A 57,671-nucleotide genomic window follows, 5' to 3' on the forward strand; every position below is an offset into this window, starting at 1 on the left:
TGTCTATCCCTGAAATCAGGTAATTTGCGCTGTTTGGGGGTAAAAACCATGAAAAAAGCCTGCATGGGGTGTGCAGGCTGGGCGTTGTGTGCTGACTTTACCTACAGGCCAGCAAAAAAACTTCAGGTTTTGGGGCAATACCCTTACTTACCAGAGCAACCGTGCCACGCTTTCTGCGTCGGTAGCCGGGGCATCTTCCGCATTTTTGATGGTGACAAACACTGCGCCGCTGCGTGGGTCAAGGGCCAGACTGTTGGGGTGTGCGGGCAATTCAAAGGTCTTGAGCAAGGCATAACTGCGGCTGTCATACACCGTGACCGATGCCGATTCCCGATTGGTCACATACAAGCGGTGACGGGCCTCATCAGCAAGCAATGCAACCGGGCGCAGGCCTGTGGCAATGCTTTGGTCCACCGCGCCGCTGGCCGGGTCGATCACGACCACACGATTGCCATCGCCACGGATCGTGTAATCGAGTTTTGCCATGGTCTCACGCACCATATTGGGCCGGTCAGAGCCATGGTCAGTGGCCAATACTTTGCCGGTGGCAGGCTCAAAACGCAGGTTCAGCAATTGGTCTGCGGCCACTTCGTGCGTGTTTTCGAGGGTCAGGCTGCGTGTGTCCACCGTCATCAGTTGGCCTTGCATATTGCCCACGTAGACTTTGCCTTTTTGCGCATCCAAGGTAATGCCCGCAGCGCCAAAACCAAAACCGGGAATGACTTTTTCCAGCTGCAGGGTTTGCGTATTCATGACATACAGCACCCCACCGCTAAACCACAGGCCAGGCGCGTACAAGCGGTGGTTAGAGGGGTCCAACACCAGTTCACGCAGGTTGTGCGGGTAACGCTCAACGTCTTTTCCACCGGGGCCTTTGGCTTGAATTTTCTCAGCCAGTTGCGCTACCCCCACCACCGCGTTGGTACGGGTGTCCAGCACGGTGACCGAGGTCTGAAAGGCATTGCCCACATACAGGCGGTTGCTGTCATCGTCCAGTGCCAGCCCCAGGCCAGGGCGCTCCAGCACGATTTCTGCCTGCACGGCCAGCGTTAGGGGATCAAGGCGCAGAATGCGCGGCTTGGGTGCATTGGCCTCGCGCCCACCGGCCGAAGCGACAAAGACGGCATCTTGCTTGGCGGAATAAACAATCTCATACAAGGCTGGGGCCAGAGCTTGGCGTACAACCTGTTCAGTCACGGCAGTGGTGTTCATGCTAGAAGGTGTTGAAGAAGAAGGCGGCGCAGACTGGCAAGCGGCCAATGCGGCCACACAAACCAAACTGAGCGAAAAACGCGTCAACGAAAGCGGCATGATAGTTTCCTCCGAATCAATATCAACATTAAAAAAGTGAACCCTTGTGGCCCATCAAGCTTTGGCAGCACTGGTCTGCCAGCGCACCTGCAGGGCCAAAGCCACCAGCACGACGCCCGCAGCCAAGCTGGCGTGCCCGCACCATGCCGCCATGCCAAAACCCCAACCGAGAAAATGAATGGCCCCCCACCCACTGGCCAGCACGCCCAACCAGCCTAATGCGCGCCAAGCCCAGCTACGGCTGCGTGGCCATTCACACCCAAAAAGGTCGGCCTGGTGCCGAGGCATGGCTACGGCCAAACAAGCAAACGCCAGCAGCAGTGCGGCCAACACCCCGGCATGCGCCCATAAAACCTGCCCGCTCATGCCATACCCCTTTCTTTGCTTTGCATGGCAGCAGCGCCGCTGCTAGCGCCATGTTTAGCGCTGCCTTTGACCTTGTGCTTGGCCTTGTACTTGGGCTGGTGGCGCAAAGTGCGGTATGCCAACCAGGCGTGGGCAGCGGCAAACACCCATAGGGTCAACTCATAGCCTGCAAATACCCAATCACCCCGCCATGCACTGCGCAGCATGTCGCGCTCAGTAAATACGGCATTGGCCACAGGCAGTAATACCAGCAAGACCGCTGCCAGCGCCAGCAGCTCAACCCATGCACGCTTGGCTGGGCGAACCAGCGCCCATGCCAGTGTGCCCAGCCACACCAGGAAAAATCCATTGATTTCAGTTGCCGCCCGATCTGCAGTTGCCAATGGCAAGAGTCGGTTTAGCCAGAAATACGCGGCCACAGCAACCGATAAGCCTGCAATGGAGGCGATATTGAGCCGCTCGACCACGCGGAACCCCAAATGAGGCTGCAACGGATCAGGCAAGCGGCTGCGGCGCTTGACCGTCCAAAGCACCAAGCCCGTTCCGACCATCGCGGTGCCAGCCCAGCTCACGACGAAATACAGCCAACGCGTGACGATGTCAGCAAACCGCCCCAAGTGCAATCCGTACAGAACGCCGCGTGTTTCAGCCGCCGCCCCACCGCCGTCAAAGCGGTCAACAACCTGCCCTGTTGTGCCATCAAACACCAAAGCACGCTGGGTGGTGCTGAGCTTGCCTTGCTCCCCCATGGTGATGAGGACCTTGGAATTGGCATCGCCTGGGTGGTACACGGTCACCGCGCCTATATGGGGTACCTGCCATTGCTGCTGCGCCTGCAAAACCATCTCCTGCACAGACGCCAGCGGTGCGGCCTGACCGCTGGGGCGTACCGCCATACTGGCCCCGCCCCGCATTTGCGCGGCAAACTGCTGCCGCTCAACAGGCGTGGGGAAGGCCCAGTCCACCGACCATGGCAAATACAGCAACATCAGCGTGACCAATCCACTCCAGGTAATCATGAAATGAAATGGCAGACCCAAAACGGACAGGGCATTGTGCGCATCGAGCCAGCTGCGCTGGCCCTTGCCCCAACGGAAGGTGAAAAAGTCAGCGAATATTTTTTTGTGTGTAATCACGCCACTGATGATGGCCACCAGCATGAACATGGCGCACAAGCCCACAATCCAACGCGCCCACAAGGCGGGCATGTAGTGCAGGTTGAAGTGAAACAAGTAGAAGAAATCACCCCCCCGGGTCTGCCGTGCCTGCACGGGTTGCCCAGTTGCGGGATCGTATTCGCCACCGACAAAACCGCGCGGAGCCTGATGCCCACGCTGGGGGCCACGCGCAGCTTCCTGCGCAGCCAACTGCGCGCTGTGGTAGCGCACGCCGACCACAGGGTTGCGTGCGTTGGGTGGGGTAATACTCACCTGCTGCGTTGCGGGCTCTTTGGCCAAGGTTTGATCGAGCATGCGCTGCACGATCGCCGCGGCCTGTTGCGGTGCATGGGCCTCTACGGCAGGCCACTCAGGCCGCATGTAGATGCTCATTTCATCTCTGAAAAAAGCCAGCGTGCCAGTCAAAAACACGGCATAGAGAATCCAGCCCGCGAGGAGGCCCGTCCAGATATGCAAGTCAGACATGGTCTGGCGCAAGCCCGGTGCTTTCGCCGGTTTGGCCTTGTTGGCAGGCTTGCCTGCAGCCTTTGTTGATACGGCTGCAGCCGCTATGGCTGACGCGTCAGCGCCCGGTTCTTCAATAGCAGACATGGTAGTCCATCACACACAACACAATTGAGATTCACGCAGCCTGTGGGTGTACCCACCACACCCAAGGCGCCAACAGCACTGCCAGCGCCAGCAGGCCCAACCAGGCTCTGGCTGCGCTGCGTGCGGCAAACACCCAGATGGCCGCCGTGGCATACACCAGAAAACTCGCCAGCAAACCTGCCAGCGCCGCCTCACTGCGTGGCAATGGCAGCGCCAGTGCGGCCAGCGACGTCAAGGCCGCCAGCGCATAACCGCCGAGCAATGCCGCCACGATGCGCGATACCAATGGCGCATACCGCGCCATTGCTGTCAACGCAGGCAAAGCCTTAGCCATCACCATTGATAGCGCACGGCCAACTGGGCATTACGCGGTGCACCGTATTTGGCACGGAATGGCACATAGTTGTCGTAGTACTGCTTGTCAAACAGATTGTTGATGTTGAGCGTGGCTTGCCAGTAGCTGTTGATGCGGTAGCCCAAATGCACACCCACGGTGGTGTAACTGCCATGCGCTGGGGTTTCCAACACCCCCACACCGGGCAAGCTCAGCCCCCCGCTGCCAGCGCCCACGGTCCACATGTCGCGCTTGCCATGCCAGTGCACCGTGCTGGCAGCACTCAGACCGCTGAGCGCACCGCCAAAACGGTAGCTGGTGCCAAGCTTGAACATTTGCCGTGGAATATGGGTGTTGATGGTGTTGCCTTCGCCATCTTCCGTTTTGGTGTTGCTGTAGGCAGCAAAGACTTGCCAGTCACGCGAGAGAAAACCTGTAGCTTCAATTTCCACGCCGCGTGAGCGGTTGCCCTTGCCTTTGGAGAGGTAGGCTTGCCCACCATCTGGCAGCGAATTGAGTGGCACGCTGTCATCAATCACGGCCAAGTTGTCTTGTTTGGCTTCAAAGAGCGCGACATTCAGATTCAGGCGCTTGTCCAGCAACTCAGACTTCAGGCCCACTTCCACGTTCTTGCCGGTGATCGGGTCAAGGAAGTTGTTGTTCTTATCGCGGTAACTTTGCGGTTTGAAAATTTCCGTATAGCTGGCATATGCCGTGAGCTGCGGATTGAAAGCATATGTCAAGCCCACAAAGGGGATCAACTCGTTCTTGTAATCCAAGCGCGCATTGGTTGAAGCCAATGCCCCTGTCGTGGCGTAGTTGTCGCGGTAGGTTTTGTAACTTGACAAGCGCCCCCCAACTACCACGTGCAAGGGGTCAACCACATGAAAACGTGCACTGCCAAAATAGCCATGCTGCTGCGTGACCGTGCGGGTTTTGGCGCCAGTCCAGACCACGGTAGGTTCTGGGGCCGAACCATCCCACTCGTACAAATTAGGCACTGCGTAATCTTGCGGGGAAGCAAAGTCCAAGGTGTTCGCGGTATCTGCACTGCGCGTGCCACTCATCCCCACCGAGAGTTGGTGCGTGCGGCCAAACAGTGTGAATGGGCCATTGGCATTGATCTCCGCGTTGTCCTGGTAGCGGTAGCCGTTGGCCGCCATGTTAGGCCGCACAGTCCAGCCCGAACCATCAGGATTGATCAGCGTGACCAAGCGCGGAACGGTAGAACCATTGCCCGAAACCAACGCGTTGCCAGTATTTTTGTTGTGGCTGTAGGCTATCTTGGCTTTCCAGCCATTGTCAAAGGCATGGTCCAGATAAATAAAACTGTTGTTGTAGCGCTTGTCCCAATACGTCCAGTCTGGCGCCACGGTGGTCGAACGCGGTACGTTCACGCGCGCGCCTGTGCTGTCATAAATAGGAATGCCAGTATTGGATTCGCCGTTTTGGTTGGTGGCCTGGTAGTCATGGCCAAAGGTCAACAGCGTGGTGGGCAACACATCCACTTCAAACGTGCCGGACAGCAGGGTATCGTCTTCGCTGCGATAGTTAACGAAGGAGTCGGTATCACGGCGTGCACCAATGACCCGCGCACGAACCCGGCCATCCGCGGTCAAGGCGCCACTGACATCGCCCGTCACCCGGCGATGTCCCCACGTGCCAATAGCGGCTGAGGCACTGGCCGCAAAGGTTTTTCCGGGGCGCTTACGCACCATATTCACCACCGCCGACGGATCGCCCGCACCAGTGACCAAGCCCGTCGCGCCACGCACAACCTCCACCCGGTCGTAGAGGGACGAGTCCAAGATACTCGCATTGAATGGGCCGCGTCCCGTTGCGCGGTAGCTGCCCTGCAAACCATCCACCTGCATATTGGTGATATCAAACCCGCGAGAGGTAAATTGGTAGCCGCCACCCGGTGCCGCAGTGGCCGCAGTGACTCCGGTGGTGTGCAGCAACACGTCATCCACGGTCTGCAGACCCAGCTCATCAATTTGCTGGTGGGTAATCACGCTGACCGATTGCGGCGTTTCTTGCAACCGCAAATCCATGCGACTGGCCGTATTGCTTTGGCCCACTGGAGCGTACATGCCGGTGTATTCGCTGGATGCATCGCTTTCTGAGATAGCGCTACTAACCACCACTTCTGTCAAAGCCTCAGCTTGACCATGGGCTGCTGATACCTGCTGCGCAGGCTGTGCGCGCAGTGCGTAAGCCCCGCCTCCTTGGCTCACTGCCTCCACCCCGGTACCGCGCAATGCCTGCTGCAAAGCCACCGCAGGCGCAAAAGTGCCCTGTACGCCTTGGCTGCGCAGCCCTTCCAGCAGCGCCGCATCGTACTGGATGATCAAGCCTGAACTGGCCCCCAATTGGGCCAGCACCTCTTGCAGCGCCGCTGCAGGAATGTTGTAGGCCTGGGTTGTTGCCGCAGCCGGCGTTTGCGCCTGTGCCGCATGCATGGCTACACCAGCGCCGATCCCCCCGATAAGCGCTAACTGTGCAACGGCGGCGGCAATAGGACGCAACCGACGGGGCAAAGCGCAGCCCAACTGCAAAGCAGATTCCGGCGCGGCAACAACTGACTTTAAAGAGCGAAACGTTGTCATGTTCAATCAAGCAAATAGGTCAAAACACAGCCAATGCGGCAACGTGCTGGCGCGCCTTTTCATCAACTTCTATAAGCCTTGCCACTTGAAAATTAAAAAAGCCTCAGCAAAGAGGCTTTTTTTTCATTTTTTTGATTGAAATGGGGTTTGAGCTGCCTCACCGCGCAGCCACTGTCACCCAGTAATTTGTGCGCCTGAGCACCTGCACAGGCAGATTACGCTGCAAGGATTGCAGCACTTTGTCGGTATCGGCGACTGCAAAAATGCCTGAAACCCGCAAGTGCGCAGCGCTGGCATCGCACGCCAAACGGCCAACACGGTAGCGAGCCAGTTTGCGCAGGAAAAGTGGCAGCGGCATATCGTGGGCGATGAGGCTGCCACGGGCCCATGCTGCATCTGTTTCACGGTAAAGCTCCTGGGCATAGGCTTGGCGCGCATCCAAACGCAATTGATACCCCGCACGCACGACCTGCATGTCCCCCACAGGGCCGTTGGGCGCTTGCACCGCACCATCAAGGACACCCAAATGGGTGTGATCACCATCGACCCGTACCGTAAAACGCGTGCCCAATGCTTGTAACTGCCCTTGCGGCACCTGAACAAGAAAAGGCCGCGGATCGTGCGCCTGTTCAGAACGCAACTGCTGGGCCGTCGTCACCAGAATCTCTCCTGCCTTGAGCTGCAACACGCGTTGCTGCGCACTGAAGCGAACGTTCAGCACAGTCTGGGTGTTAAGCACCACTTGCGAGCCATCAACCAATACTACCGTTTGCTGCTGCCCTGTGGCAGTGCGGTAATCCGCGCTCCACTGGTCCCACCAGCCGTTGCGACGCAGCATTTGCCAAGAGCTTGCACTGGTAAAAGCCGCCAAGGCCAGCAGCTTGATCGCCTGTCTGCGTTTGGGAGAATGTGCTGATGCGCGCGCAGTGGCGACTCCTACCGCATCCTTTTGCAACTGTGCGTGCAACACTTGGCGCAACAGCACACTTGCTGCTTGTGGCGGAGCATCGCCACGCAAACGCGCACTGAAGCGTTGTAGTTGGGCCCAAGCGGCAGCATGCTCAGGGGCTGCATCGTGCCAGCGCATGAAGGCTTGCCCGTCCTCGCTCTCCGGTGTTTGCCCCTCCAGCGTAACCATCCAGAAGGTGGCTTGCTCGGTCACTTCGCGCGACCAGCCAAGCGCATCCCCCGCAGGGCTCGCGTCAGACGCAGGGCGCATCGGCTTCATCAATCGCCCGTCTCAAAACAACATGCATGCAGCCCTTGCGCAATATAGCGTTGCACGGTAGCGCGCGAGAGTTGGAGCTTGAGCGCAATATCCGCTTGACGCATGCCATCGAGCTGCGCCAGCAAAAATGCCTGCCGCACCAATGGTGGCAAACGCCCCAGGCGCTTGTCGATTTCCACCAACTCTTCCAACAGCAAGGCTTGTTCTTCAGGGCTAAGGGCATATTCTGCAGGCCATTGCGCCAGCATTTCTAGGTACGTGGCCTCCAACGCGCCACGACGCAGGAAATGGTGCACGATGCCTTTGGCAATCGTTGTCAGCAATGCCCGCGGCTCTTGCACATCCTCCACATCACGACGCGTGAATAAGCGCTCAAACGTATCGTGCGCCAAATCCTCAGCGTCGCAGCGGTTGAACAGTCGGCGCGCCAGCCAAGCCTGCAGCCATGCGTGGTGCTCCCTGTACATGGTTTCCACACGCGGGTGCTGAAGGTCAGAGAATGCAGGCAGGGCGGGCATATGCGAAGGCTACAGAGAAAACGGAACGGTAAATTAAGAATAATTATCAGGCGCATTATAGATGTGCAATGCACCATATTCAGTGCCGAACTGGCGGCATTCAAGTCCTCAGCACCTAGCAATCCACGCCTTGCAGTGCAGCGCCGTACAATACGGGGTTTTCTTTCTTGACCACTTCTGACGCCATGTCTCTCACCGCGCTGATCTCTGTTTCCGACAAAACCGGCATTGTCGAGTTTGCCCAAGCCCTTCACCAACAGGGCGTTCGCCTGCTCTCCACAGGTGGCACCGCCAAGCTACTGGCTGAAAAGGGCCTGCCTGTAACAGAAGTGGCCGAAGTAACGCAGTTCCCAGAAATGCTGGATGGCCGTGTGAAAACACTGCACCCAAAAATCCACGGTGGTTTGCTCGCGCGCCGCGATGTGCCTGCACACATGGCAGCACTGAAAGAACATGCCATTGACACCATCGACCTGTTGGTGGTGAACCTGTACCCCTTTGAGGCCACTGTCGCCAAACCCGGTGTGACATTGGCCGACGCCATTGAGAACATCGACATTGGTGGCCCTGCCATGGTGCGCAGCGCTGCCAAAAACTGGAAAGATGTGGCCGTGCTCACCGACGCCAACCAGTACGAAGAAGTGTTGGCACAATTGCGCGCCGGTCAACTGACAGATGCGTTGCGCTTCCAATTGTCGGTCGCAGCGTTCAACCGCATCGCCCAGTACGATGCGGCGATCAGCAATTTCCTCTCGTCTGTGACGCTCGACGAGACACAAGTGGGCAATGAGAGCTATGCGCCTGCACGAGGCGAATTCCCAGGCCAACTCAACAGCAGCTTCATCAAGCTGCAAGACTTGCGCTATGGCGAAAACCCACACCAGAACGCTGCGTTCTACCGCGATCTGTACCCTGCCCCAGGCTCTCTGGTCACAGCCAAGCAGCTGCAAGGCAAAGAGCTGTCTTACAACAACATTGCTGACTCCGATGCCGCTTGGGAATGCGTCAAAAGCTTCTCTGCGCCAGCCTGCGTCATCGTCAAGCACGCCAACCCCTGTGGCGTTGCGGTGGGCGCCCATGCGCTCGAAGCCTATTCCAAAGCTTTCCAGACCGATCCGACCAGCGCGTTTGGCGGCATCATTGCCTTTAACCGCCCTGTTGACGCAGCCGCTGCTGAGGCCGTATCCAAACAGTTTGTCGAAGTGTTGATGGCCCCTGACTTCAGCCCTGAAGCCCTGGCTATTTTCAAAGCCAAAGCCAACGTGCGTGTTTTGAAAATCGCCTTGCCACAAGGCGGCGCAACACCGTGGGACAACGGCCGCAACGCACAAGAGGTCAAGCGCATTGGCTCAGGCATTTTGGTGCAAAGCTCGGACAACCATGTCTTGGCTGCAGCTGATTTGAAAGTGGTCACCACCAAGCAACCAACGGCAGAGCAAATTGAAGACCTGCTGTTCGCGTGGAAAGTAGCCAAGTTCGTGAAAAGCAATGCCATCGTCTTCTGCAAAAACTCCATGACCATGGGTGTGGGCGCAGGCCAGATGAGCCGGCTGGATTCCGCACGCATTGCCAGCATCAAGGCCGAGCACGCAAAACTCAGCCTGCAAGGCACCGCGGTGGCCAGCGATGCCTTCTTCCCCTTCCGCGATGGTCTGGACGTGGTGATTGACCATGGCGCCACAAGCGTCATTCAGCCGGGCGGTTCCATGCGCGACCAAGAAGTCATCGACGCGGCCAACGAACGCGGCGTGGTGATGGTGTTCTCGGGTGTGCGCCACTTCCTGCATTAAGCACACCACGGCTGATCGCACAACGCAACGGGTGAGCAGCGTTTGGTGGTAGTAAAAACAGCTAACAAACTGCTGCTCCCAAGCACTATCTCTCAACCAAGGGCTGCCTCATCGCAGCCCTTGTCATTTGCACCCTTTTATCTTGCGCCCTATTCTGCGGGGCATCGCATCACACGAATGCCCGTACCAGCACCATAATGCACAGCCATAATGCGTGCGAGTGGCTATCGTCCACCCTCTGTTTGAGCCCCCTTGCGCACGACTGCGCCTTTGAAAATCCCTGTGCAAAGTTCCTCTACACCCTCCGCAGCCAACGCAGGTCAAGACGGCCTGCCCACAGCCCAGCGTCGCAAAGCCGTTTTCGTGATCTTGCTGGGACTGGTGCTGGTGGTGCTGGATGGGACCATTGTCACGCTGGCCCTGCCACGAATTGCCCATGCGTTTGATGTCCCCGCGGCCTCAGCGGTATGGGTCGTCACGGGCTACCAATTGGCCGTGCTTGGCTTGCTGCTGCCTATGGCCTCGTTAGGCGAACGTTTGGGATTCCGTCGGGTTTATTTATGGGGCATGGTGCTGTTTGCCATTTCATCGGCGCTGTGCACCTTGTCGCAAAGCTTGTGGCAACTGGTCGCGTGCCGCGTCGCGCAAGGGCTCGCGGGCGCGGCGGTCATGGGTGTCAATGCCGCATTGGTGCGCCAAACCTACCCAAGCCACTTGCTTGGCAGAGGCATTGCTCTCAACGCCATGACAGTGGCCATCTCTTCGGTGGCGGGCCCGTCATTTGCTGCGCTAGTTTTGTCCGCATTGAGCTGGCCTTGGCTATTCGCCATCAATGTGCCATTGGCGATTCTGACCGTTTGGCTTGGTCGCAAACACCTTCCGGCCAATGTACGTTCGCCCAACCAGCCGTTTTCTGCACTGGATTGGTGCCTCAACATGGCCGCATTCGCTCTGGTTTTTTGGGGCTTTGATGGCTTGGTCACACATGGTTTTTCCGATGGCCAACTCACACCATCGGGTTACAGCAGCGCCCAAGGTCTAGCCATTGGCATTGCCGCTTGGCTCTGGTATCTCTATCGGCAACGCCGCTTGGCCACACCACTATTCCCATTGGATTTGCTGCGTATCCCAGCATTTAGCCTGTCCATGTGCGCCTCAATTTGCGCATTCAGCGCGCAGATGCTGACCTTCATTGCCTTGCCATTTTTAAGCATGAGTATCTTGCAGCAAAGCCCTTTGCAAACAGGAATCCTCGTGAGCGTATGGCCGGTAGCCATTGCCTTGACTGCGCCATTTGCGGGGCGCCTGATTGGGCATATTCAAGGCGCGACGCTGGGTTTGCTCGGAATGGCTTTGCTGAGTCTAGGCCTCGCACTCACGGCAGCGCTGCCGCTACATACAGAAATGGGGTGGCACGTCCTGACACTCGCGCTATGCGGCATTGGCTTTGGCCTGTTCCAAGCTCCTAATAACCACATCATCATGACCGTAGGACCCAAAAATCGCAGCGGGGCTGCCGGTGGCATGCTGGGCACTGCGCGGCTGACCGGTCAGTCTTTAGGTGCCGCATTGGCAGCGGGCATCTTTGCGCTGTTCCCGCCCCCCCAAGCGGTGAATGGCCCGCAATGGGCATTTGCGCTGGGCGCCGTATGCGCAGCATTGGCAGGGATTTCCAGTATTTTGCGCAGATCTCCATCGCCATGAATAAACGCTACTGGCAAAATCCTCGCCATGAATGCCAGCACCAACACACCCTCCTCGCGCCCTGAACCTGAACAACGAAGCCAATACGTGGCGTTTGAACGCATCACCACCCGATGGGGTGACAACGATGTGTACGGGCATGTCAACAATGTGGTGTATTACAGCTGGTTTGATACCGGCGTAAATCAGCATTTGATTCGTAACCAAGTACTCGATATCCACCACGGCAGCGTGATCGGGCTGGTGATAGAGACCCATTGCAATTACTTTGCGCCGCTAGCCTTTCCGCAGGCCATTGATGTGGGCATCCGCGTAGCGCACTTGGGCAGCTCTAGCGTGCGTTACGAAGTGGGTATTTTTGCTGCAGAGGGTGATTTGTGTGCGGCACGCGGGCATTTCATACACGTTTATGTTGATAAAGAGAGCAGAAAACCTGTCCCTTTGCCTGAAAATTTGCGTACTTTTTTACAGTCCTTGCGCGCATAAGTTACAGTCCAAAGTTGCCCGTCGCAGCTACTAGCCTGCCTGTATTGTGTCGATCTGATTCCTTCTCTATCTCATTGCCCACGCATGTCTGATTCCCGCACCGAGCGCCTCTCCCCCCTTCGTCTTCCCTGTAAGTCCATGCTGCTTACAGCGCTTGGTTTGTTTGCCTCTGGCGCGCAAGCAGCCAGCCTTGATGGATCATCTCTGAGTTTGTGGTGGGGCATTCCATTTGCTGGCGTTTTACTGTCGATTGCGCTGTTTCCTTTGCTGGCAAGCCATGTTTGGCACCACCATTTCGGCAAAATCACTGCGGTTTGGGCGCTCGCTTTTCTCATTCCATTCGCCTTTGTGTATGGTGCCCACACGGCAACGGCCAGTGTGGTGCATGCCTTGTTGGCCGAATACATCCCCTTCGTATTGCTGCTCACGGCTCTGTACACGATCTCTGGTGGCATCTACCTGCGCGGCAACCTGCGCGGAACGCCAGCGCTTAACACGGCCATTTTGGCCCTGGGCACGCTGCTGGCAAGCGTCATGGGGACCACTGGCGCATCGATGTTATTGATTCGCCCACTGCTGCGCGCCAACGATGATCGCAAGCACCGCGCCCATGTGGTGATTTTCTTTATTTTCCTGGTCTCCAACATTGGCGGCTCTCTCACCCCCTTGGGCGACCCGCCCCTGTTCTTGGGCTTTCTCAAAGGCATTAGCTTCTTCTGGACTGCGCAGCATATCTGGCCAGAAACCCTGTTCTTGGTCGTCATTTTGCTGGGCTTGTTTTACGCCCTTGACAGCTGGTTCTACCGCAATGAACCGCGAACCCAGTTCGACCCTACCCCCACCGATACAGAATCCCTGCGCATTGAAGGCGGGCTCAACTTCATTTTGCTCGCAGCCGTAGTAGGCCTGGTACTGATGAGCGGCATCTGGAAGCCCGCTTTCAGCATTGACATCATGGGTACGGTGGTTGGGCTGCAAAGCATCGTGCGCGATGTAGGTTTTATCGTACTCGCCTTGCTATCATTGAAATTAACAGCCAAACGCATCCACGAAGCCAACCAATTCAACTGGGCGCCTATGGAAGAAGTTGCCAAGCTGTTTGCGGGCATTTTCCTCACCATCATCCCGGTCATTGCCATGCTGCAAGCTGGTACCAATGGCGCTTTTGCAGGTATCGTCAACTTAGTTACAGCAAGCGACGGCGAACCCATTCCGGCCATGTACTTCTGGGCCACCGGGCTACTGAGTGGCTTCCTGGACAACGCCCCCACCTACCTCGTATTTTTCAATACTGCCGGAGGTGATGCAGCCGAACTCATGACCTCGCTGGCAGCCACACTTACGGCAGTGTCAGCAGGTTCCGTGTTCATGGGGGCGCTCAGCTATATCGGCAATGCGCCCAACCTCATGGTCAAAGCCATTGCCGAAGACCGTGGCGTGGCCATGCCCAGCTTCTTTGGCTACATCGTCTGGTCCTTCGGTATTTTGATTCCGCTGTACTTGCTGGTTACCTGGATCTGGTATCTCTAATTTTTTTTCAGTAAGGAACAACCATGTCCGAACGCCCGCACATTCTCGTTGCCAGCCCCACCTTCCCAGAGGTACTGGACAAACTGCGGCAACACTTTGATGTTGAACCCAACCTCTCAGACGACGCGTGGACTGGCGAGGCCTTTACGTCACGTCTGCCAGGCAAAGTCGGTGCATTTTTAACCGGCGCGCAAACCGTCAATGCGGAGGTATTGGCCCATGCACCGGATTTGAAAATGGTGGCCAACATGGCTGTGGGCTACAACAACCTCGAGATTCCTGCACTGGAACAAGCAGGTGTTGTAGCAAGCAACACCCCTGATGTACTCACCGAAACCACCGCTGACTTTGGCTTCGCCCTGCTGATGGCCACGGCACGCCGCGTCACTGAAGCAGAACACTACTTACGCGCAGGCCACTGGGGCAAATGGAGCTATGACTTGCTGCTAGGCAGTGAAGTGCATGGCAGCACGCTCGGCATCATTGGCATGGGTCGCATTGGCCAGGGCATTGCACGCCGGGGGGTGCATGGCTTTGGAATGAGCCTGATCTACCACAACCGCTCCCAGCTCGACGCGGCCACCGAGTCTGAGCTCAAAGCCCACTACGCCCCCACCAAAGAAGAAGTGCTACGCCAAGCCGACCATGTGGTGCTGGTCTTGCCCTACACACCAGCGGCTTACCACCTGATTGGTGCTGCGGAAATCGCTTTGATGAAACCCACCGCAACCCTCATCAACATCGCGCGCGGCGGAATTGTCGATGACAAAGCCTTGGCCCAAGCGCTTCAGGCAGGCACCATTGCTGCGGCAGGGCTCGATGTGTTTGAAGGCGAGCCCGCCTTCGCCAAGGAGCTGCTGGAGTGCAACAATGTCGTGCTCACGCCGCACATTGCCAGTGCCACCCGTACAACACGCCTGAAAATGGCCCACTTGGCAGCCGACAACCTGATCGCGTTCTTCACAACAGGCCAAGCGCTTACACCCGTAACGACTGCCCGCTAATCCGTGATTCATTAGTGCAGCCGGTCGCAAAATACACGACTCGGCTGCACTCGACGGCATTAGCATTGCCGCGTGTAGGAGCGCGACATGCATTAAGAGGCGCTGTCCATTACTCGTTTGGCATGACAATGCCATCATTTCCCCTATGAGTCAGCACGATGGCAGCCCTCTCCACTCTTCCTCTTTGGCTCACCATAACGGCCATTCTTGGTGCAGGCCTTGTCTTGGGTTGTATGCTGGGCTACTGGTGGGCCAAACAACAATGGCGCAGCCTTGAGACACTGCGACAACACGATTGGCAAAACCAGCTTGAACGCGAACAAGCGCTGTGGCAATCACAAGTCGAGCACCTTCGCCAGGAACAACGCAGCCAGCAGCAGCAAGCCCTCACCTGGCGCGAAGCACTGGACACTGCCCGTGATGAAAGAGCGCAGTGGCAAGAGCGCGCCCAACTCGCCGCAACGCTGGAGCAGCAACTCAAGCAGCAACGCGCCGCTACCGCACAAGCACAAGACGCATTGGCCCGGCTGCAAAGCGACCATGCCGCATTAAGCGCCATCCACGAAGAACAAGGCATTCAAGCCAAAGAACGACTGGCTTTTCTGGAGCAGGCCCAACACAGCCTGACACACCAATTCCAAGCGATGGCGCAAACCATTATGGAAGAGAAAAGCCAACGTTTCATGGAACAAAATCAGCAAGGCATTGGCCAATTGCTCGAACCACTACGCCACCGCCTGCAAGACTTTCAAGGCCGCGTGGAACAGTTTTATGACGCAGAAGGCAAGCAACGTGCAGCCCTGTCTCAGCAAGTGCATGACCTGATGGGGCTGAACAAACGCCTGTCTGATGAGGCCCACAACCTGACCAAAGCCCTCAAAGGCTCCAGCAAAACCCAAGGCAATTGGGGCGAAGCCTTACTGGAGCGCATTCTGGAGCAAGCAGGCCTGCGCCAAGGGCAAGACTACGACAAGCAAGTCAGCCATACCTGGGACGATGGCCGCCGCGCCCAACCTGATGTGGTCATCCATTTGCCGGGTCAGCGCCATCTTGTGGTGGATGCCAAAGTTTCCCTCACGGCCTACGAACGCTGGAGCACGCTTGAGCAGGAGGCACCACCGGCTAACGCAGCAAACGATGCCCCCTATGCCAACCAGCGCCGCGCAGCACTGCGCCAGCACATCGAATCAGTACGCACCCACATCAAGCAATTGTCTGAGCGCTCGTACCAGCACATCCATGGTCTACAAGCTTTGGACTTTGTAATTTTGTTTGTGCCCATTGAACCGGCGTTGATGCTGGCCATCCATGAAGACGAGCGTTTAAACCAAGACGCATGGCAGCGCAACGTCTTGCTGGCATCCCCGTCGACATTGCTGTTTGTGTTGCGTACCGTGGCACACCTCTGGCGGCAAGAGGCACAAACCCGCAATGCACAAGAAATCGCCCGCAAAGGCGCGCAACTCTACGACCGGTTAGTCGCATTCGTCGCGGAGCTGGAAAAGCTTGGCACCCAACTGAATGCAGCCCAACAGTCCTATACCCAAGCCATGCACCGCCTCGCCATACAAAAAGGCAATGTCATTCGCGAAGCAGAACAACTGCGTGATTTAGGTGTACAGCCCAGTAAATCATTGCCTGACACACTCATCCATACGTCTTCGACTCGGTAATCGGCATACGCAGCCATCAGTGATGGCACAAAGTCCTTCGCCTTCAGCAATTGCAAAGGCGTAAAAACGTATGTTCCCCCATCTAACAGCAACAACACGCAAGCTTACTGCTGCTTCGTGCTTGATTTCTGCAATATCAACCAGGCAAGCACAGCACCATTCCTCAACACAAAAAACAACAATTGTTACCAAATAAAAGTAATGCTATCATTTGGTTGCATTTTTGTTTCTTGATCAGAAAATAAGCCGTTAAGCATATTTCCGCGAGGAGGTCGTTGATAGTTCTGCGCATTGTTCTTGTTCCCAACCAATCTCTGCATCATGCAAGCAAAGAGCGCAAGACGCCATCAACCCGCATCACTTAGTGTCAGAGACACTGCAGTAAAGGCATCGATTTTCATGAAAACACATCGCTCACCCACTCACAAACGAACCATGATAGGCAAAGCTTTGATTGCTGCTTTTGCCGTCGCTTCCAGTGGCAGCGTTTTAGCGCAAACGAACTATTGGGTCGGCCCCGGTGACTTTACTGACGAAGACGCTTGGAGTGCAGCAAGCACTAATGTGCCCGGCGCCAATGTTGTCAACGATATAAGTGCCACTTGGGGGCTTGATAGCTCTAACAACAGTGTATACCTCGGTAGTGCGTTCTACATTGGGCATGCCGCAGAGGGTTCACTGAACATTAACTCCAGTGATTTCGGCTCCATCAGTATTGATATTGATGAAACAACATCAGGAATTGATCCTGCACCTTCAACTTTAGACCAATATGTCGATCCTTTCTTCCGAGTTGGGGATGCGGAAGGGCACGGTCATCTGAGAATTAACGTTCAATCAACGCCAACAGGAAGCGGAGGAAGCGGCACCGTCAGACTGTATGTGGAAGAGGTAGGTTTAGGGGTCGGGCTCGGCAATAAAAGCGAGGGGATCGTTGATGTACTGGGTTCTGGGAAAACACTTGACCAAATGACAAATGGTTCCCCTAATATGGTGGGCTTTTTCCACACCCAGCAGAACAGTGTTATTGGGCATGATGGCGGCGAGGGGAAAGTTAATCTCGATGGCGCAGGCCTTGGGTTCACGCCCAACGTCTATAACGGCCCACTCCCTCTTTTCATGGTCGGCGATGGTGGGTCCTCAAAAGGCAGCATTAATGTACTGAATAATGGGAAGCTGTCGGTCGGAGACTCGTACTCTGGAGACACGACTGACATTGCAGATCAATTACCGCTTAGCTTTATTGGCAATCGTTCTGGAGAAGGCACAGTTACTGTAGAGTCATCCGCATCCGGGGAGTTCGGCAACCAAGCCAGCTTTAACCTTGGTCTGGTCGTTGGTAGCGCTAGTGGTAACGGTACACTGAATGTTCTCGCGAACGGAAAAGCAACTATTTCGAATGGGCCAACAAGCACATCGAATGGAACTTGCTCTGCTACGGACCCAAATCTTCCGCTTGCTTCCGTACCCCTGCAAATCAGTGCTGACAACACCGCAAGTGGGCTTGTGCGGGTTTCTGGGACAAATGCTCAATTGATCGTAGCAGGTCTCACCAACAATGCCGACGATACAGTGCCAACTGTGATTCAAGAAAATACTATTGGTCAAATTAGCATTGGAACTGGCGGCTCTCTGATAACGGAAAACAATGCAGTAATTAAAGTGGGAGTAAACCACTTAACGAGGGTTAGCACAGGGGCACCCAACTGGGAGACATACGGGAACCGAGTATCAGTCGGAGGTTTAGGCCCGATTATTGCCTCTGGTGCAGGGCAAATTGTGTACGGATCAGAAACAACAACCCCCACAGCAGCTGGCTCTATTGAGGCATCATTGATCAATCTGAATTCAGCCGATGCCCAGGTTGCATTCAATCACACGGGATCACTGACTTTTAACATCCCTCTTTCAGGCACAGGCAAGCTGACGCAGCAAGCAGGGACCACCACCATTTCAGGCGACATTGTTGAGTTCCCTTCAGCTGCATTAACCACGAATAAATTTGAATTTGATACCACACCGGACTGCAAGCCAGACATTGCAGATGGCTATTTGCCAGACCACGCAGCATTCACGGGTGGGATTGATGTGCAAGGCGGCACGTTAACTCTTCCATCCAACGATGTTCTACCATACCTATCGACTACCAACATTAGTGGTGGTACGTTATTGCAAGGTGGTACAGACCAAAACTTAGGTGCTGTGACTCAAACAGGCGGTGTAATTCAATTGACTGGCGGTACGACTTCACAAGCTACAGATACAGCCACCGCTACCTCTTGGGCTGGTAGCAACGGCACCGTTGCCCTTGACACTGTGTTGGGACTTGATGGAAACGATAGCGATAAGCTGCACATCACAGGTCCAATCAGCGGTACAACACTCTTGCACATCAGCAATCTGGGGGGCACCGGAGCACAAACAACAGCTGATGGCATTCTGGTTGTTCAAGCAGATGTAGCTCATCCAGATGACAGCTTCGCCCTCGCCACACCTGTCATTGCAAATGGATTTGAATATACGCTGAAACAAACGGGAAATAACTGGTATCTAGTCTCGAGCCCTACTGCAGTTCAACCCTCTGTCGTGGCAAAACCAGTCCCGTCCATGTCCGGACTGGGCTTGCTTGGATTGGGATCACTGTTGGCTGCATTCTCCGCTTTCTCTTTGAGAAGACGTCAACGGTAATAGCTTATATCTACTAGTGCACGATCACCAAACCTTTCATGTTTGCTGAGAACCAATAAGCATATTGGTACGCAAGCATGGAGGGTGAGGGTATCAGCACAATATTTCTCGCAACATGCGAAGTACGTGTGAATACACTGATGTAACAACACATGACTTATGGTGTGACGCACAGTCTGTCCAAACTACAAACTAGACCTTGCAATAGCTTGCACCATTTTCACCAAATCACCGCGACCGTACTCTTTTCCATAAACGCCTCACGTTAGCCTATGACAACTGCAGTCGCGCAGCCTGCTGCACCGATTTTTTACAACTCGTTGACAGCACTAGATTCCACCCTTCATTTGGGCTGGGGCGTTCGCAATCAGACATGCCTGTTGACTGCTGCAAAGGCCAATGCTATTCCTTTAGGGGTGAGTGAGTTCTGGTACGCCAGCGCGCATTACCCCATCGTGTTTGGTCCAGCCGGAGCCAGTGTTTTCCCTGTTGCGATTACTGCTATCGTTGAAGGTCACAATCTATTCATTGACGAACAAGGGGAATGGGCAGCTGACACCTATATTCCGGCTTGGTTACGCCGATATCCGTTCTGGATGCAGCCTGACCCTGATGGAGAGAATGCCAGCCTGTGGTTCGACCCCAGTGCCCAGCAAGTGGTGCCTTTGCATGAATTTGCAGATGCCAAGCCACTTTTTGATTTTTTAGGTAACCCTAACTTGGCCTTGGAGCGAATCATTCAGTTTTGCAAACAATGCCAAGCGGATACCAACCACACTTATGCATTCATGCAGGCGCTGGAGGCACACGAGCTTTTACTTGATCGGCAAGTATCAGTTGAGCTTTCACCTGGTAATACTTACTCGCTCAGAGGATTTCGAGTGATTGATATGGCCAAATACCATCAGTTACCTGATGCGGTATTGGCACAGTGGGTACGCCATGGCTGGACATCGCTTATCGCGTTGCACCAAGTCTCTTTGCAACACAATTGGCAGAAGCTTCTCACTCTCCACCGCCGTTTGAATGACTAAAGTCACCATCGCTTTTTTAAAGTTTCAACATAGAACGTAGTATGAGTACTGGCGGTTTCCGAATTCCATTACGCAAAGCCCAAAACAATACGGCCTCAAACAAGAGCGCAGGAAGTCCGATTTATATTGAAACACCGCATCTCATCACGCGTAGTCTGGTTGCCGCTGATGTAACGCCTGAATTCGCTCAATGGTTTAACGATGCGCAAATGCTTCAAGGTTTGAACTTATCGGCCCTGCATTTTTCTGTTGATGGCTTGCGCGCCTTTGTGGCCAGCTTTGACAACGTGCAGCACTATTTAATTGGTATTTTCAGCAAGCTCGAAGACAAGCTATTGGGTTTTTACAATTTCAGTATCAATCCGCAGCATCGCATCGCAACGCTAACACTTGGCGCAGACCCGCAGATCAAAACCGGACGGGAAGTGTTCTGGGAGTCCTGGTTCCCTTTATGTGATGAGGTATTCGACCACAGAGGCGTGGACAAAATCACATCAAGGGTGCTGAGCAGTAACCGTAAATTGTTGTTCACTTTGATTGAAACCGAGCACTTTGTGTATGAAGCAACATTGAAACAAGAAATTCTCGGCCAAGATGGCAAACGTCTCGATGTGATGGTCTTGTCGTGCTTCAAAGATCTTGCTCTGCGCCCTAACCCCAAGGGCTCTTCAGAGAAAAATGCGTGAACGGAAAGTAGGCGGCTTCGCACATTTACTGGAAGCGTTGTGCTATGCAGCTGAAGTTCCCAGTCAACGCTTGAGCTGGTTTGACAGCACGGGACAACTGGCAGATACCTTGACCTACGCTCAACTGCTACAAAGAACAGAACACTTTGCACAGGCACTCACGCAACGCACGGCACATGCAGAGATAAACTCCAACGCTATTGCACAAAGAATAGGCATCATTGCTCACACGGGGCCAGATTTTTTGGCTTTATTTTGCGCATGCCAATGGATTGGAGCCATTCCCTGCCCACTGCCTGTCTTGGGTGTATTACAAGACGCCGAGCGATATACCCAGAGTTTGCAAAACATGTGCGTAGCAGCCGGGATCTCCACAGTACTTGTACCGCCATCATTGAAAAAAGTACTGCAAACCCCTGCCCTCGCTGGCATTGCCTGCATCTCGTTTGATGAACTTGCCTGCTCTACTTCTGGCACGCGCATGCCAACCCCAACGGTGGCCCCCATACTGCCTGATGCGATTGCCTATGTTCAGTTCAGCTCAGGTTCAACCGGTCAGCCTAAAGGGGTTGCCATTTCACATGCAGCGCTTATGCACAATGTCGATGCGATTCTTCAGCATGGCATGAAATTAACAGAGGACGACTGCGCATTTTCATGGTTGCCGTACTTCCATGATATGGGACTGGTCGGCTTCGTTTTGGCGCCATTGTGCGGACAAGTCAGTGTTGATTACTTAGCACCGGCAGCGTTTGCCAGAAGGCCTTATTTGTGGCTGAACCTGATGGCCGAACGTGGAAGCACCATCACATACGCGCCGAACTTTGCATGGCGCCTAGCAGCCCAGTGTGCTGAAAAAGTATCCCCAGAACGTCAGCTACATGCCATTCGCATTGCTGGTATTGGCGGTGACTATGTCGATTACGGCGCACTGGTAGCCTTCAAAGAGGTTTTTGAAAAACATGGCTTTGATGCCAATGCCTTCAAACCAAGTTACGGCCTTGCTGAAGCGACATTGGCAGTGACAATGTGCCACGCCCCTTTTATCCAGCAATGCGCATACTTTTCACTCGATGAAGTATCACACCAGGTAAAAGAAGTGCTGCCCGATACGCCAGACGCAAAACCTTTGGTCAACTGCGGCTTACCCCTTACAGATTGGACGATTCACATCCTCGATGATGCAGGGCAGCCCTTACCACCGGGTGTTGAAGGCGCCATCAATTTGCAGGGCAGCGCACAGCTTAGCGGTTATTTTAAAAACGGGCACCTTGAGCATACAGTGGCTGCACAGCCTATATCGACTGGTGACAGAGGCTTTCTCAGCACCGATGGGGCGCTCTACATCACCGGTCGCAGCAAAGACATGATCGTGATCAATGGACGCAATATCTGGCCATTGGATGTTGAACTGGCGGTGCATGAGCAAACACTCATTGCCCTTGAGCATATGCAATTGATACAGGTGCACGCATCAAACAACCATACGCCACAACTGCATTTACTAGTGCATGAGAAAGCACTTCGCCAGCACGGCGGTAGCGGCATACTCAACGCCATAGAAACCACTGCGACAGCAACAGCTGGCGCAAAAGTCATCGCCTCACTGGTGCCCAATGGCATGATTGCCTACACTTCATCAGGAAAGAAAGCCCGCGCTTTAACCGCTAGCCGCTTCACTGCACAATCAGAAATACCGCTCTCCATACCAGAGCAAGCCGATGGTTTGCCAACCAACTTTTCTCAAACTAAAACTACGCCATGAGCCACCCACAACTGCCGACCATCCAACGAATCATTTCTGAAAGCTTACTGATTCCTGCCGACCGTATTGCGCTGGAAAATCCTATTGCCGGCCTGCACAACATCGACAGTCTTTCCTTTGAAATGATCATTGTGGCAATGGAGGCAGAATCGGGAAAGTCCATCGAGCCCGAAAATCTGATGCCGCTCAAAACAGTGGGGGATTTGGCCGATTTATTAAACAAGTTAAAACAAACGTCCTGAACAAGCACCTATGAGCCAGACCGACACTGCATCAAATTTTTGTCATGAAATTTATGAGTTGGCGCGCCGCTGGCCCAAACAGAATCAAGTTCGTGCGCAGCCTGATGGTCGCCGCCTGTTGATTATTCAGAATCTGGATGATGCAGACAGGATCATGCGTCGCAATGCTGACAATTACTTTAAAAACTCAAAATGGTTGTCCCAAGTCGCAGGCAACTCCCGCCTCACTGCCGATAGCGAGGCTTGGAAATTTCGCCAAAAAATTTCTCAACCATTTTTTGGGAAGTACGACCATACAAGGGCATTTGCGATCAGCAACATTCAGGCTAGGGCAATTGCAGAAGCGCTTGTGAGTAGCCAAGACTCGACGACACTCAATGAGCACGTCATCCATCAAGGAATGGCCTCAATTTTTACGCAAATGTTTTTGGAGATGGAGCTTGTGCAACTGCCCATATCCCACGACAGTCCTTCCCAATTAGTGGAACTGGCTTCTGCCTATGCTTTCGTTGCGCCAGGACAGGAAAAAAACCTCGAAAACAAAGAGCACATTCGAAAAATCCTGCAACTGCGCAAAAGCATCTTTGACGCACTCGCTCCGCTGCGCGACGATACATCACTCAAGAGTCCATTATTGAAGGCCATACTCAATGCTGAATCGGAAAAAAATTCCGACTTCTCGCTGGAAAAGGAACTCCCTACGCTAATAGATGCCGGCACGGATACAGCCGCTTACTCGGTAGGCTGGGGCCTGCATCTTTTGGCAGCATACCCCAAACTGCAAGAGCGCCTATATCAAAGTCTCAGCCACATCTATGCCAGCAATGCAGATAATCCTCAAGCATTGCAGTCAGCCATTGCACAGCACAGTGAACTACGGGGATTCATTGCAGAACTTCTGCGTCTCTACCCCCCGCTCCCATTCGTAACTAGGTTAGCGCACGCGAACGATCAACTCTCTGACATTGATGTGATTGCCGGTGATGTGGTTGTCGTATCACTAGTCGGCGTCAACAATAAAGCGTTAGAGCGAGACGATCCTTGGGTACCAAATATTGATGCAGCCATTAAAGAAGGGTATGGCATGGGTACTGGCTCGATTTCAAGCTTTGTATGGGGCAAACGTGTATGCGGCGGTCGCAGTTTTGCGTTAGTGGAATTGGCCACTGTATTGAGTGTACTGATTGCACAACTCAAAATTGAGTTCAGTGAAGACAAGCCGGTGGCGTATGAATGGGTTGGGCAAATGCGGCGTAAAGGGGGGCACCCTCTACGCGTTAGCCGCCGCACCTAAAGCAATACGTACATGAGAACCATGCCTGTTATTTCTTACGCTTGTGCCACGTACCATTAAGCACCGCACACGCTAAAAGTCCCACCACCAATCCCCAAAACGCACCGCCAATTCCCCATAAATTGACGTTGGCTGCAGCCGCTAAGAAGGTAATCAATGCGGCTTCTCGGGTCTTGGCATCGGCCATTGCACTGGCCAAACTGGAGCCAATAGTGCCCAGCAAAGCCAAGCCCGCAAGGGTGGTGATAAAGCTAGCAGGAAACGCCATGAATACTGCAGCCAACGTCACCCCAAACACCCCGACCAAAATGTAGAAAACCCCTGCAGCAATGCCCGCAACCCAACGCTTGCCGGGCTCCTCGTGTGCCTCCTTTCCTGTACAGATAGCAGCTGTGATCGCCGCCAGATTAAAAGCATGCGAACCAAAGGGCGCCATCAACAAAGAGCCCAATCCCGTCAGCGCGACAATCGGGTTGGCACTGGTGCTAAACCCGTCATTGCGCAGCACCAACATGCCCGGCATGTATTGTCCTGTCAGCGTAATCAAGAACAATGGCAGAGCCACATTCAGCATGGATTGCAACGTAAAAACTGGGCTGGTGAATACAGGTACTGCCAATTGCAGTCGTACATCCGACAAATCAATGCGATGCTGCACTAGCAGTATGAACAAACCCAAAAGCAAAATTCCCACCACGGCATAACGTGCGCATACCCGCTTAAAGACGATATAGGCAAGAATCAAACCACCAGCCAGCACTGGGTCTATGCTTAAAGCGCCAAAAGCCTTAAGACCAAACTGCAACAAAATACCAGCCAATAAGCCAGCACAAATGCTTGCAGGAATCAGGCGAATCACCCGTTCAAACCAGCCTGCCCACCCCAGCAAGAGAAAAGCAGCGGCAGACACCATATAAGCGCCCACCGCTTCAGCATAAGAAGTGCTAGCCAATGCCGTGACAAGAAATGCCGCAGCCGGTGTAGACCATGCCGTAATGATTGGCGCGCGGTATTTCCAACTCAACAAGACGCCAGTCACGCCAACGCCGATAGAAATAGACCAAACCCATGACGCTGTTAATGCAGGACTCAGTCCTGCCACTTGGGCGGCCTGAAACACGAGAATAAAGGTTCCACCGTAATTCACGATGACTGAAATCAATCCAGCGACAACAGGGTGGATGTAATCACGCCAACGCAAAAATGGGGCAACGATAAGAGATGACATGGTGCTGTAGTGCTTTCTCAAAAAATAGCGTCTATCAAAGCGTTTTTATAGTTCTGAAATGGACTGATAATCCATGCCATTTATGAAGTGATATACAGACCAATTGTTTAAACATGCACAACTTGAATCAGTCAAAGCGTGGATCAAAGACCCTAGCCATGCGCGTTTGCCATTGCATGCACGCCTACAGCGCGCACTTCGCCAATTAATACTTGAAGGAGCGCTCGAAGCGGGTAAACCACTGCCAGCCACGCGCGCACTTGCCTTGTCGCTTGAAGTGTCACGCGATACAGTCGAATCGGCCTACGGGCAGTTGCATGCGGAAGGTTTCATTGAGCGGAAAGTCGGCAGCGGCAGCTTTGTCTCAAACCGTGCAAGCCATCGTCCCAGCACAGGTATCAAAAGACGTTTCCCTCAACGCAATGCCCATGCAATGGGCGTTGCACTGCCTGCTCCGCAATTGAGTCAGCGCGGTATTGCCGTTTTACAAAACGGGGGCCTTCGGGACTTTGTGACTCCGCGCCCGTTTGCACCTGGCGTGCCGGAAACCCGCAACTTCCCTCTGCGCACGTGGGAGCGTCTACAGCGGCAGGTCCTGAAAGAACATGGCACCAACGCCTTGTTGCACAGCCCTCCACAAGGCATGGCAGTGCTGCGCGAAGCCATTGCAAACTATATCAATCTGGAGCGCGGTGCCCGAACTTCGCCTGAATGCGTACTTGTGCTCACCAGCTCACAACAGGCTTTTACGCTGTGCGCGAACGTGTTGTTTGATGCAGGCGAAGCCCTCTTTATAGAAGACCCTGCCTACCATGGCGCCCGCAAAGCCTTTCTAGCAGCAGGCCTGCAATGCTTGCCAGTCCCTGTTGATGGAAATGGCATCCAAATAAGCGAACTCAAACGTCTCTCATTACAAGCACAAAAGCCTCCTAAAGGGATTTGTCTCACCCCATCACACCAATTCCCCTCTGGCGCCACTTTGTCACTGGACCGCCGGCTGGCGGCGATTGAATGGGCCCAGCATAACCAAGGCTGGATCATTGAAGACGACTACGACAGCGAATTCCATTACGAAGGCAGGCCAACCGCTTGCGTACAAGGGCTTGATACGCACCAGAGAACCTTGTATATCGGCACCTTCACCAAATCGCTGTTCCCCGGTCTGCGCATTGGTTACATGGTCTTACCCCCACCATTGGTTGAACCGATGACCATTGCACGAACCTTGCTCGATGGCCACAGCGCCCCAATGGCCCAACTGACACTGGCACGTTTTATAGAAGCTGGGCACTATGGCGCGCACATCCGCACAATGCGGGCCGTCTATAAAGAAAGGCGCGATGTCCTTGCTGAGTTAATCGAGCAACACCTCAGTGACTGGGTTGTTGCCAAAACACCGGACGGCGGCATGCAAATGCTCTGTATTTGCAGGCAAAACCTTCCTGAACAACGCATCATTGCCAGCGCTCGATCTGCTGGCATTGACTTGCTCGGCTTATCCGAGCTCTATGCCAGTGCCCCCTGTCCCACAGGTTTTTTAATGGGATTTGCAGCCCATGCACCGCATGAATTACAAGCAGCCGTGATGCAGCTGGCCAAAATATTGCGTGCCTTAGCGGCATGAATCCACCGTTCGTGCAGCGCTGCTGCATGTCGATAATCGTATGACCATTACCGCAAAAAAATGCTGTACGAAAATGAATCCGTACAGCATGAGTGTTCGCTAGAGGAGCCAGCGCTCAAGCGTTACTTGGCGCCCGCGCCATCCGTGCGCATGGCCTTGAAAAACTCCGACTCTGCCGGGTTAAGCACCATCACATCGCCAGGTTGGCCCAAACTGTTGCGATAGGCTTGCAGGCTGCGATAGAACTGGGCAAATTCAGGATCCTTACCAAAGGCATCGGCAAATGTACGTGTTGCAGCACTATCGCCCACTGCACGTGTTTCCTGGGCTTCTTTGTAGGCATCTGCACGTGTTTTTGTTGCTTGACGTTCGGCATTGGCGCGAATACGTTCACCTTCTGCCAAGCCTTCTGAACGCAGGCGTTCCGCCTCACGGGCACGCTCAGCCTTCATTCGGTTGAAGACCGACTCGGTAATATCCTTGGAGTAATCCACGCGGGTAATACGCACATCGGCAATTTCTATCCCCCATGAGCCCACTACCGTACTCACACTTTGCCCATCAGCAGATTCTTGTGTGCGAGTAGCGCCTCCCACACTCTGGGAAACTTGCTTGAGCACCGCATCCATCAGTTCTTGACGCTGTTCAGACAACAACTGGCGCACAGTTCTGCGGTTGACTTCCTCTTGGAAAGCGCTGCGCACAACCCGGCTCAGCTGGGCCGCACCATCTTGCTCAGAACGTCCGACATTGCGGATATAGGCCTCTGGATCAGCAATACGCCAACGCACATACCAATCAATAACAACCCATTGCTTTTCTGCAGTCAAGGAAGGCTCTGTAGAGTTGCTTTCCAACGTCAGCAAACGGTTGTCCAAATAATCTACCGTTTGAAATGGAGACGGAAGCCACTTGAGATGCAAGCCCGGTTCTTTAACCACACGACGGATTTCACTCAACTGGTAAACCACGCCATATTGGCGTTCATTCACCACAAAAAACAAGGAGCTTGCCACTGCCAAAGCAACCAGCAGCGACACAAGCCAAAAGCCAATTCGATTCATGAAAAATACCTCTTTGCTCTCATTCCATCAACGCACTTCACGGCTAGGGCGGCGTTGCCCTGCAGGTGCAGATGGAGCCGAAGTACCGGCGGCTGATGGTGTTTGCACCGAAGGTGCTGTATTGGATACGGAAGCTGGGGCAGCAACTGACGACGCATTAGTGCTGCTTCGTGCCTGAGCGTTGCTTTGCTCCATCAATTTATCCAGCGGCAAATACATCAAACTGCTGGCGTTATTCGGATCGACCAGCACCTTGTTGCTGTTGCGGTAAACCTCTTCCATGGTTTCCAGGTACATGCGTTCGCGCGTCACACTTGGAGCGCGGCGGTACTCACCCAGCACGGCATCAAACCGTGCAGCATCACCTTGTGCTTGCGCAGTCACACGTTCACGATAACCTTCGGCCTCTTCCTTCATGCGTGAGGCCTCACCCACTGCACGAGGAATCACTTGGTTGGCGTAAGCTTCTGCTTCGTTCTTCACACGTTCACGTTCCTGATCCGCGCGCAACACATCATCAAATGCAGCACGAACCATCTCAGGTGGACGCACACCACTTGGCTGCATGTTGATGGCCACCACTTCCACGCCCACTTGGTAACGATCCAAAATGGCCTGCATCAAAGTACGCAGCGCAGGTGCAATGTCTTCACGTCGCCCTGCCAACGCCTCATCCATCGACATTTTGCCAACAACTTCGCGCACGGCAGACTCAGCTGAAGCTGCGATTGCACCAGGTTGGTTGGCGGTATTGAACAGCCAGTCTTCAGCGTTGTTAATACGGTATTGCACCGTGAAGAGAATCTCAACGATGTTTTCATCTTGGGTCAACATCGCATACTCGTTCAGCCCTGTCTCTTGCAACGTACGGCCACTGCCAATATCCATGGTCTTGATACGCATATCCACCATTTCATGGCCCCCGATTGGGGCTGGCAGGCGGTAATTCAAACCGGCAGAAACTGTGCGCTGGTATTTACCAAATGTGGTAATTACGGCTCGGTGACCTTCCTGCACAACAAAAAAGCCTGAAACCAACCACAAACCCACTAAGACGATAGCGACAATTCCGACCAAACCACCGGAAAGTGCTGGCGGCTTGATTCCTCCAGGAAAGCCACCGCCGCCATTGCGATTGCCGCCACCGGAAGGACGGTTACCACCACCGCCACCAAAGAGGTTGCCCAATTTGCGATTCAAATCACCCAGCAATTCCCCCAAGTCAGGCGGTTGTTGCTGGTCTTGTGGTCGTTGTGGAGAAGGTGGCCCACCCTGTGGACGTTGCTCTGGCGCAGAAGGTGGGGGTAATGGGGTTTGCTCAGGTTTGTGGCCAGCCCCCTCATCTGAGGAGCCTGCACGGTCACCTGAACCGCGCCCCCAACCGGGATCATTTAAATTAAAAAGCGCACGCAATCTTTCAAGAAAACGTGTCAAGCCTTGGCCGCGTGATGTTGCAGTCATTCACTCAGTCTCTTTGGTTCTAGAAATGGAGGGTGCCGTCGCTTTTGCAAGCTAAGCACCAACGCCAATAAAGCGCGAAAGGGATGATTGTGCCTAAATCAGAGTTCAGTAGGGTATTTCAAGGGTTATTTGTCAGGTTATACCTGCGCACCCTCACCCTGATCAAACCCATCATCAGTGAGCACATCACCGTGTTCATCTGCCCACGCTGGGGCACTATCAGATCGGTGCGCAAGCCACCAGCGCGAAAGCACTTCGCGCAACTCATCCAAACCCTGCCCTGTATGCGCACTGATGAACACCCTAGGGATTTGACGTCCTTGAATTTCCATGGTGTCGTGCATAGCAACAGGTTGTTGTGCGTCCGCCAGACGGTCAAGCTTATTGAACACCAGCATTTGCGGCACTTGGTCAGCACCAATCTCTTCCAGTACCCGCACGACCTCTTGAATTTGTTCTGGAAAATGCGGATTAGACGCATCGACCACATGCAGCAACAAGTCAGCATCAACGGCCTCTTGCAACGTCGCCTGAAATGCCTCAACCAAGCCATGCGGTAAATCACGGATAAACCCCACCGTGTCAGAGAGGGACACATTGGCTTGCGCCTGCTGCAAATACAACTGGCGCGTGGTCGTGTCTAGAGTCGCAAACAGCTGATCGGCAGCGTAAGCGCGCGCCTTCACCATCGCATTGAATAAAGAAGACTTACCCGCATTGGTATAGCCTACTAATGAGATGTTGAAGACTGCATTGCGCTGGCGTTGACGACGTTGGGTACTGCGCTGCTTTTTAAGTTTGCTCAAGCGCTCACGAACGCGCTTAATGGCATCGCCAATCATGCGACGATCCAACTCAATCTGGGTCTCACCCGGACCGCCGCGCGCGCCAATACCGCCACGCTGACGCTCCAAGTGCGACCAGCGCCGCACCAAACGGGTACTGAGGTATTGCAACCGCGCCAATTCGACCTGCAACTTACCCTCGTGGCTGCGAGCACGCTGGGCAAAAATCTCCAAAATCAAAAAAGTGCGGTCATACACTGGCATGCCCATTTCGCGCTCCAGATTACGCTGCTGCGCAGGGCTCAAGGCTTGGTCGAAAATAATTTCACCCGCACCATGGCCCAATGCCAAAGCTTTGATCTCTTGCACCTTTCCTGTGCCGATGAAATAGGCAGGATCAGGAAATTTTCTTTTCACAACTACGCGATCACATACTTGAAGCCCGGCTGTCTGGGCCAGTAATCCAAGTTCTTCAAGTTCGCTATCAAAGTGCGCTTCTCCAAAATCGACCCCCACCAACAAAGCTGGTGGCACCTCTACGGGGGTGACTGCAAATTCGTTTTTACTCAACTGAAATAATGAATCGGAATGGCTCCAGAAAAAACCATCCTATAACGCAACAAGCCAGCCTCAAGCCCCCTGCAAAGGAGCCCAAAAGCTGGCCAATTCAAAGCAGCTTGCACTGCCCGGTTGCAATAGGAATTGCCTTTGAGTCGACAACAGCAACGCTGTCGTTTTACTCGCTTGCCTGCTCTGCAGGTGCGGCAAAGTTCACTGGTCTAGCTGGAACGATGGTAGAGATGGCATGTTTGTAGACCATTTGGGTCACAGTATTGCGCAGCAAAACCACATATTGATCAAAAGACTCGATCTGGCCTTGCAGCTTGATGCCGTTTACCAAATAGATCGAGACGGGAACGTGCTCACGACGCAGGGCATTCAAAAACGGATCCTGCAAAAGTTGGCCTTTGTTGCTCACGATATAACTCCGTGTTGGCTATTGTTGTTAAAAAGAAAAGAACTCGTACCATAACACAGCATGAAGGCATTAGTGAAAACCATAGGCCATGCAGGGTGGAAAAAAGCAAAAACATACATTCTGCACATAGCCTGGCGCTTAGCCATACTCCATAGTGCAACTTAAGCTGCCCAGCGACTGCTTACTTTTTGTCTGCGTATGGGTTTTCTGAGGTACGCAACTCTATGCGCAAAGGTGTTCCTTCGAGCTTGAATGCCTTGCGAAACCACGTCTCCAAAAACCGTTGATAAGACTGGCTCAGGTGATCCAGCGAATTGCCATGAATCACGATAATGGGGGGATTCATACCGCCTTGGTGCGCATAACGCGGTTTAGGACGATACATACCACTCTTGCGCGGTGCTTGGTACTGCAGGGCCTCTTGCAACAGCCGTGTGAGCTTAGCTGTTTGCATTTTGCAAGTGGCCGCCGCATAAGCAGCATCTATGGCAGTCCACAAAGGCCCCAAGCCCTGACGTTTGAGCGCAGAAATATGCTTGAGCGCAGCGAACTTCATAAAGCTCAAACGCAGCTCAATTGAACGTTCCAGTTGCTCACGCTGGTAGCGATCCAAAGCATCCCACTTATTCACAGCAACGACTACTGCCCGGCCTGATTCCAAAATAAAGCCTGCAATATGGGCATCCTGATCAGTAACACCATCTACCGCATCAATGACTAGAACAACCACTTGCGCGCCCTCAATGGCTTGCAAAGTTTTAACCACGGAGAATTTTTCAATGGATTGAAACACTTTGCCTTTGCGGCGCAAACCGGCCGTATCAATCAGTTCGTAGCGCTGTTCACCACGCTGAAACGGCACGCGGATGGCATCACGGGTCGTACCTGGCATGTCAAAAGCGACCAAGCGCTCTTCACCCAACCAAGCATTGATCAAAGTAGATTTGCCTGCGTTTGGCCTGCCAGCTACAGCAATACGGATTGTGCTGTCTTCTTGCTCTTCTTCAGAAGCGGCCTCCTCATCGTCAGACACCTCTGGAGGCAGCATCTCTTGCGCCAGTTCAAGCACATCGCGCACCCCTTGGCCATGTGCAGCAGAAATGGCATAAACCTCGCCTAAACCTAACTCATAAAATTCAGACAGCTGCGCGCTGTCCTTCATGCCTTCTGCCTTATTGGCAACCAACAAGGTCGGCTTGCCAATTTTGCGCAAATAGCGTGCAATCTCTTGGTCTTGCCCTGCCAAACCAGCTCGCACATCAAGCATGAAGATGACGAGGTCCGCCTCGGCAATCGCCTGCAAAGTCTGGCCCGCCATTTTCTGAAAAATCGCGCCTTCGGAACTGTCTTCCAAGCCCCCTGTATCAATCACGATGAATTGACGCTTGCCCAGTTTGGCTGTGCCGTAGTGGCGGTCACGCGTCAGGCCTGCAAAATCGGCCACGATCGCATCACGGGTACGCGTCAAGCGGTTAAATAACGTGGATTTGCCAACATTGGGCCGACCCACCAAAGCAATGACTGGGAGCATGTCTAGCCCTTCACATTTCTAGCACATCAAAAATACGTAATGGCCGCTGTCAACAGGCAGCAGCCATCTTCAAACATTCACGCCTGCGTCACGGCAAGCATGGGTTCAATCCATTAATCAGGACGGTAAGCAAACACCGCGCCGTTATTGGTAATGGCAATCAATGTATTGGCTGCATACACTGGCGCCAAACGAATACCTGAACTGTTGGTCTGGAATCGATTCAGAGGTGAGCCATCACTGCGCTCAAGCAAGTGCAGCAGCCCTGTCGAATCGCCGACAACCACAGCGCGCCCAACCTGCACGGGCGCCGACAATTGGCGATACTGTAAGCGATCGCTCAACCATTGCTGCTTGCCATCCACACGGTCCCAAGCCTGCATACGCCCAGTGGCATCAACGCTGTAAACGGCACCCTCATCTCCACCAACGCCAACAGCGCCGTTGAGTTTTTGCGTCCACGTGGTTTCACCACGCGATGCATTCACACACCCAATGGCCGTTTGGAAGGCCTGCACACAAACGTTGTTACCCACTCGGCTGTAATGCCCTACGACATCGACCAAGCGTTCAATGTCGTTGATGCCACGCGGCATAGCAATAGGGGCCTCCCAGCGGATGGAACCGGTGTCCGGACTCATACCAACCAAACGACCAGAATAACCCGCAACCAAAGTATTGCCCACTGCCGTCAATAGCAACGACTCCTGAAGCGAAAGGTTCTCGCCATCCGTGCCGGGACGATCCCAAATCAATGCGCCATTGTCGGCATCCAAAGCCAACACAGCACGATCAGCGGTTACCACAAACACCCGCTCACCAGCCACGAATGGGGCTGTAAACGAACGGCCAGGCAGGGCATATCGCCATTGCTCCTGACCATCACGCAGTGCCACAACTTCATTCTGTGCGGTGATGACCGCAAAGGTTTGTCCATCGCCACCAACACCGGCAACCAAACGGTCCTTCAGGCTGGCACGCCACAACTCAGCACCCGTGTTGGCTTGTAGACTAACCACGGTACCCGATGCGGTAGCCAAGGTCACCGCATCACCCTGAACCAACGGTGAGAGCTGAATAGATCCAACAGTGCCAATATTGGCCGTCCAAACTTGTGATGCGGCAAAACGCGCCACATTAGGTTCAAGTTCTTTAGGTTTAGGCGTCTTGCTGCTAGAGAACACGGAGCAGGCTACCAACTGCGCGGCAACTACGGCCAACAAGGCGCAGCGCAACACCCGTTTACGCGAAAGGCTATTCGCTTTGAGCGACAAGGATTGAGTCATCTGTGATCCTGAGAAAAAAGCAGCTATTTCCGGATTCGATTATTAAGCGCCCGCACGGTTCAATGCCGCAGGAGTTTGGCCCAGCGCATTGAGTTTGCTTTGCACAACCAGACGATAACGCGCAGTTGGTTCAAACGCTTCAAAGGCCGCGTTGTAAGCTGCAATGGCCTCTTGGGTTTTGCCTTGCTTTTGCAAAATATCGCCTTTGCGGTCATCGCGCAAAGCACGGAACTCGTATGGAAAGGAGAAGCCGTTCAACGTAGCCAATGCCGTATCCCACTGCTGCTGCTGCATTTGCACAGACGTCAAATGCAATGTGGCCAACGCACGAAAGCCCTCATCCTTAGAATTGCTTGCCACCCATTTAAACGCATCTGCTGCTGCTGCCCAGTTTTCTTTTTCCACCCAATAGCGCCCTGCAACAAGGGATGCCTGGCTGGCCTGCACAGTTTTACCGTAAGAAGATTGCAAAAGCTCCAGACGCTGAGTCACAGCATCAGCCTGTTGCTGCTCAGTCCCTACGCGAACCTGATCAAACAATTCTGCTGCTTTGCTTGCTTGGCTTGACTGCCAATACTGGTAACCATTAAAGCCAGCAATGGCCGCAACTACAGCGAACACAGCTACAGAAATCAACGTTCCCCAGCTACTCCAAAAATGCTTGAGTGTGGCCAGTTGTTCTTGTTCTTGCAAATCAAAATGTGTTGCCATAAAAACCATCAATATTTGTAAAAACCTCTCGACCATCCGAGAGGCCTGTCATGAATACCCTGCAATCCCAGCACTATAGCAAGCACAATGATTGTCCTGCCGCTTATCGGCGCTTATTGACAGACCAATGCCACTTACTGAGCAATCGGTGATTGTATGCGCGCGGCCAACGCATCGATATTGCTGAGTGCATAGAGCACCTGCTCACCAGCATGGCGCAGTGGCTTGAGTGCCACCTCGCCACGGGCCAATTCATCCGTACCGAACACCAACGCCCATGCCGCACCACTGGCATCCGCGCGCTTGAATTGGGATTTAAAACTGCCCATTCCCTGCGCTGAATCCGCACTGGTGTGCAACTGCGCGGCCACACCCATACGGCGCAATGCTGTCAGTAAGGCCATAGCCTGTGGAAGCGCTGCGGCATCAGGCACAATCGCGTAAACAGAAGGGCTTTTCGCCGCCGGCACCAGCTGCTGCTCCTTAACCAACTCCAGCACCCGCTCGACACCAAATGCCCACCCCACTGCGGGAGCAGCCTTACCACCGATCTGCTCGATCAGGTAGTCATAACGGCCACCACCACAAATCGTACCTTGTGAGCCAAGCGCTTCGGATACAAATTCAAAAACCGTCAGGTTGTAATAGTCCAGCCCTCGCACCAGTCGTGGATTGATCTGCCACTTCACACCTTGCGCCTGCAAAATAGCCTGCACTTGTTCAAAGTGTTTGAGTGATGCATCGCCCAAGTACTCCATCAATTTAGGCGCTTGTGTTGCCAATTCCTGCATGGCAGGATTTTTGGTATCCAAAATCCTTAATGGATTACTGTGCAAACGACGCTTTGCGTCCTCATCCAACTGGTCCTCATTCGCCTGAAAATAAGCAATCAAGGCTTCGCGATGGCGCTGACGCTCTTCAGGTTGCCCAAGACTATTGAGCTGTAACGTCACATCCTTGAGACCGATTTGCTGCCACAGCTCATGGGCCAGCAAAATCATCTCTGCATCGACTTCTGGCCCGGCAAACCCCAAAGCCTCCGCCCCTACCTGGTGGAATTGACGGTAACGTCCACGCTGCGGACGTTCACGACGAAACATGGGAGCCATGTAGTAAAGGCGTTTTCCTCCGTCATACAGATAGGAGTGCTCAGAAACTGCACGCACCACACCAGCAGTCCCCTCGGGCCGTAGGCTCAAATGGTCGGCATCACCCTGTTTATCAGCCCTGTCTTCAAAGGAATACATTTCCTTCTCGACGATATCGGTGACTTCTCCCAAGCCACGCACAAACAAACCGGTATGTTCCAGCACCGGGGTACGCACATTGCGATACGACCATTGGTGCATCACAGCGCGCACCTTTTCCTCCAGCCACTCCCACAGGGCAGACTCCGGCGGCAGAATGTCATTCATTCCGCGGATGGCCTGTACAGGCTTGAAAGATGGTTTATTTTTGGAAGTAGCTGCACCCGTTTGGGGCAAAGAATCAAGATCGCTCACAGAATTATTTTCACAGATAGAAGAAATACATACAGTGCGTCGCAAACAAGCGAGTCGGGCACCATTCTTTTATTCATTCGAGGCAGACGCCGATGCGCCATACCGACGCTCAACATAGTCACTAACAATACGGTGGAATTGCTGAGCAATATCATCGCCCTTGAGCAGCATAGTTCGCTCACCATCAATGAACACAGGTGCCGAAGGAGCTTCACCATTGCCCGGCAGGCTAATACCAATGTCAGCGTGCTTGCTCTCACCGGGACCATTGACGATGCACCCCATCACTGCCACCTTCATGTTTTCCACCCCTGGATAGCGCGTGCGCCACAAGGGCATTTGGCCACGCAGAAAATCATCAATTTGCTTGGCCAATTCCTGAAACGTGGTACTGGTGGTTCGACCACAACCTGGACATGCCGTAACACTGGGCACAAATACGCGCAACCCCAGCGCCTGCAAAATTTCTGAAGCGACCAACACCTCCTGTGTTCTGGCTTCACCCGGTTGGGGCGTGAGTGAGACACGAATAGTGTCCCCAATTCCCTCTTGCAGCAAAATCGCTAGGGCTGCAGCCGATGCCACCGTACCCTTGGCTCCCATGCCAGCCTCAGTCAAACCCAAGTGAAGAGGGTAATTGCAGCGCTTAGACAATTCGCGGTAGACCGCAATCAAATCTTGTACAGCGCTAACCTTGCAGGAAAGGATCACTTGTCCAGGCTGCATACCCATTTGCACCGCTTTTTGAGCAGAACCAATTGCCGAGGTAATCAATGCCTCGTACATGACTTGACGGGCATCCCAGGGTGCTGCACGTTGCAGATTTTCATCCATTAACTTGGCCAGCAACTCCTGATCCAAGCTTCCCCAGTTGACACCAATGCGCACCGGCTTGTTCCACTTCAGCGCAGCATCAATCATCTGGCCAAACTGAACATCGTGCCGAGCACCTTTGCCCACGTTACCAGGATTAATGCGGTATTTTGAGAGTGCTTGGGCACAAGCAGGCACCTCAGTCAGCAGTTTGTGGCCATTGAAATGGAAATCGCCTACAAGAGGGACATCCACCCCCATGCGGTCCAACTGATCACGAATGTGTGGAACAGCCTCTGCGGCTTTGTTGGTGTTGACGGTCAGACGCACCATTTCAGAGCCAGCCAACGCCAACTCTTTGACCTGAATGGCCGTTTCAATTACAGACTCCGTGTCCGTATTAGTCATCGACTGGATGCGTACAGGCGCCCCACCACCAATGGTGACAACGCGCGCGCGCCACTCGACACGTGCCTGCAATGACGTATGTGCTTTGGGTTGCGACAAGGCAATAGGACAAGAGCCGATCCCGAGCGGACTTTCAGCAGAATCCATAGCCTCACCCTTATGAATCAAGAGTGACACTGTCACGGAGTCACCTCAAACCGAGCCACATTGCCACGCGCAAATGGGTGCACATCGAAGTCCTGCCCTTTAACGGTGACTTTGACCGCATCCGCACGGCCTATTTCAACGCGAAGCGGAGGGGCATTGGTAATGGCGAGCTCACGCCCTTTTGGCAAAGTGCTTTGGTGCACGATAGCATTCGACTGGTCCCGAATCTGCACCCACACAGGTTCTTGGGCTTCAATACGGATCGTATCCACAGCAGCCACTGGCGTCGCAGCCTCTCCGTTCACAACAGGATTCACAGCTGGTGCCGAAGCGGCCGACTGAGCAACATTTGCCGCGCCAAGCCCAGTGCCATGGGATGCAGCAGTGGTCAAGGCACTTGAAACAACTGCAGTGTTTGCGCCCCCAAGCGGAGCCGCTCCTGCTACCGTTGACGAGGAAGTTTCTTCCGATTGTTCCTCTGACTCTGGCGCTTGTGCTGGTACAGGCTCGCCATCACTACTATCGGCATTAGCAGTCTGCAATGCAGCAAGTCCGGGCACCTGCAAAGTCTGAATGCCTGAGCCACGGTTCGTACTTTCGACGGTGCCTTGGCCGTTCGCTATTTGCGAGCTTTGGCTTGCATCCAGATTCAGTATGCGCTGGACTTGAGGCCAAAAATAGACAGCCACAGCAGCCAACAAGAGCGCGCCGACGGCTAGCAACACCTTAGGTGCGGAGGAAGCTTCTTTGATGCTGGATGAGCCCAGTGTGGGCTGCTCTCCCCCTTTGAAAGGTTGGTTGAGCCCATCAGAATCGCGCCCCAACTTGGGCGAGCTTGCGCTTGGAAATAAAGCCATGACTGGCGCCGAATCAGCCCCAAGCAAACGGCAAATACTCAATGCCAATGCACGCGTAAAAACCATGTCTGGCAGCTTCTCATAGGCATCACGCTCCAGAGCATCCAATTTATCAGGCGTCACTTTGAGAACTGCAGCCAACTCATGCAAACTCACGTGTCGCTCTTGCCTGTAATGCTGAAGCAAAGCTCCTGGTGTCTTGAGCGTTTCTATCGACGGTTTGGACAAGCCGCCTGCAGACTGCTCGCCCCCTTCTGGGCTGGAATGGCTTGTAGGACTCACTGCTTCACTCATAAAACGCCTTGCGTTCATAAAGAACAAACTCTCGCGACTGGGGGAACTTACGGCTTAACACTTCACCCAGCTCACGAATACCGAGCTGGTTACCCATCGCGTTTTCAATCTTGACTCCCAACCATAGCGTTTCCGCATTGGCATAGGGAGAATTATTCAATCTGCGTACATATATTTGTGCGTCGGCGACTTGGCCTGCGTGGTACAACATGCTCGCCAAGTTGTAGGTTGCAATCGGATTGTTCGGATCGTATTCAACCGCTTTAAGCAAAGCCTGCTTTGCTGCATTGGTCTTGTCTGCTGCTTGTAAACACAGGCCCTTGGTCATCCATGTGCGCGCGGAGGTAGCGTAGCCCGGAGTTGCCAAGACTTTGTCAAAGTACACATCGCCGTCAGCATAGCGGCCTTGCTGGCACAAAATCCATCCATAGTTGTGCATCACATCTGGGTCAGAACCACGCTCGCGCATGACACGCGCGTAATCAGCCTCAGCACTGGCAAAATCCCCTCGTTGAGAATAAATCATGCCCCGCAGCACATAAGCTTCCGTCATGCTGGAATTGAGCTTCAATGCATTATTGACCTCTTCCAGAGCCACTGTGACATTACCTGCGCGTAAATACTCTGCAGCCAACTCCAAGCGTGTTTGCGCGGCTTTTTGCGAATCCGCAGACTGCGACACACCAGTAGCAGCTCCTCCTAAACTGGAGGTCGTCGTGACCGACGTTACACAGCCACTCAACACCAGCAGCGACAAGGCCACAATCGCCGTCGATACGCTATATCTTCCTGTTTTGTAGCTGCCTCGATTCAAAAAAACATGACACATACAGTTGTACCCTTGTGATGTGGATTGGTTTTACACCGGCAATGACGAGCCACTCTCTTCAATGCGTTTTTTCTGCATCCGGACCACGGCTTGGGTTCGATCTTTCACCTCACCAGCCAACTGCCCACAAGCTGCATCAATGTCATCACCTCGCGTTTTGCGCACGGTTGTGACTACGCCCGCATCGAGCAGCACCTTTGCAAAAGCTGTAACTGCTTCAGGCGAAGAACACAACAAGCCAGACTGAGGGAAAGGATTGAAGGGAATCAGATTAAGCTTAAACCACCCGACACCCTGCCCTTGACCCGAAAGCAAGTCGACCAAAGCCTTGGCATGCTCTACCGTATCGTTCACATCGGCCAGCATGCAGTATTCAAACGTAATAAAGTCACGCGGAGCAAACTCCAAATAACGGTGGCATGCCGCAATCAACTCCTCCAGCGGGTATTTTTTATTCAACGGCACCAAATGGTCGCGCAAGGGGTCTTGCGGCGCGTGCAAGGATACTGCCAACGCAACAGGCACACTTTGCGATAAGCGATCCATCATCGGCACAATACCGGATGTTGACACCGTCACGCGCCTGCGAGACAAACCAAAGGCATTGTCATCGAGCATCGTTTTCAAAGCGGGAACGAGCTGCCCATAATTCTGCAGCGGCTCACCCATGCCCATCATGACAATATTGGAGACCATTCGCTCAGAACTTTTAAAGCGCCTGCGCAACTCATGCTCGGCATACCAGAGCTGAGCCACGATTTCCCATGTTTTCAGGTTGCGGCTAAATCCCTGGTGCCCAGTCGAACAAAACCGGCAACCAATAGCACATCCCGCTTGGGAGGATACACACAAAGTCGCTCTATCCCGCTCAGGAATGTAGACGGCCTCTACGGCATCGCCCCCTCCCACATCAAAGAGCCATTTGATCGTGCCATCACGCGAGACCTGCTCTGTTAAAACAGGCAAGGCCACCACCTCAGCACAATCCTTGAGCTTGCCGCGCAACGACTTGGCCAGATCCGACATCAAGTCAAAATCAGCAACACCACGCTGGTGAATCCAGCGATACAACTGCGTTGCACGAAAGCGCTTCTCCCCCAATTGGGCGCAAAACTCCACCAAAGCCTCTAAATCGAGACCCAGAAGATTGACTTTCTGCACAGTGGATTCAGTCATGACGTGGGGGATTTTTCTATATAGGGCGCAAACACCCCATAACAATTAACCAAACAAAACAAAGACAGCAAGCCCAAGCTCATTACAGACACGAGCCTAGAGCCATAAAAATAAAGGCGATCGTCGGCATTTTAACGCCCACTCGATCGCCTTTGGCCTCACAGGACTTCGCCGCACACACGGCGACATCCTTTATCAATGCGCCTTATAGCGCACATAATTAACGCGAATAAACGTTCAGGCCCGGAAAGAAAAATGCCACTTCAGCTTGAGCTGTTTCCGCAGCATCAGAGCCATGCACTGCATTGGCGTCGATGCTATCAGCGAAGTCAGCGCGGATTGTGCCAGCGTCCGCTTTCTTTGGATCGGTTGCGCCCATCAGTTCGCGATTTTTCAAAATCGCGCCTTCACCTTCGAGCACTTGAATCATCACAGGACCAGAGATCATGAAATCCACCAAGTCTTTGAAGAAAGGGCGCTCTTTGTGCACAGCATAGAACTGCTCTGCCTCTTGGCGAGACAAGTGTGCCATACGTGCAGCAGCAATTTTCAAGCCTGCGTTTTCAAAACGGGCATAGATTTGACCGATCACATTTTTTGCAACTGCGTCGGGTTTGATGATAGAGAGGGTGCGTTCGATTGCCATAGCCGTGTTTCTTCGTTAAATAAAAAAGCCCGCCATTCTAACTTTTTTCTGCGATGCAAAGAAAAAATCTGAATGACCTCAGCGTCCACGCCCTTTGCTCGAGCGCTTACCACCGCGCTGCGGAGGTCGAATCCCCCCCTCGCCAATATATCCTTGCGGTTTTCCACCCTCTGCGCCATCCGTCTTGCGCCGTGGTGTTTGCGGTTTACGAACAACCGGTGCTGATGCCATAGACGGCCTGCGTCCCGCACCCGACGTATTGCGACGCCCGCGTGCTGCCACTGGGGCTACGGGTGCTGGCAATGGCATTTCGACCTCTTCGGTCAAACGCGCTACATCGCGCTCAGACAACTCAAACCACATGCCCCTGCGCAAACCACGCATCAATAAGACACTGCCATAACGGATGCGAATCAAGCGACTCACAGCATGGCCTACAGCCTCCATCATGCGGCGCACCTCACGATTGCGCCCTTCCGAAATGGTGACTCGATACCACTGATTGACGCCCTCGCCGCCCCCATCCTCAATACTGCCAAAAGCAGCCTCACCATCTTCAAGCGTAACCCCATTGAGCAAACGCGCACGCTCTTCATCCGACAATGCGCCCAAAATACGCACTGCGTACTCGCGCTCAAGTCCATAACGCGGGTGCATTAAGCGGTTAGCCAGATCACCCGAATTGGTCACCAACAACAAGCCCTCGGTGTTCAAATCCAAACGCCCAACGGCTTGCCACTTGCCTTGCGGCAAACTGGGTAAGCGCCTGAAAATAGTGGGTCGATTGAGAGGATCATCCCGCGTAACCATTTCGCCAGCCACCTTATGGTAGGCCAGCACACGTGGCGCGGGCGGGGCAATTCTGACCCGCACAGGCTTGCCATTGATCTTGATCTGATCGCCAAATTGAACACGCTGCCCCACGTGCGCAGGCTGGTCATTAACCAAGACTCGACCTTGCTGAATGAGCGCTTCCATTTCCAAGCGAGACCCCACCCCGGCTTGCGCCAAAACTTTGTGCAATTTGGGCTGTTCTGCATCCGGCTGCAGCACGCGTTTATGCACCGCTTTAGGTGCGGGCAAATCCTCACCATCATCGCCTGTTACTTCATCCAAAACACCGGCAATCACATCTTCAAATGCATATCCCTCTTGTTCTAGAACCTCATCGGGCAACGCATGGCCTTGCCGTTCAATCTCGGCCTCTGCTTCACTATGCGCAGAATCATTTACATGGCCACGCCGATCATCCTCTTGCATTGAATGGCGAGCGGATGGATCTGCTTTTTTGCGAACAGCCTGCTGCGCACGCAAAGCCGCAGGGCCACGACGCTTAGTACCTTCACCCATCTCCGATGCAGCCCCGCGATTACGACGAGAGACTGCAGAGGCACTTGACCCTGCTGGGCGCTCAATGGGAGTTTCTGAAGGGGATTGTTTTTTTTCCATGGGACTCACTCAAACCTTCACTGTTTACGGAAGGTTTTCAAAAAAGGGAATATGGTGCCAGTACTTTGGTTTCAACAATGAACTGGCTGTCGCGTCAATAGCGACGCATTTGTCTTCACTGATCCTTGCTCTGGCCAGGCAATTCCTGGGGCAAAGGCATGTGCGCATCGATTAACTCTTCGCGCGCCTCATCTTGCGCTTGAACCAACAACTGACCGGGACCAACTGCTTCCAACGCTTTAGAAGCAGCAGCCTCTATCTGCCTCTCAGCACTATCGGCATCTTGTTCATGCGGAGCACCTAGTGCATCGACCTCTTCAGTCAATGCCTCAGCCCCCAAACTAGCGACCTGTTCCCGCACTCCATCTGGGGTTGCTTGCGCAGCGGCAGCCACCATATCACTTTCGTCGGACACCGACTCTGGCGAAGACTGCTGCGATATTGAATTTGGTGCCTGAGCTAAGCCCAATTGCTGCAAGGTCACATCGCTAACGGCATCAATTTCTGGCAATTCGCGCAAGGAGTTTAGCCCCAAATCATCCAGAAACTGCGGCGTAGTCGCAAACAATGCAGGTCTGCCCACGCTTTCACGGTGACCAATAACCTCGATCCAACCGCGCTCTTCCAGTTGCTTGATGATTTGGCTATTGACGGCCACACCACGAATATCTTCAATATCCCCCCGGGTGACTGGCTGCCTATACGCAATGACGGCCAAAATCTCCATGGCTGCACGCGAATAGCGTGGTGCTCGCTCAGGCTCCATGCGCCCCAAATAGGGCAAAACCGCAGGACGGCTTTGAAAACGCCATCCCGAAGTAACCTGCACCAACTCCAAGCCGCGGCGCGCCCAATCAAACTGCAACTGCTCCAACCAGGCCTTGATTTGCAGCTCATCGAACGCCTCGTCAAACAAAGCCAACAAAGCATCCATTTGCATGGGGGTTTTGGCGCACAGCAAAGCGGCCTCCAAAACAGAGAGGGGGTCTACTGCCAGGGGCGCTCTAGGCTCTTCATGCACAAATGCATCAACCATTCAAAACTCACATCCAAATTGTCAGGGGCTCAATGCGCTCCAAACAGGCACTCCGTACTTGCGCCCATTTTACAGGGGTGTCATACCCCCACATAACTCGACATGCAAGCAACCTGCATTACAAGCCATCAGGCTGCGGCATATGCAACGCTCCCAGCAGGGCTTGAATATCCAGCGGCAGCGGTGCTTGCCAACTCAACGTTTCTCGCGTAACCGGGTGCTCAAAGCCCAAACACCACGCATGCAACGCCTGGCGCGTAATGGTCACATGTGGAGCACCACCATAAATAGCATCACCCACTAAAGGCCACCCCAAATGCTTTGCATGCACCCGAATTTGATGCGTCCGCCCTGTATGCAAGCGGCAGTGCAGCAAGGCGTAATCACCCTCATCTTGGCAACTTGCCCACAGCGTCATATCAGTTTGCGCAGTTTTACCGGATTGCGACATCAAATCCACGACTGCCATTCGCAATCGATTGGAAGAATCACGCCCAATGGCCGCATCAACCACCACGGTTTCCCCCCATTCGCGCCAAGGTGTTCGCGCATGTGGCGCTCGCTTGGCAATAGCCACATATTGACGCGAAACATCACGCCTTGCAATCATCTCAACCAGCGCAGCCACCATCGACAATGACTTTGCAACTACCATCAATCCACTGGTGTCCTTGTCAAGACGATGCACAATGCCAGCTCTCGGCAAAGTGGAAAAAACAGGATGATAGGCCAACAAGCCGTTGAGCAAGGTACCACTCCAGTTACCCGCAGCAGGATGCACAACCAATCCTGCAGGCTTATTCACCACCAGCAAGTGTGCGTCTTCGTACACGATATTGAGTGGCATCACCTCAGGCAAAAAAGCCTGGCTTTGCGCTGTAGGTTGAAGCTGAACGCGCAGCGTTTGACCAGCCGACACTTTCTGCGCAGGCTTGACAACAACCGCGCCACCCAAAGTCACCCACCCCTCTTTGACCAGATGCTGCAAATGGTTACGAGAAAACTCCGGTGCCAACTCCAAAAGTGCCTTGTCCAAACGCTGCCCATGCAAGGCGACGCCGATATCCATGCTCCGCTCTTCACCCGCCGCATCTACATCGATTGGTGATGCCTCATCTCCAATCGCATCAGGATCAGCAATTGCAGCCAAGGGGGTGGATTCGCTCGTATTCATTCACACAATTTAGTTATTCAAACAACAAAGGATCGGGCGATCAACGCACCGATCCTTTCATACAGGAGAAGGCAACCGTCAGTCACCTCCATTCGACACCCCTATCAACGTTTGGGCAAATACCCAGCAGGATTGACCGGCTTGCCTTGGCGACGCACTTCAAAGTGCAGCTTCACACGATCAGCGTCGGTATTGCCCATTTCAGCAATTTTCTGACCACGCGTGACGCGCTGATCTTCTTTGACCAACAGTGCGCGGTTGTGCGCATAGGCAGTCAAAAACTCATCATTGTGCTTCAGAATGATCAAATTGCCATACCCGCGCAAACCAGCACCGGCATACACCACATGGCCATCGGCTGCAGCCAGCACCGCATCACCAGCATTACCACCAATGTCATATCCCTTGTTGCTTGCCTCATTAAATCCGGCCAGCAAAGGCCCTGATGCAGGCCACACGAACTGGATACCAGAAGTGTTGGCCGCGGGAGCCGTAGCCGCCACAGTTGTCACTGGTGCCGTCGAAGTTGTTGCACCAGCCCCCGTTGAACTGGAACCACCTGATGGTGGAATAGGGCGAACTTGAACACCACTGCCTGCAGGCGCTGATGCTGCATTATTGCTGGCCGCCACGTTAGTGCCAGGCGGAACAACACGCAATGTCTGCCCCACCTCAATCACATCCGCATTCGCCAATTGGTTCCAGGCAGCAATATCCTTCCAGCTCTGACCTGTCTCAAGGCCTATCCGAATCAGTGTATCGCCTGGCTTGACTGTGTAGTGGCCTGCTGGTGCTGCTGCCACTGGAGCGACGGAACCCACTTGCCCAGAACCAGCACGGTCCTCAACAGGAGCTTCATTGAGGCTTACCCCAGAACACCCCGCAACCAAGGCGCATGCTGCCACAATGGCCCCCACTCCTACCCAACGAGTTTGAAAAAGCATTGTCTGAATCCTTCTTAATCAACGCCTGATTTTAACGGAACAAAATGAACAGCCTCCAAGGCCTGCTGCCGCAAGCCCGAAGGTGTTTTGTCAATCACTATCAATACCTGCCTGCCACCATCGGTTGACGTGGGAGCCACAATCCTTCCCCCCATTGCCAATTGGTCCGTCCATGCTTGGGGAATGGCCTCCCCTCCTGCAGCGGAAATGATGGCGGCATAGGGCCCTCCTGAAGGAAAGCCTGCCATGCCATCGCCAAACAACAAATGCAAGTTGCTCACTCTCAATGGTCTAAGGTTGTCACGCGCGCGCTCATGCAAACCGCGCACACGTTCAATCGAATACACCTCGGTTGCCAAATGACTCATCACTGCGGCCTGGTAACCGCACCCGGTACCCACCTCCAAAAGTCGCCCAGGGATACGAGCGCCAGCATGGGCATAGACATGCATGATCAATGACAACATGCGCGCGACTACACCAGGCTTGGAAATCGTCTGACCGTAACCGATTGGCAAACTGTTTTCCTCGTAAGCCTTGGCAACCAAAGCCGAATCAATGAAGGTATGACGCGGCACTAAGCGCATCGCTTCTATCACAGCCGGATGTACGCCATCTAATACCGCCAAACGTTTAACCATACGTTCGCGTGCAGCCTGTTGGCTAGACGCACTGATAGCCCCAACAGGCTGACTCGCAACCATGGAACTGTAACCAGAGACTCCACGCTGAATCGCAGTAGACGGAACCGTTTGCGCAATAGCGGCAGAAAGACCGCCAGCAACACGAACAGGAGCATTTTTGGGTGCGGCCACAGAAGGCAATATCTGAGCAGGAAAACGCGTTTTCTTCTGCATCACCCCTCCCCTTGAGATGCAATAGAGCCCACGCCTGCAACAGCAAGGTTTGCTGCTGACTTACTCATGAAATTTTCCAGCATGCACTGATCAGACCAGCGCGACAAGGCAGTGTAATCAGTCAAATCAACATGCAAAGGGGTTATTGCCACATGCCCTTGAGCCACTGCATCAAAGTCGGTGCCAGGGCTGGCATCGGCCGCAGCACCAGACGCACCAATCCAATACATGGTTTCCCCACGGGGATTTTTCTGGCAAATGACTTTTTCTGCAGCATGACGGCGGCCCAATCGACACCATTTGAGTGGCTTGAGCAAAGTCAGCGGCAAATTGGGAATATTGACATTAAGCAACCATGGCGCCCGTCCAAACCATTGATGTTGTCGCAAATGTGCCACCACAGCGGCGGCGGCTTGCGCAGCAGCATCCAGCTGAGCCCAGTCCTTGTGTACCAAAGAAAACGCCAGCGATGGTATGCCAAACAAATACCCTTCCATAGCCGCCCCGACCGTGCCCGAATACACGGTGTCATCGCCCATGTTGGCGCCATTGTTGATGCCAGAAACCACCAAATCAGGGCGGTAATCAAGCAACCCCGTCAGGGCCACATGCACACAATCAGCCGGAGTTCCATTAACGTAACGAAAACCGCCATGTGCTTGGTGCACATACAGAGGGGCATTCAACGTCAAGGCATTCGACTTGGCGCTATTGTTGTGCTCAGGCGCAACGACCTCCACCTGGGTATCAGGCAATGCGGCAAGGGCCTCGGCAAGGGCAATGATCCCTGGAGCCAAATAACCATCGTCGTTACACAACAGAATCTTCAACATATTATCTACTTCAACTCTTGCTGATGGTTGCCCTCTCAGGGCTCCAGTAATGCATCAATTTCGTCATCCCAGAAAATAGTGTGCACTTGCCATGTTTGTTCTGGACGGTAAAAAGTACAGCCTACACGAACTGCGTGGTGCTGCAACTTCACCATATACAAATGCTGCACTAGGCTTTTGCCCCCCGTACGGGAGCGCACCCACTCTTGCCCCACAATCGCGCCAAACTGGCGTACTAACAGGGCGAATTGACTTTTGGTTTGTCCTGCCAAGCGATTGATTTCTTCGCGAGCCAAAGGCCAGTAGGGGGTCAATGCCGCAAACGCCTGTTCTATTTTCTGCTCAGCCACCAACTTCACGGCAGCATCGCACAGCTTGGTGGTATCGGCCATAGTGGCCAATGGTGCCAAATTCACCTTCCCCGTCTGCACGGCTGGAGGCGACTGCATTTGCATTAATGACTGCGCGCCATGCTGCAACGGCTGCTGCATGATGGGCGTATCTAATAACGGAATCACCCCATCATTGGGAATAAGCGGCTGCGCACAAGCAGCAGCGCCAGAAAAGGCCAAGGCGATGCCCAAACCAGCCACAACCCAGTAGCGCCGTAGGGCGACATAGTCCCCTAACAACGGAACAGGGGCAACCATTCTTTGCTGCAGCAAACGCATCATAAGATCTCCAGGTGGTCGCCCAACACTCACATCAGCCTCACTTGACCAAACGCAACGATGGCCGTTTACCAGTCTTGCCCCCTGCTGTTGGAGGCTTTGGGTCAGGCTTATCAGTTGTTTTATCCTCTTCAGTGCGAGGAACTCCATCAAGAGAATGCAAAACCGGCTTGGAGCTGACCCCGCCACTCTCCCCTGGTGCTGCAGAATCAATATCAGCGACATCTAAATCTTCCGCCGCAGCAGCATTCGGGACAGCGGGCGCCTGCGTATCAAGCAAGGCATCCGCCACTGAAAAAGCCATTCCCTGTCCATTTTCACTGGCATAAATGGCCATGACACGGTGAATCGGCACCACAATTTGCCGCGGCACGCCACCAAAGCGTGCCTGAAATTCGATGTATTCATTTCCCATTTCCAGTTTAGACGTCGCGCCATAACTGATATTGAGCACAATTTCACCGTTACGCACAAACTCTGGCGGCACCTGCACCGAACCATCGACCTTTACGGCCAGGTAGGGCGTAAAACCGTTATCGGTGCACCATTCATGCAAAGCACGTAATAAATAAGGTTGGGTGGAAGGCAGTGCTTCAGTGGTCATAGTGGGATGGACAATGCATTCATGAGATCTGGTTGTTTAGCGCAAAGCCAGCCTCAACATCATCTTTAACGAGAAACGATTTCAGGAAATGGATACCCTAACACCAAAAATGGCCAGGAATCCTGGCCATTGTGTTTTTTCATCAGCGACGCATCACTTTTTCCGATGGCGTCAACGCTTCAATATAAGCTGGCCGCGAAAAAAGTCGCTCTGCATACTTGAGCAATGGAGCGGCATTGCGACTCAATTCAATGCCGTAATGCTCCAAACGCCATAGCAGCGGGGCAATCGCCACATCCAGCATAGAGAAGTTTTCCCCCAACATGTATTTATTCTTGATGAAGTTCGGTGCCAGCTGTGTCAAACGGTCACGGATGTGCGCACGGGCCTTGTCCTGCGCCTTGGTATCTCCAGACTCCAGTGTCGAAACGTGCACAAACAGCTCTTTTTCGAAATTCAGCAAAAACAAACGCACACGCGCACGATCAACCGGGTCACCCGGCATCAGCTGCGGATGCGGGAAACGCTCATCAATGTATTCATTAATGATGTTGGACTCGTACAGGATCAAGTCACGCTCCACCAGAATAGGCACCTGGCCATAAGGATTCATGACATTGATGTCATCTGGCTTATTGAAAAGATCGACATCACGGATTTCAAAATCCATGCCTTTTTCAAACAAAACAAAGCGGCAGCGGTGGGAGAACGGGCAAGTGGTGCCCGAGTACAAGACCATCATTGGGGGGAGTTCCTCAAAAAATAAAAGAGCGGTTTGCCATTGAAACCACTCTGCACGGCGGCATCATACAAAATTCGTACAGGCGATTTCAAGCCCCTTGAGCGATTCATGTGCAGCTTTCTTGCTGGAGCGCTTTCATTGCACTGCCTCTGCAGGCAAAAAAACTGTCACGCAGCTATAGCAGACGACTCAATGGCCCCTGAAGCAAACACAAATTTCCAGCACAATATCAACCTGTTTTATTTTCCTTAAAGGTTGCAACGATGGGTGTACTAAAAGAATTTCGTGAATTTGCCGTCAAAGGCAATGTGATTGACTTGGCTGTCGGCGTAATCATTGGCGGTGCATTTGGAAAGATTGTCGACTCTGTAGTCAAAGACTTGATCATGCCAGTCGTAGGTTTGGTTTTTGGCAAACTGGACTTTTCCAACCTGTTTATCGCACTTGGCACCGCCCCCGCAGGCACAGCTGAAACACTGCAAGCCTACCGCGATGCGGGTGTTCCCGTCTTCGCCTACGGCAGCTTTATCACTATCGCTTTGAACTTCATCATTCTGGCCTTCATCATTTTCATGATGATCAAACAAATCAACAAACTCAAACGTGCTGCTCCTCCAGAAGCACCGGCAGCCCCTGCAGAAGAAGTGGTGCTGCTACGTGAAATTCGCGACAGCTTGCGCAAATGAGCCTCCGACGCACGTTGTCGTGAATGTAAAACGCCACAAATACGTGGCGTTTTACATTCAAGCAAGTGCAGCAAGCCCATTCGCAGCACTAAGCAGGATTGTCTATTTCAATGAATTGGTGCTCTAGCCCCAATTCATCGGCCACAAGCTGGGCCACACAAGGCGCGCCGTAACGTTCAGTCGCATGATGGCCTGCAGCAATGAACGTCACGCCGCACTCCCGCGCTAAATGTGCTTGCGGCTCAGAAATCTCACCCGTCACAAAAGCATCAGCCCCTGCGTCAATGGCCTTTTGAAAATAACTTTGTGCCCCCCCAGTACACCAATGCAACTGGCGAATGGGCTTTCCTGCATCAATCACCGTCGGCGTCCGACCCAACTTTCGGGCAATATCTGCGCCTAATGTCAAGCCACTGCCATAAGTAACCTCAGCCTGAAACACCAAGGACCGGTCTTTAATAGGACGACCAGCCCCCCAGCCCATGCGCACCCCCAACTGCGCATTGTTGCCCCACTGCGGATGCGCGTCCAAAGGCAAATGGTAAGCCAGCAAGTTAATGTCATGCGCCAACAGTTTCTGGACTCGGCGCTTCATCCACCCTGTCAGCGTGCCATCCATGCCACGCCAAAACAAACCATGGTGCACCAATAGTGCATCGGCTTGTGCGGCAATAGCAGCATCGATCAAGTCTTCGCAGGCAGTCACGCCACTGACCAGTTTGCGCACATGAGGCTTGCCCTCTACCTGCAAGCCATTCGGACCGTAATCCTCAAAATCACCAGGTTTTAACAATGCAGACAATGTCTCAAGCAGAACGCCACGCGTAACCGAGGTCTGCGGCCTAGCAACAGGCTCGTTTGAATCCGCCATTATTTCTTTCCTCCACCAGTCAATTTATCTTTCCCTGTCAGCGTGCCATCCATGCCACGCCAAAANAGCGAAAGCAGCCGCGTCACTTTGGCGCCCATCCCCATCAACTGCATAGCGGTTTCTGGCTTGAGGTGCTGAATGTCGTCGAACCACTTCATCAACCGGTCAATCAACTCATGCATTTGCTCCATGCGTTTTTGTGCGTAGCGATCCTCATCACTCACAACCTCTTCAAGCAAAGCTGCACGCAACATAGAGGTTGTAGGTTCGATTTCGCGCCTACGCCGCTCTTCAGCCAGCACACGAAAAATTTCCCAAACGTCCTCTGGCGCCTGAAAGTATTCTCTACGGTCACCCGGTAAATGGCGCAACTGCACCAAACGCCAGGATTGCAACTCCTTCAACCCCATACTGACATTGGAGCGAGAGAACTCCAGCTTCTGCGTAATCTCTTCCGCATTCAGCGGTTTCTCAGACAAATACAGCAGCGCATAGATTTGCCCTACCGTGCGGTTGATGCCCCATCGGCTCCCCATCTCCCCAAAATGAGAGACAAATTGACGCGTCAAAGGCGACAACGGATCGTTCATAGTCAATAATCCAAGGTAATTGCATGCATCAAGCGCATTCATCTGCCCACTGCAGCATAAGCTCCTCGAGCAGGACGGCATCTTGATTGCAAAGAGACAAGATTTTCCAGAAATTTCTGAAATGTTTTGAATTTTTGAATATCTTGACAAAACTTCAGACTTTGTTTGCATTTGCTTCGCAAAATCAACATAAACCATAGTGTTATCCCTCAAGAGATTCACAAACCATTTTTATCGTCAGCATGCTGTTTTGCATGCTGACATCAACGCACTTTTGCCACACTCCCTATGCGCCGATACTGGCTTCTTTTCTCCCAATCCGTGACTGTGATACTGGCCGCGTATTTCGTCGTCACCACACTCAAACCGCAATGGCTCGCCTCGCGCGACGCGCCTGCTGTGGCCACACAACTGAACACAGCCCCAGCAACCGCTAATACCACCAATGCATCCAACACCAGTACCCAGCACGAAGACGCCCCGACCAGTTTCAGAGCCGCAGCCCAGCTGGCTGCGCAATCAGTGGTAAGCATCAACACCACCAAAACGGTACGGCACCCTTATGCCAATGATCCCTTCTTCCAATATTTTTTCGGTGAGTCGCCTAACCGCTCGCAAAGCGGGCTTGGCAGCGGCGTCATCGTGAATGCAGATGGCTACCTGCTCACCAACAACCATGTCATTGAAGGCGCAGACGTCATCAACGTCACGCTCAACGATGGCCGCGAGTTTGTGGCCAAAGTGGTTGGCACGGACCCTGACTCTGATCTGGCTGTTCTGAAGATCGAAGCCCCCAATCTACCGGCCATTCGCATTGGTAATTCTGACCAAATGGCCATTGGAGATGCCGTTCTCGCCATCGGTAACCCCTTTGGGGTTGGCCAAACCGTCACCAGCGGCATCATCAGTGCGCTTGGCCGAAGCCACTTGGGCTTGAACATTTACGAAAATTTCATTCAAACCGATGCGGCCATCAATCCAGGGAATTCTGGAGGCGCCTTAGTGGATACCAAAGGGGAGTTGGTTGGCATCAATACCGCCATTTTTTCTCAATCTGGTGGCAGTATGGGCATTGGCTTTGCCATCCCAACCAAAACAGCGCAATTCGTGCTCAACAGCATCATTCGTGACGGTCGCGTCACGCGCGCCTGGGTTGGCTTGGTATCTGATCCATTAACCCCTGAGCTGGCGCAAGCAGCAGGTGTCAAAGCCAGCTCAGGCGTGATTGTCACTGGCGTATTACAAGGCGGACCAGCAGCAAAGGCCGGCATTCGGCCAGGAGACGTCATTACTCAGATAAACCAACAGCCCGTCAAAAGTGTCACCGACTTGATGGCAACGGTCGCGGGCCTGACACCAAACAACCCTATCCCCATCATGATGGAGCGAAATGGCACAGCACAACAAGTCGATATCACACCAGATGTTCGTCCTGTAACCAACCGAACACCTCGATAAGCTTTCACATTTTGTTTGCCCACGCATAGCCTAGCCTAATTGCCCTTCTTTTATTGCCCTTATTGAATGCGTCCTCATGAACATTGCCGCACTTGAAACCATGCTAGCGAAAGGCACCGATACACCGCTGCTGCGATTTGGCCTGGGTAAGACGTATCTGGACGCAGGCAATGCACCACAGGCTGTCCTGCATTTGCATGCCTGTGTAGAAAATGACCCAGGTTACTCTGCTGCATGGAAGCTACTGGGCAAAGCTTATTTGCTGTGCGAAGACAAGGTGGCCGCACAAACGGCGTGGACGGCGGGTATCGCCGCAGCTCAGCAGCACGGGGACAAACAAGCAGAAAAAGAAATGGCCGTATTCTTGCGCAAACTGCAAAAGAACGGCCACAGCAACAATATTTGATTTTTTAGTTCGCGGGTCTTACGACTGGTGGCATCTGTTCGAGCTAATAGCAGCCAAACTCGCCTGTCACTGGAGTTTCTCCCGGGCAAAGCCGTTTTAGTTTAAGCCTGCTCACCTTCTTGCGACTCTGGCTCTTTCTTGCTAAACCAACGCGAAGCAAAAAGACCCAGTTCGTAAAGCAAGCACATAGGAATAGCCAGGGACAACTGAGAAATCACATCAGGCGGCGTCACCACGGCAGCAATCACAAAGGCAAGAACCACGAAATAACCGCGAAAAGAGCGCAATTTGTCCAGTGTGACCAAACCAAAACGCACCAGCAACATGACCACAATGGGAACCTGAAACGCCAAGGCAAAAGCAATATAGAGTGACAAGATAACGCCAACATAGGACGCCACATCTGGTGTTGCAGCCACACTCTGGGGCGCAAACTTCTGAATAAACTCAAACATTTTGTCCAGCACAAACAGCTGCACAAATGCAATGCCAACATATGCCAGCAAACTTCCCAGCAAAATCATAGGCAGCGCGAAACGCTTCTCATGGCTGTACAGGCCCGGCGCAACAAACGCCCATGCTTGGTAAATCAACCATGGCAATGCAACCAACACCGCCGTCATGAACATGACCTTGAGTGGCACCAAGAAAGGCGACAAAACCCCCACGGCTATCAACTTCGCATCAGGGGGCATGTGGGCACGGATTGGCATGGCAATGATGTCAATCAGCACGCTAGGGCCAGGCCAAAGCGCCAACCCCACAATCACAACAAAAACCCCAACAATGCAATAAATGATTCGATTGCGCAGCTCTATCAAGTGCTGAACAAAGGGTTGCTCTGTTCCAGCTAGCTCATTTTCTGAGGAAGGTGTGTGGGCCATGTTTTCAAGGCTCGCCAACATCGTTGCTGAGGCATACGATGCCAGCTAAGCGACAAATTATCAATGCGAATCGAAGGAGGAATGAACGCGCAGACGGGCAACCCGAGCAGCATCGGATTGGATGTTTTTGCGCACTTGGTGCCGTGCTTTGTACCAACCAGGAACGGCCGAACGACGTTTGCGCCAGTCTTTGCGAGGCGCAACATAAACCACTGGTGTGACAGCAGTTACAAAATCCCTTTTGCTCGCATCTTCCAAGCCATCTAAAGAAGATCCATCCGAATCACTGTCGGCGCCACCATCCAAGGCATTGAGTTCATCCGAGACTTGGTTTACGCCACTTTTGAAGTCGCTGGCATGGGTACGCACGGTTTGTTCTAGGTCCCGAGCAGCCCCTTCAAGCGAAGTTTTGACTTTGCGCAGCTCATCCATCTCCATGGCCTGATTGACCTCACGCTTGACATCGTTGACGTAGCGCTGCGCCTTCCCCAAAAGCGTTCCAATGGTTCGCGCTACTTTAGGCAAGCGCTCGGGCCCAATCACAATCAGCGCTACCAGGCCAATCATGACGAGTTTTGAAATACCTAAATCAAACATCGATTCGACCAATTTCCTTATGCGTTGCTGCCAAGCAGCAAAGACTGCGTTATCGCATGCCTTACCCGAGCGTCACACACAGCCCTAAAAACAGCAAGCATCTGCATTCAAGCCCATGGCAATAGCCAACGATCAGTTTTTCTGTTTGGCTTGCACGTCAATGGTTTCTTTGTCCGAAGTGGACTGATCCGCAACTTTGGCACTCTCAGCAGCCTGAGGAGCCTCACCGCCTTCACGCATCCCCTCTTTGAAACCTTTAACTGCTCCACCCAAATCACTGCCCATATTGCGCAGTTTTTTGGTACCAAAAATCAAAACTACGACCAGCAATACAACCAGCCAGTGCCAAATGGAAAGTCCACCCATGATGCTTCACTCCTAGAATCGAAAAGCCGAAAATAAACTGCAGTAAGTAAGCACTAGCATTGCTTTGCCACCTACGGTCAGAAATTGAAATCATTGTATGCGGCTGATGGCCTGCGTTCGGCAGGCCACGTGAAAAAGCCGCACAAACGCTAGCCTTTGGTCAACCTTTAAGCCAGGGGCGCGGACCGCCCATGACATGAACATGCAAATGGTGCACCTCTTGTCCGCCCTCTTCCCCTGTATTGACTACCACACGAAAGCCGCCTTCAGGGTACGGATTACAACCTTGCTCCAAGGCAAGCTGCGGCGCCAATGCCATGATTTTCCCTAGCAGCGGTGCATCAGAGGCCGTAACCTGAGCCATCGATGGAATATGTTTTTTTGGGATCACCAAAAAATGCACAGGAGCCCAGGGACTGATGTCATGAAACGCAAAGAGGTCCTCATCTTCGTAGACTTTTTTCGAGGGAATTTCCCCTGCTACGATCTTGCAAAAAATGCATTGTGGGTCATGGGTTAGAGCAGTCATACATCCAAGATTTCTTATGCCAAAAGACAAGCAACAACAAGCAAGCTTAATGCCAATACAGGCCAAGGATTGCCTCAAACACAGCAGCCAAAGCCATGCCATAGCGGTGAAAGACCTCACATGCATGCCGTTTGTTGCGCGCCCTTGCATAGTGCCATGCTTTTTAAAGCATGCAGACCAAACCCACCGCAGCTTGCGCTGCCACTGCATTGAGCAGGCTTATTCAAAATCCACTAGAGCGTCGAACGCACCCCAATATCTTCGCGATGCTGCTGCAGCCATTGCTGCGCAGATTCACGGCCCCGGGCAAAAAGCTTCTGCAAAAAACCAATATCGGAGCGCAACTTGCTATCACTACCGAATGTCTGCAAAAAGGCCCCTCCATCAATGCGGTGCATACGCATCGACTTGTATTGACTGGCATCGAGCCGCCCCTCATCCAACAAACGCCTGACAAATTCAATCGCACGCAGCTCCGACAATAAACTGGCATTGAATGTCACTTCATTGATGCGCTCGAGAATTTCTGGCATCGTCTTCGGCACTGATTCTGTTTCAATCGGATTGATTTGTACCAGCAGTACATCGTCGGCGCGGGTTCTATAAATCAACGGATAGATGGCTGGATTACCAGAGTAACCACCATCCCAGTAATGCTCACCATCAATCTCTACCGCATTGAAAATTTGCGGCAAGCAAGCCGAAGCCATCAGCGCATCTAGGCCGAGGTCATCTGACTCAAAAACCTTGCTGCGGCCAGTGCGCACATTTGTCGCACCAATAAACAAACGCGGCACCAAGCCGCCGCCCTGGTATTGCTTGATCAAGTCAAAATCCACTTGCTGGCGCAACAAGCTTCGCAATGGATTGATATCCATAGGATTGGTTTGTGCTGGCGAAAGGGGTGATGAAGACATCAACGGCTTGAGCCAAGGCATCCATTGCGCAGCCAGATGTGATGGCGAAGCTGTCAAAAAGGCCCCCAAAGTGCCGACCGCCTCCCAAAAATTGCGCAATGTCTGGCGGGCCAACTCACTTCCTTTAGCAAGGGCTTCTTGCTCGTCAGGAATATGCAGATCCGCCGCTTTGGCAAAACCTGCTGCCAACACAGTCGCATTCATGGCCCCCGCACTGGTGCCGCTGATACCTTCAAACCGGTAAACACCCTCTTCCAAAAGCGCATCCAGCACGCCCCAGGTAAAAGCGCCGTGCGAACCACCACCTTGCAGAGCCAGATTCAGCTCTTGCGGCTTGGCCGTATGCTTTTTATTACGCACTGTCATCACTCAAGCAGCAATCGCTTGGTCTTTATTCATGGCAACCATGCCGCGAACAATGCGAATCAAAAACCAAATGGAGACAAAGAACCACGCAATTTTCCCAGGCACATAAAACAGCAGGAACAAGGGCGCTGTCACGGCATACAGAAAAATTGCCCATCCCACACTGGATATCCGCCAATCAAAATGGCTTGCCTGCCAAGTACCTTGTGCATCTGAGCGTTTGACCAAATCCAAAATCAACGCCAGCAATAGCAATACCAAACTAGGCTCCAGACCAGGCACTACCGCGCACACAGCCACGACCAGATGCATGCCGTAA

The 57,671-nt window shown here is 53.3% G+C and carries 54 protein-coding genes (1 of these 54 running past the window's edge); 16 read left to right on the forward strand and 38 right to left on the reverse strand.

Annotation, left to right across the window (positions count from 1 at the left end; genetic code table 11):
- Positions 1 to 147 precede the first annotated feature (147 nt).
- The 7 genes from E9531_RS07990 to E9531_RS08020 form a co-directional block, all read right to left on the reverse strand.
- Positions 148 to 1,311 (reverse strand): YncE family protein, encoded by a 1,164-nt coding sequence (locus tag E9531_RS07990; RefSeq protein WP_136573240.1) that lies wholly within the window; start codon positions 1,309 to 1,311, stop codon positions 148 to 150.
- 54 nt (positions 1,312 to 1,365) lie between these two features.
- A complete protein-coding gene (locus E9531_RS07995; protein WP_136573241.1) occupies positions 1,366 to 1,677 on the reverse strand; it encodes a DUF3325 domain-containing protein in 312 nt (103 codons plus the stop codon).
- Positions 1,674 to 3,446: a PepSY-associated TM helix domain-containing protein gene (locus E9531_RS08000; RefSeq protein WP_136573242.1), complete on the reverse strand. Its 1,773-nt coding sequence runs from the start codon at positions 3,444 to 3,446 to the stop codon at positions 1,674 to 1,676. Before E9531_RS08000 ends, E9531_RS07995 begins: the two co-directional genes overlap by 4 nt.
- A gap of 31 nt (positions 3,447 to 3,477) precedes the next feature.
- Positions 3,478 to 3,780, reverse strand: coding sequence for a DUF3649 domain-containing protein (locus E9531_RS08005; protein ID WP_244610040.1), 303 nt, complete (start codon positions 3,778 to 3,780; stop codon positions 3,478 to 3,480).
- Positions 3,780 to 6,389, reverse strand: coding sequence for a TonB-dependent siderophore receptor (locus tag E9531_RS08010; RefSeq protein WP_136573244.1), 2,610 nt, complete (start codon positions 6,387 to 6,389; stop codon positions 3,780 to 3,782). The genes E9531_RS08005 and E9531_RS08010 overlap by 1 nt, the downstream gene beginning before the upstream one ends.
- A gap of 157 nt (positions 6,390 to 6,546) precedes the next feature.
- Positions 6,547 to 7,617, reverse strand: coding sequence for a FecR family protein (locus E9531_RS08015; protein ID WP_136573245.1), 1,071 nt, complete (start codon positions 7,615 to 7,617; stop codon positions 6,547 to 6,549).
- A complete protein-coding gene (locus E9531_RS08020; protein WP_136573246.1) occupies positions 7,617 to 8,135 on the reverse strand; it encodes a sigma-70 family RNA polymerase sigma factor in 519 nt (172 codons plus the stop codon). Before E9531_RS08020 ends, E9531_RS08015 begins: the two co-directional genes overlap by 1 nt.
- 185 nt (positions 8,136 to 8,320) lie before the next feature.
- On the opposite strand from E9531_RS08020, the gene purH reads away from it, so the two are divergent.
- From purH to E9531_RS08080, 12 genes are all read left to right on the forward strand, one after another.
- Complete coding sequence (purH, locus tag E9531_RS08025) at positions 8,321 to 9,925, forward strand: bifunctional phosphoribosylaminoimidazolecarboxamide formyltransferase/IMP cyclohydrolase (RefSeq protein WP_136573247.1); 1,605 nt, start codon at positions 8,321 to 8,323, stop codon at positions 9,923 to 9,925.
- A gap of 282 nt (positions 9,926 to 10,207) precedes the next feature.
- Entirely contained in the window at positions 10,208 to 11,629 is a 1,422-nt protein-coding gene (locus tag E9531_RS08030) for an MFS transporter (protein WP_136573248.1), read from the forward strand.
- Positions 11,630 to 11,656: 27 nt separating this feature from the next.
- Positions 11,657 to 12,115 (forward strand): acyl-CoA thioesterase, encoded by a 459-nt coding sequence (locus tag E9531_RS08035; protein WP_136573249.1) that lies wholly within the window; start codon positions 11,657 to 11,659, stop codon positions 12,113 to 12,115.
- A 138-nt stretch (positions 12,116 to 12,253) separates the two neighbouring features.
- On the forward strand, positions 12,254 to 13,645 hold the full coding sequence (locus E9531_RS08040) for a sodium:proton antiporter (protein WP_136573367.1): 1,392 nt from the start codon (positions 12,254 to 12,256) through the stop codon (positions 13,643 to 13,645).
- A gap of 23 nt (positions 13,646 to 13,668) precedes the next feature.
- The gene (locus tag E9531_RS08045; protein WP_136573250.1) at positions 13,669 to 14,649 is read left to right on the forward strand and encodes a 2-hydroxyacid dehydrogenase; all 981 of its coding nucleotides are present in this window, start codon (positions 13,669 to 13,671) and stop codon (positions 14,647 to 14,649) included.
- Between the two features lie 158 nt (positions 14,650 to 14,807).
- A complete protein-coding gene (locus tag E9531_RS08050) occupies positions 14,808 to 16,322 on the forward strand; it encodes a DNA recombination protein RmuC (protein WP_136573251.1) in 1,515 nt (504 codons plus the stop codon).
- A gap of 399 nt (positions 16,323 to 16,721) precedes the next feature.
- Positions 16,722 to 19,010 carry a pertactin-like passenger domain-containing protein gene (locus tag E9531_RS08055; RefSeq protein ID WP_158291739.1) on the forward strand — a complete coding sequence of 763 codons (2,289 nt, stop codon included), beginning with the start codon at positions 16,722 to 16,724 and terminating at the stop codon, positions 19,008 to 19,010.
- A 272-nt stretch (positions 19,011 to 19,282) separates the two neighbouring features.
- The gene (locus E9531_RS08060) at positions 19,283 to 20,044 is read left to right on the forward strand and encodes a SapC family protein (protein WP_136573253.1); all 762 of its coding nucleotides are present in this window, start codon (positions 19,283 to 19,285) and stop codon (positions 20,042 to 20,044) included.
- A 41-nt stretch (positions 20,045 to 20,085) separates the two neighbouring features.
- Positions 20,086 to 20,730 (forward strand): GNAT family protein, encoded by a 645-nt coding sequence (locus E9531_RS08065; protein WP_136573254.1) that lies wholly within the window; start codon positions 20,086 to 20,088, stop codon positions 20,728 to 20,730.
- Positions 20,723 to 22,495: an AMP-binding protein gene (locus E9531_RS08070; protein WP_136573255.1), complete on the forward strand. Its 1,773-nt coding sequence runs from the start codon at positions 20,723 to 20,725 to the stop codon at positions 22,493 to 22,495. Before E9531_RS08065 ends, E9531_RS08070 begins: the two co-directional genes overlap by 8 nt.
- Positions 22,492 to 22,737 carry an acyl carrier protein gene (locus E9531_RS08075; RefSeq protein ID WP_136573256.1) on the forward strand — a complete coding sequence of 82 codons (246 nt, stop codon included), beginning with the start codon at positions 22,492 to 22,494 and terminating at the stop codon, positions 22,735 to 22,737. Before E9531_RS08070 ends, E9531_RS08075 begins: the two co-directional genes overlap by 4 nt.
- A gap of 10 nt (positions 22,738 to 22,747) precedes the next feature.
- Positions 22,748 to 24,031, forward strand: a complete 1,284-nt coding sequence (locus E9531_RS08080) for a cytochrome P450 (RefSeq protein WP_136573257.1) — start codon at positions 22,748 to 22,750, stop codon at positions 24,029 to 24,031.
- Positions 24,032 to 24,059: 28 nt separating this feature from the next.
- Here E9531_RS08080 and E9531_RS08085 read toward each other — a convergent pair whose 3' ends face one another.
- Positions 24,060 to 25,259, reverse strand: coding sequence for a benzoate/H(+) symporter BenE family transporter (locus tag E9531_RS08085; protein WP_136573258.1), 1,200 nt, complete (start codon positions 25,257 to 25,259; stop codon positions 24,060 to 24,062).
- Between the two features lie 103 nt (positions 25,260 to 25,362).
- On the opposite strand from E9531_RS08085, the gene pdxR reads away from it, so the two are divergent.
- Complete coding sequence (gene pdxR, locus E9531_RS08090) at positions 25,363 to 26,883, forward strand: MocR-like pyridoxine biosynthesis transcription factor PdxR (protein ID WP_136573259.1); 1,521 nt, start codon at positions 25,363 to 25,365, stop codon at positions 26,881 to 26,883.
- Between the two features lie 122 nt (positions 26,884 to 27,005).
- Here the strand turns inward: pdxR and hflC are convergent, their stop codons facing one another.
- The 22 genes from hflC to E9531_RS08200 all read right to left on the reverse strand — a co-directional run bounded on the left by hflC (position 27,006) and on the right by E9531_RS08200 (position 49,682).
- The gene (gene hflC, locus E9531_RS08095) at positions 27,006 to 27,947 is read right to left on the reverse strand and encodes a protease modulator HflC (RefSeq protein ID WP_136573260.1); all 942 of its coding nucleotides are present in this window, start codon (positions 27,945 to 27,947) and stop codon (positions 27,006 to 27,008) included.
- Between the two features lie 27 nt (positions 27,948 to 27,974).
- Positions 27,975 to 29,408, reverse strand: coding sequence for an FtsH protease activity modulator HflK (gene hflK / locus E9531_RS08100; RefSeq protein ID WP_136573261.1), 1,434 nt, complete (start codon positions 29,406 to 29,408; stop codon positions 27,975 to 27,977).
- A gap of 137 nt (positions 29,409 to 29,545) precedes the next feature.
- Positions 29,546 to 30,763, reverse strand: a complete 1,218-nt coding sequence (gene hflX, locus E9531_RS08105; RefSeq protein WP_244610041.1) for a GTPase HflX — start codon at positions 30,761 to 30,763, stop codon at positions 29,546 to 29,548.
- 166 nt (positions 30,764 to 30,929) lie between these two features.
- The gene (gene hfq, locus E9531_RS08110) at positions 30,930 to 31,172 is read right to left on the reverse strand and encodes an RNA chaperone Hfq (protein WP_136573262.1); all 243 of its coding nucleotides are present in this window, start codon (positions 31,170 to 31,172) and stop codon (positions 30,930 to 30,932) included.
- Between the two features lie 181 nt (positions 31,173 to 31,353).
- The gene (gene der / locus E9531_RS08115) at positions 31,354 to 32,703 is read right to left on the reverse strand and encodes a ribosome biogenesis GTPase Der (RefSeq protein ID WP_136573263.1); all 1,350 of its coding nucleotides are present in this window, start codon (positions 32,701 to 32,703) and stop codon (positions 31,354 to 31,356) included.
- Between the two features lie 113 nt (positions 32,704 to 32,816).
- Entirely contained in the window at positions 32,817 to 33,989 is a 1,173-nt protein-coding gene (gene bamB / locus E9531_RS08120; RefSeq protein WP_136573264.1) for an outer membrane protein assembly factor BamB, read from the reverse strand.
- Between the two features lie 42 nt (positions 33,990 to 34,031).
- Positions 34,032 to 34,700, reverse strand: coding sequence for a YfgM family protein (locus E9531_RS08125; RefSeq protein WP_158291740.1), 669 nt, complete (start codon positions 34,698 to 34,700; stop codon positions 34,032 to 34,034).
- 134 nt (positions 34,701 to 34,834) lie between these two features.
- Positions 34,835 to 36,184: a histidine--tRNA ligase gene (gene hisS, locus E9531_RS08130; RefSeq protein WP_280177186.1), complete on the reverse strand. Its 1,350-nt coding sequence runs from the start codon at positions 36,182 to 36,184 to the stop codon at positions 34,835 to 34,837.
- 87 nt (positions 36,185 to 36,271) lie between these two features.
- Entirely contained in the window at positions 36,272 to 37,570 is a 1,299-nt protein-coding gene (ispG, locus tag E9531_RS08135) for a flavodoxin-dependent (E)-4-hydroxy-3-methylbut-2-enyl-diphosphate synthase (RefSeq protein WP_136573267.1), read from the reverse strand.
- A 32-nt stretch (positions 37,571 to 37,602) separates the two neighbouring features.
- Positions 37,603 to 38,721, reverse strand: a complete 1,119-nt coding sequence (locus E9531_RS08140) for a helix-turn-helix domain-containing protein (RefSeq protein WP_158291741.1) — start codon at positions 38,719 to 38,721, stop codon at positions 37,603 to 37,605.
- Complete coding sequence (gene pilW, locus E9531_RS08145) at positions 38,714 to 39,550, reverse strand: type IV pilus biogenesis/stability protein PilW (RefSeq protein WP_136573269.1); 837 nt, start codon at positions 39,548 to 39,550, stop codon at positions 38,714 to 38,716. Before pilW ends, E9531_RS08140 begins: the two co-directional genes overlap by 8 nt.
- A gap of 30 nt (positions 39,551 to 39,580) precedes the next feature.
- Positions 39,581 to 40,726 carry a dual-specificity RNA methyltransferase RlmN gene (rlmN, locus tag E9531_RS08150; RefSeq protein WP_136573270.1) on the reverse strand — a complete coding sequence of 382 codons (1,146 nt, stop codon included), beginning with the start codon at positions 40,724 to 40,726 and terminating at the stop codon, positions 39,581 to 39,583.
- A gap of 220 nt (positions 40,727 to 40,946) precedes the next feature.
- A complete protein-coding gene (gene ndk, locus E9531_RS08155) occupies positions 40,947 to 41,372 on the reverse strand; it encodes a nucleoside-diphosphate kinase (protein ID WP_136573271.1) in 426 nt (141 codons plus the stop codon).
- Positions 41,373 to 41,450: 78 nt separating this feature from the next.
- Positions 41,451 to 42,821 carry a pseudouridine synthase gene (locus tag E9531_RS08160; protein WP_244610042.1) on the reverse strand — a complete coding sequence of 457 codons (1,371 nt, stop codon included), beginning with the start codon at positions 42,819 to 42,821 and terminating at the stop codon, positions 41,451 to 41,453.
- Between the two features lie 115 nt (positions 42,822 to 42,936).
- On the reverse strand, positions 42,937 to 43,857 hold the full coding sequence (scpB, locus tag E9531_RS08165) for an SMC-Scp complex subunit ScpB (protein WP_136573272.1): 921 nt from the start codon (positions 43,855 to 43,857) through the stop codon (positions 42,937 to 42,939).
- A 118-nt stretch (positions 43,858 to 43,975) separates the two neighbouring features.
- Entirely contained in the window at positions 43,976 to 45,031 is a 1,056-nt protein-coding gene (locus tag E9531_RS08170; protein WP_136573273.1) for an RluA family pseudouridine synthase, read from the reverse strand.
- Positions 45,032 to 45,135: 104 nt separating this feature from the next.
- A complete protein-coding gene (locus E9531_RS08175; RefSeq protein ID WP_136573274.1) occupies positions 45,136 to 45,975 on the reverse strand; it encodes a peptidoglycan DD-metalloendopeptidase family protein in 840 nt (279 codons plus the stop codon).
- Positions 45,976 to 45,989: 14 nt separating this feature from the next.
- On the reverse strand, positions 45,990 to 46,832 hold the full coding sequence (locus E9531_RS08180) for a protein-L-isoaspartate(D-aspartate) O-methyltransferase (RefSeq protein WP_136573275.1): 843 nt from the start codon (positions 46,830 to 46,832) through the stop codon (positions 45,990 to 45,992).
- Positions 46,832 to 47,662, reverse strand: coding sequence for a 5'/3'-nucleotidase SurE (gene surE / locus E9531_RS08185; RefSeq protein WP_136573370.1), 831 nt, complete (start codon positions 47,660 to 47,662; stop codon positions 46,832 to 46,834). The genes E9531_RS08180 and surE overlap by 1 nt, the downstream gene beginning before the upstream one ends.
- 38 nt (positions 47,663 to 47,700) lie before the next feature.
- Positions 47,701 to 48,339 (reverse strand): hypothetical protein, encoded by a 639-nt coding sequence (locus E9531_RS08190; protein WP_136573276.1) that lies wholly within the window; start codon positions 48,337 to 48,339, stop codon positions 47,701 to 47,703.
- A gap of 37 nt (positions 48,340 to 48,376) precedes the next feature.
- Positions 48,377 to 48,940: a ClpXP protease specificity-enhancing factor gene (locus E9531_RS08195; RefSeq protein ID WP_136573277.1), complete on the reverse strand. Its 564-nt coding sequence runs from the start codon at positions 48,938 to 48,940 to the stop codon at positions 48,377 to 48,379.
- Positions 48,941 to 49,082: 142 nt separating this feature from the next.
- On the reverse strand, positions 49,083 to 49,682 hold the full coding sequence (locus tag E9531_RS08200) for a glutathione S-transferase N-terminal domain-containing protein (RefSeq protein WP_136573278.1): 600 nt from the start codon (positions 49,680 to 49,682) through the stop codon (positions 49,083 to 49,085).
- A gap of 263 nt (positions 49,683 to 49,945) precedes the next feature.
- Between E9531_RS08200 and mscL the strand changes: the two genes are divergently transcribed.
- Complete coding sequence (mscL, locus tag E9531_RS08205) at positions 49,946 to 50,368, forward strand: large conductance mechanosensitive channel protein MscL (protein ID WP_136573279.1); 423 nt, start codon at positions 49,946 to 49,948, stop codon at positions 50,366 to 50,368.
- An 88-nt stretch (positions 50,369 to 50,456) separates the two neighbouring features.
- On the opposite strand, the gene E9531_RS08210 is transcribed toward mscL, so the two are convergent.
- Positions 50,457 to 51,239: a Nif3-like dinuclear metal center hexameric protein gene (locus E9531_RS08210; protein WP_136573280.1), complete on the reverse strand. Its 783-nt coding sequence runs from the start codon at positions 51,237 to 51,239 to the stop codon at positions 50,457 to 50,459.
- Complete coding sequence (locus E9531_RS08215) at positions 51,239 to 51,871, reverse strand: GbsR/MarR family transcriptional regulator (RefSeq protein WP_425293570.1); 633 nt, start codon at positions 51,869 to 51,871, stop codon at positions 51,239 to 51,241. Before E9531_RS08215 ends, E9531_RS08210 begins: the two co-directional genes overlap by 1 nt.
- A gap of 246 nt (positions 51,872 to 52,117) precedes the next feature.
- On the opposite strand from E9531_RS08215, the gene E9531_RS08220 reads away from it, so the two are divergent.
- Positions 52,118 to 53,287 (forward strand): trypsin-like peptidase domain-containing protein, encoded by a 1,170-nt coding sequence (locus E9531_RS08220; protein WP_136573282.1) that lies wholly within the window; start codon positions 52,118 to 52,120, stop codon positions 53,285 to 53,287.
- A gap of 76 nt (positions 53,288 to 53,363) precedes the next feature.
- On the forward strand, positions 53,364 to 53,693 hold the full coding sequence (locus E9531_RS08225) for a tetratricopeptide repeat protein (RefSeq protein WP_136573283.1): 330 nt from the start codon (positions 53,364 to 53,366) through the stop codon (positions 53,691 to 53,693).
- A gap of 101 nt (positions 53,694 to 53,794) precedes the next feature.
- On the opposite strand, the gene tatC is transcribed toward E9531_RS08225, so the two are convergent.
- From tatC to E9531_RS08255, 6 genes are all read right to left on the reverse strand, one after another.
- Positions 53,795 to 54,577 (reverse strand): twin-arginine translocase subunit TatC, encoded by a 783-nt coding sequence (gene tatC, locus E9531_RS08230; RefSeq protein ID WP_136573284.1) that lies wholly within the window; start codon positions 54,575 to 54,577, stop codon positions 53,795 to 53,797.
- 60 nt (positions 54,578 to 54,637) lie between these two features.
- Positions 54,638 to 55,174, reverse strand: a complete 537-nt coding sequence (gene tatB, locus E9531_RS08235) for a Sec-independent protein translocase protein TatB (protein WP_136573285.1) — start codon at positions 55,172 to 55,174, stop codon at positions 54,638 to 54,640.
- A gap of 132 nt (positions 55,175 to 55,306) precedes the next feature.
- Entirely contained in the window at positions 55,307 to 55,540 is a 234-nt protein-coding gene (gene tatA / locus E9531_RS08240) for a Sec-independent protein translocase subunit TatA (protein ID WP_136573286.1), read from the reverse strand.
- Positions 55,541 to 55,700: 160 nt separating this feature from the next.
- Complete coding sequence (locus E9531_RS08245; protein ID WP_136573287.1) at positions 55,701 to 56,069, reverse strand: histidine triad nucleotide-binding protein; 369 nt, start codon at positions 56,067 to 56,069, stop codon at positions 55,701 to 55,703.
- Positions 56,070 to 56,302: 233 nt separating this feature from the next.
- A complete protein-coding gene (locus E9531_RS08250; protein ID WP_136573288.1) occupies positions 56,303 to 57,352 on the reverse strand; it encodes a patatin-like phospholipase family protein in 1,050 nt (349 codons plus the stop codon).
- Positions 57,353 to 57,355: 3 nt separating this feature from the next.
- Positions 57,356 to 57,671 carry the 3' portion of a DUF4870 family protein gene (locus E9531_RS08255; RefSeq protein ID WP_136573289.1) on the reverse strand. It continues 101 nt past the right edge of the window, so only the last 316 of its 417 coding nucleotides appear in the window; its start codon lies beyond the right edge, outside the window; the stop codon is at positions 57,356 to 57,358.

The organism is Lampropedia puyangensis (assembly GCF_004833285.1).
Lineage (GTDB): Bacteria > Pseudomonadota > Gammaproteobacteria > Burkholderiales > Burkholderiaceae_C > Lampropedia > Lampropedia puyangensis.

Coding starts and splice junctions, on each gene's coding strand:
- bamB (WP_136573264.1), bottom strand. CDS start 33,989: ATGACTCAATCCTTGTCGCTCAAAGCGAATAGCCTTTCGCGTAAACGG.
- mscL (WP_136573279.1), top strand. CDS start 49,946: ATGGGTGTACTAAAAGAATTTCGTGAATTTGCCGTCAAAGGCAATGTG.
- E9531_RS08225 (WP_136573283.1), top strand. CDS start 53,364: ATGAACATTGCCGCACTTGAAACCATGCTAGCGAAAGGCACCGATACA.
- ispG (WP_136573267.1), bottom strand. CDS start 37,570: ATGGATTCTGCTGAAAGTCCGCTCGGGATCGGCTCTTGTCCTATTGCC.
- E9531_RS08000 (WP_136573242.1), bottom strand. CDS start 3,446: ATGTCTGCTATTGAAGAACCGGGCGCTGACGCGTCAGCCATAGCGGCT.
- E9531_RS08245 (WP_136573287.1), bottom strand. CDS start 56,069: ATGACTGCTCTAACCCATGACCCACAATGCATTTTTTGCAAGATCGTA.
- E9531_RS08005 (WP_244610040.1), bottom strand. CDS start 3,780: ATGGCTAAGGCTTTGCCTGCGTTGACAGCAATGGCGCGGTATGCGCCA.
- der (WP_136573263.1), bottom strand. CDS start 32,703: ATGCTCCCAGTCATTGCTTTGGTGGGTCGGCCCAATGTTGGCAAATCC.
- E9531_RS08050 (WP_136573251.1), top strand. CDS start 14,808: ATGGCAGCCCTCTCCACTCTTCCTCTTTGGCTCACCATAACGGCCATT.
- E9531_RS08065 (WP_136573254.1), top strand. CDS start 20,086: ATGAGTACTGGCGGTTTCCGAATTCCATTACGCAAAGCCCAAAACAAT.
- E9531_RS08040 (WP_136573367.1), top strand. CDS start 12,254: ATGCTGCTTACAGCGCTTGGTTTGTTTGCCTCTGGCGCGCAAGCAGCC.
- E9531_RS08140 (WP_158291741.1), bottom strand. CDS start 38,721: ATGAGTGAAGCAGTGAGTCCTACAAGCCATTCCAGCCCAGAAGGGGGC.
- scpB (WP_136573272.1), bottom strand. CDS start 43,857: ATGGTTGATGCATTTGTGCATGAAGAGCCTAGAGCGCCCCTGGCAGTA.
- E9531_RS08060 (WP_136573253.1), top strand. CDS start 19,283: ATGACAACTGCAGTCGCGCAGCCTGCTGCACCGATTTTTTACAACTCG.
- E9531_RS07995 (WP_136573241.1), bottom strand. CDS start 1,677: ATGAGCGGGCAGGTTTTATGGGCGCATGCCGGGGTGTTGGCCGCACTG.
- E9531_RS08015 (WP_136573245.1), bottom strand. CDS start 7,617: ATGAAGCCGATGCGCCCTGCGTCTGACGCGAGCCCTGCGGGGGATGCG.
- hflK (WP_136573261.1), bottom strand. CDS start 29,408: ATGACTGCAACATCACGCGGCCAAGGCTTGACACGTTTTCTTGAAAGA.
- pilW (WP_136573269.1), bottom strand. CDS start 39,550: ATGTGTCATGTTTTTTTGAATCGAGGCAGCTACAAAACAGGAAGATAT.
- E9531_RS08055 (WP_158291739.1), top strand. CDS start 16,722: ATGAAAACACATCGCTCACCCACTCACAAACGAACCATGATAGGCAAA.
- tatB (WP_136573285.1), bottom strand. CDS start 55,174: ATGTTTGATTTAGGTATTTCAAAACTCGTCATGATTGGCCTGGTAGCG.
- E9531_RS08020 (WP_136573246.1), bottom strand. CDS start 8,135: ATGCCCGCCCTGCCTGCATTCTCTGACCTTCAGCACCCGCGTGTGGAA.
- E9531_RS08160 (WP_244610042.1), bottom strand. CDS start 42,821: ATGGAAAAAAAACAATCCCCTTCAGAAACTCCCATTGAGCGCCCAGCA.
- E9531_RS08195 (WP_136573277.1), bottom strand. CDS start 48,940: ATGACCACTGAAGCACTGCCTTCCACCCAACCTTATTTATTACGTGCT.
- E9531_RS07990 (WP_136573240.1), bottom strand. CDS start 1,311: ATGCCGCTTTCGTTGACGCGTTTTTCGCTCAGTTTGGTTTGTGTGGCC.
- E9531_RS08175 (WP_136573274.1), bottom strand. CDS start 45,975: ATGCTTTTTCAAACTCGTTGGGTAGGAGTGGGGGCCATTGTGGCAGCA.
- tatC (WP_136573284.1), bottom strand. CDS start 54,577: ATGGCCCACACACCTTCCTCAGAAAATGAGCTAGCTGGAACAGAGCAA.
- E9531_RS08085 (WP_136573258.1), bottom strand. CDS start 25,259: ATGTCATCTCTTATCGTTGCCCCATTTTTGCGTTGGCGTGATTACATC.
- E9531_RS08210 (WP_136573280.1), bottom strand. CDS start 51,239: ATGGCGGATTCAAACGAGCCTGTTGCTAGGCCGCAGACCTCGGTTACG.
- E9531_RS08010 (WP_136573244.1), bottom strand. CDS start 6,389: ATGACAACGTTTCGCTCTTTAAAGTCAGTTGTTGCCGCGCCGGAATCT.
- E9531_RS08180 (WP_136573275.1), bottom strand. CDS start 46,832: ATGCAGAAGAAAACGCGTTTTCCTGCTCAGATATTGCCTTCTGTGGCC.
- E9531_RS08170 (WP_136573273.1), bottom strand. CDS start 45,031: ATGAATACGAGCGAATCCACCCCCTTGGCTGCAATTGCTGATCCTGAT.
- E9531_RS08190 (WP_136573276.1), bottom strand. CDS start 48,339: ATGATGCGTTTGCTGCAGCAAAGAATGGTTGCCCCTGTTCCGTTGTTA.
- E9531_RS08045 (WP_136573250.1), top strand. CDS start 13,669: ATGTCCGAACGCCCGCACATTCTCGTTGCCAGCCCCACCTTCCCAGAG.
- tatA (WP_136573286.1), bottom strand. CDS start 55,540: ATGGGTGGACTTTCCATTTGGCACTGGCTGGTTGTATTGCTGGTCGTA.
- purH (WP_136573247.1), top strand. CDS start 8,321: ATGTCTCTCACCGCGCTGATCTCTGTTTCCGACAAAACCGGCATTGTC.
- hflC (WP_136573260.1), bottom strand. CDS start 27,947: ATGAATCGAATTGGCTTTTGGCTTGTGTCGCTGCTGGTTGCTTTGGCA.
- E9531_RS08075 (WP_136573256.1), top strand. CDS start 22,492: ATGAGCCACCCACAACTGCCGACCATCCAACGAATCATTTCTGAAAGC.
- rlmN (WP_136573270.1), bottom strand. CDS start 40,726: ATGACTGAATCCACTGTGCAGAAAGTCAATCTTCTGGGTCTCGATTTA.
- E9531_RS08250 (WP_136573288.1), bottom strand. CDS start 57,352: ATGACAGTGCGTAATAAAAAGCATACGGCCAAGCCGCAAGAGCTGAAT.
- E9531_RS08200 (WP_136573278.1), bottom strand. CDS start 49,682: ATGATGGTCTTGTACTCGGGCACCACTTGCCCGTTCTCCCACCGCTGC.
- E9531_RS08035 (WP_136573249.1), top strand. CDS start 11,657: ATGAATGCCAGCACCAACACACCCTCCTCGCGCCCTGAACCTGAACAA.
- ndk (WP_136573271.1), bottom strand. CDS start 41,372: ATGGCAATCGAACGCACCCTCTCTATCATCAAACCCGACGCAGTTGCA.
- E9531_RS08070 (WP_136573255.1), top strand. CDS start 20,723: ATGCGTGAACGGAAAGTAGGCGGCTTCGCACATTTACTGGAAGCGTTG.
- E9531_RS08080 (WP_136573257.1), top strand. CDS start 22,748: ATGAGCCAGACCGACACTGCATCAAATTTTTGTCATGAAATTTATGAG.
- E9531_RS08220 (WP_136573282.1), top strand. CDS start 52,118: ATGCGCCGATACTGGCTTCTTTTCTCCCAATCCGTGACTGTGATACTG.
- E9531_RS08125 (WP_158291740.1), bottom strand. CDS start 34,700: ATGGCAACACATTTTGATTTGCAAGAACAAGAACAACTGGCCACACTC.